Source organism: Rhodococcus jostii RHA1 (assembly GCF_000014565.1).
In the GTDB taxonomy this organism is placed as follows: Bacteria; Actinomycetota; Actinomycetes; order Mycobacteriales; family Mycobacteriaceae; genus Rhodococcus_F; species Rhodococcus_F jostii_A.
The window spans coordinates 343,517-399,683 of the sequence record NC_008269.1; the positions used below are offsets into that span (position 1 = coordinate 343,517).

The 56,167-nt window shown below is 67.7% G+C and carries 60 protein-coding genes and 6 pseudogenes (2 of these 66 cut by a window edge); 38 read left to right on the forward strand and 28 right to left on the reverse strand.

All coding sequences use genetic code 11. The features are described from left to right. The 3 genes and pseudogenes from dnaK to dnaJ form a co-directional block, all read left to right on the forward strand. A protein-coding gene (gene dnaK / locus RHA1_RS37315) for a molecular chaperone DnaK (protein ID WP_011599223.1) crosses the window boundary here: on the forward strand, positions 1-285 show its end. 1,599 nt of this gene lie to the left of the window's left edge; only the last 285 of its 1,884 coding nucleotides appear in the window; the start codon falls outside the window, past its left edge; the stop codon is at positions 283-285. Next, positions 282-1,058 (forward strand): annotated as a pseudogene (gene grpE / locus RHA1_RS37320) (nucleotide exchange factor GrpE); the annotation flags it as partial. The gene dnaK and the pseudogene grpE, both read left to right, overlap by 4 nt. 279 nt (positions 1,059-1,337) lie before the next feature. Then, complete coding sequence (gene dnaJ / locus RHA1_RS37325; RefSeq protein WP_011599224.1) at positions 1,338-2,525, forward strand: molecular chaperone DnaJ; 1,188 nt, start codon at positions 1,338-1,340, stop codon at positions 2,523-2,525. A 96-nt stretch (positions 2,526-2,621) separates the two neighbouring features. On the opposite strand, the gene RHA1_RS49820 is transcribed toward dnaJ, so the two are convergent. Then, positions 2,622-3,113, reverse strand: a complete 492-nt coding sequence (locus tag RHA1_RS49820; protein WP_050787562.1) for a hypothetical protein — start codon at positions 3,111-3,113, stop codon at positions 2,622-2,624. Positions 3,114-3,812: 699 nt separating this feature from the next. Between RHA1_RS49820 and RHA1_RS44920 the strand changes: the two are divergent. The 6 genes and pseudogenes from RHA1_RS44920 to RHA1_RS47155 all read left to right on the forward strand — a co-directional run bounded on the left by RHA1_RS44920 (position 3,813) and on the right by RHA1_RS47155 (position 6,543). After that, positions 3,813-5,257 (forward strand): annotated as a pseudogene (locus RHA1_RS44920) (WS/DGAT/MGAT family O-acyltransferase). 75 nt (positions 5,258-5,332) lie between these two features. Then, positions 5,333-5,545, forward strand: coding sequence for a hypothetical protein (locus tag RHA1_RS37345; RefSeq protein WP_007297539.1), 213 nt, complete (start codon positions 5,333-5,335; stop codon positions 5,543-5,545). Positions 5,546-5,616: 71 nt separating this feature from the next. Further along, the gene (locus RHA1_RS50850) at positions 5,617-5,772 is read left to right on the forward strand and encodes a hypothetical protein (RefSeq protein WP_157234239.1); all 156 of its coding nucleotides are present in this window, start codon (positions 5,617-5,619) and stop codon (positions 5,770-5,772) included. 66 nt (positions 5,773-5,838) lie between these two features. Then, on the forward strand, positions 5,839-5,979 hold the full coding sequence (locus tag RHA1_RS50855; RefSeq protein ID WP_039951300.1) for a hypothetical protein: 141 nt from the start codon (positions 5,839-5,841) through the stop codon (positions 5,977-5,979). A 21-nt stretch (positions 5,980-6,000) separates the two neighbouring features. Next, entirely contained in the window at positions 6,001-6,342 is a 342-nt protein-coding gene (locus RHA1_RS37355) for a hypothetical protein (RefSeq protein ID WP_007297540.1), read from the forward strand. 51 nt (positions 6,343-6,393) lie between these two features. Continuing rightward, the gene (locus tag RHA1_RS47155) at positions 6,394-6,543 is read left to right on the forward strand and encodes a histone H3 family protein (protein WP_007297541.1); all 150 of its coding nucleotides are present in this window, start codon (positions 6,394-6,396) and stop codon (positions 6,541-6,543) included. A gap of 326 nt (positions 6,544-6,869) precedes the next feature. Here RHA1_RS47155 and RHA1_RS37360 read toward each other — a convergent pair whose 3' ends face one another. From RHA1_RS37360 to RHA1_RS50865, 3 genes are all read right to left on the reverse strand, one after another. Further along, positions 6,870-7,262 (reverse strand): hypothetical protein, encoded by a 393-nt coding sequence (locus tag RHA1_RS37360; protein WP_007297542.1) that lies wholly within the window; start codon positions 7,260-7,262, stop codon positions 6,870-6,872. 58 nt (positions 7,263-7,320) lie between these two features. Next, entirely contained in the window at positions 7,321-7,494 is a 174-nt protein-coding gene (locus tag RHA1_RS50860) for a hypothetical protein (RefSeq protein ID WP_157234240.1), read from the reverse strand. Positions 7,495-7,733: 239 nt separating this feature from the next. Then, complete coding sequence (locus RHA1_RS50865) at positions 7,734-7,874, reverse strand: hypothetical protein (protein ID WP_167540984.1); 141 nt, start codon at positions 7,872-7,874, stop codon at positions 7,734-7,736. A 637-nt stretch (positions 7,875-8,511) separates the two neighbouring features. On the opposite strand from RHA1_RS50865, the gene RHA1_RS37370 reads away from it, so the two are divergent. From RHA1_RS37370 to RHA1_RS49835, 6 genes and pseudogenes are all read left to right on the forward strand, one after another. Further along, positions 8,512-8,799 carry a hypothetical protein gene (locus RHA1_RS37370; RefSeq protein WP_041813168.1) on the forward strand — a complete coding sequence of 96 codons (288 nt, stop codon included), beginning with the start codon at positions 8,512-8,514 and terminating at the stop codon, positions 8,797-8,799. 1 nt (position 8,800) lies between these two features. Next, entirely contained in the window at positions 8,801-9,028 is a 228-nt protein-coding gene (locus tag RHA1_RS49825; RefSeq protein WP_039952644.1) for a hypothetical protein, read from the forward strand. Positions 9,029-9,245: 217 nt separating this feature from the next. Continuing rightward, positions 9,246-9,515 carry a hypothetical protein gene (locus RHA1_RS49830; protein ID WP_007300002.1) on the forward strand — a complete coding sequence of 90 codons (270 nt, stop codon included), beginning with the start codon at positions 9,246-9,248 and terminating at the stop codon, positions 9,513-9,515. A 570-nt stretch (positions 9,516-10,085) separates the two neighbouring features. Further along, complete coding sequence (locus RHA1_RS37385; RefSeq protein WP_007300001.1) at positions 10,086-10,343, forward strand: DUF7218 family protein; 258 nt, start codon at positions 10,086-10,088, stop codon at positions 10,341-10,343. 274 nt (positions 10,344-10,617) lie between these two features. Next, positions 10,618-11,775 (forward strand): glutamate--cysteine ligase 2, encoded by a 1,158-nt coding sequence (locus RHA1_RS37390; protein WP_007300000.1) that lies wholly within the window; start codon positions 10,618-10,620, stop codon positions 11,773-11,775. A gap of 70 nt (positions 11,776-11,845) precedes the next feature. After that, positions 11,846-12,318, forward strand: a pseudogene (locus tag RHA1_RS49835) (thiamine pyrophosphate-requiring protein); the annotation flags it as partial. 51 nt (positions 12,319-12,369) lie between these two features. Here the strand turns inward: RHA1_RS49835 and RHA1_RS37400 are convergent. Both RHA1_RS37400 and RHA1_RS37405 read right to left on the reverse strand, forming a co-directional pair. After that, the gene (locus RHA1_RS37400; protein ID WP_011599233.1) at positions 12,370-13,611 is read right to left on the reverse strand and encodes a UPF0158 family protein; all 1,242 of its coding nucleotides are present in this window, start codon (positions 13,609-13,611) and stop codon (positions 12,370-12,372) included. A gap of 207 nt (positions 13,612-13,818) precedes the next feature. Beyond that, a complete protein-coding gene (locus tag RHA1_RS37405) occupies positions 13,819-14,463 on the reverse strand; it encodes a TetR family transcriptional regulator (RefSeq protein WP_011599234.1) in 645 nt (214 codons plus the stop codon). Between the two features lie 62 nt (positions 14,464-14,525). Between RHA1_RS37405 and RHA1_RS37410 the strand changes: the two genes are divergently transcribed. Then, a complete protein-coding gene (locus tag RHA1_RS37410; RefSeq protein ID WP_011599235.1) occupies positions 14,526-14,951 on the forward strand; it encodes a nuclear transport factor 2 family protein in 426 nt (141 codons plus the stop codon). Continuing rightward, the gene (locus tag RHA1_RS37415) at positions 14,948-15,829 is read left to right on the forward strand and encodes an SDR family oxidoreductase (RefSeq protein WP_007298579.1); all 882 of its coding nucleotides are present in this window, start codon (positions 14,948-14,950) and stop codon (positions 15,827-15,829) included. The genes RHA1_RS37410 and RHA1_RS37415 overlap by 4 nt, the downstream gene beginning before the upstream one ends. A gap of 545 nt (positions 15,830-16,374) precedes the next feature. Here the strand turns inward: RHA1_RS37415 and RHA1_RS37420 are convergent. The 6 genes and pseudogenes from RHA1_RS37420 to RHA1_RS37445 form a co-directional block, all read right to left on the reverse strand. Continuing rightward, positions 16,375-18,735: a helicase-associated domain-containing protein gene (locus RHA1_RS37420; protein WP_007298578.1), complete on the reverse strand. Its 2,361-nt coding sequence runs from the start codon at positions 18,733-18,735 to the stop codon at positions 16,375-16,377. Positions 18,736-18,991: 256 nt separating this feature from the next. Further along, positions 18,992-19,291, reverse strand: a complete 300-nt coding sequence (locus RHA1_RS37425) for a type II toxin-antitoxin system PemK/MazF family toxin (protein WP_007298577.1) — start codon at positions 19,289-19,291, stop codon at positions 18,992-18,994. Continuing rightward, the gene (locus RHA1_RS37430) at positions 19,291-19,533 is read right to left on the reverse strand and encodes a YlcI/YnfO family protein (protein ID WP_039951845.1); all 243 of its coding nucleotides are present in this window, start codon (positions 19,531-19,533) and stop codon (positions 19,291-19,293) included. The genes RHA1_RS37425 and RHA1_RS37430 overlap by 1 nt, the downstream gene beginning before the upstream one ends. A gap of 210 nt (positions 19,534-19,743) precedes the next feature. Then, positions 19,744-20,446 (reverse strand): annotated as a pseudogene (locus RHA1_RS37435) (IS6 family transposase). 73 nt (positions 20,447-20,519) lie between these two features. Then, positions 20,520-21,410 (reverse strand): class I SAM-dependent methyltransferase, encoded by an 891-nt coding sequence (locus RHA1_RS37440; RefSeq protein WP_011599239.1) that lies wholly within the window; start codon positions 21,408-21,410, stop codon positions 20,520-20,522. A gap of 725 nt (positions 21,411-22,135) precedes the next feature. After that, positions 22,136-22,342, reverse strand: coding sequence for a hypothetical protein (locus RHA1_RS37445; RefSeq protein WP_007298573.1), 207 nt, complete (start codon positions 22,340-22,342; stop codon positions 22,136-22,138). 161 nt (positions 22,343-22,503) lie between these two features. On the opposite strand from RHA1_RS37445, the gene RHA1_RS37450 reads away from it, so the two are divergent. Further along, positions 22,504-23,364, forward strand: a complete 861-nt coding sequence (locus RHA1_RS37450) for a GNAT family N-acetyltransferase (protein WP_007298572.1) — start codon at positions 22,504-22,506, stop codon at positions 23,362-23,364. On the opposite strand, the gene RHA1_RS37455 is transcribed toward RHA1_RS37450, so the two are convergent. Beyond that, the gene (locus RHA1_RS37455) at positions 23,361-24,350 is read right to left on the reverse strand and encodes an IS481-like element ISRhosp6 family transposase (protein ID WP_007298571.1); all 990 of its coding nucleotides are present in this window, start codon (positions 24,348-24,350) and stop codon (positions 23,361-23,363) included. The two genes, RHA1_RS37450 and RHA1_RS37455, sit on opposite strands and share 4 nt — an antisense overlap. Before the next feature lie 402 nt (positions 24,351-24,752). Further along, positions 24,753-25,844, reverse strand: coding sequence for an IS110 family RNA-guided transposase (locus tag RHA1_RS37460; protein WP_011599241.1), 1,092 nt, complete (start codon positions 25,842-25,844; stop codon positions 24,753-24,755). A 683-nt stretch (positions 25,845-26,527) separates the two neighbouring features. Between RHA1_RS37460 and RHA1_RS37465 the strand changes: the two genes are divergently transcribed. After that, complete coding sequence (locus RHA1_RS37465) at positions 26,528-27,265, forward strand: alpha/beta hydrolase (RefSeq protein ID WP_011599243.1); 738 nt, start codon at positions 26,528-26,530, stop codon at positions 27,263-27,265. A gap of 553 nt (positions 27,266-27,818) precedes the next feature. Here RHA1_RS37465 and RHA1_RS37470 read toward each other — a convergent pair. From RHA1_RS37470 to RHA1_RS50870, 5 genes are all read right to left on the reverse strand, one after another. Beyond that, positions 27,819-28,349, reverse strand: coding sequence for an ester cyclase (locus RHA1_RS37470; RefSeq protein WP_007298569.1), 531 nt, complete (start codon positions 28,347-28,349; stop codon positions 27,819-27,821). Positions 28,350-28,601: 252 nt separating this feature from the next. Continuing rightward, on the reverse strand, positions 28,602-28,931 hold the full coding sequence (locus tag RHA1_RS44925; protein WP_039951852.1) for an ANTAR domain-containing protein: 330 nt from the start codon (positions 28,929-28,931) through the stop codon (positions 28,602-28,604). 250 nt (positions 28,932-29,181) lie between these two features. Further along, a complete protein-coding gene (locus tag RHA1_RS37480) occupies positions 29,182-29,814 on the reverse strand; it encodes a superoxide dismutase family protein (RefSeq protein WP_011599245.1) in 633 nt (210 codons plus the stop codon). A gap of 173 nt (positions 29,815-29,987) precedes the next feature. Further along, positions 29,988-30,332, reverse strand: a complete 345-nt coding sequence (locus RHA1_RS37485) for a hypothetical protein (protein ID WP_007298566.1) — start codon at positions 30,330-30,332, stop codon at positions 29,988-29,990. A gap of 290 nt (positions 30,333-30,622) precedes the next feature. Beyond that, positions 30,623-30,796, reverse strand: a complete 174-nt coding sequence (locus tag RHA1_RS50870) for a hypothetical protein (RefSeq protein ID WP_157234270.1) — start codon at positions 30,794-30,796, stop codon at positions 30,623-30,625. Positions 30,797-30,979: 183 nt separating this feature from the next. Here RHA1_RS50870 and RHA1_RS50875 point away from each other — a divergent pair, with 183 nt between their 5' ends. Beyond that, the gene (locus tag RHA1_RS50875; protein ID WP_167332378.1) at positions 30,980-31,132 is read left to right on the forward strand and encodes a hypothetical protein; all 153 of its coding nucleotides are present in this window, start codon (positions 30,980-30,982) and stop codon (positions 31,130-31,132) included. Positions 31,133-31,499: 367 nt separating this feature from the next. After that, positions 31,500-31,748 (forward strand): hypothetical protein, encoded by a 249-nt coding sequence (locus tag RHA1_RS49840; protein ID WP_167540985.1) that lies wholly within the window; start codon positions 31,500-31,502, stop codon positions 31,746-31,748. 177 nt (positions 31,749-31,925) lie between these two features. On the opposite strand, the gene RHA1_RS50880 is transcribed toward RHA1_RS49840, so the two are convergent. Further along, complete coding sequence (locus RHA1_RS50880) at positions 31,926-32,087, reverse strand: hypothetical protein (RefSeq protein ID WP_157234269.1); 162 nt, start codon at positions 32,085-32,087, stop codon at positions 31,926-31,928. Positions 32,088-32,462: 375 nt separating this feature from the next. Between RHA1_RS50880 and RHA1_RS37500 the strand changes: the two genes are divergently transcribed. The 3 genes from RHA1_RS37500 to RHA1_RS37510 are packed head-to-tail and all read left to right on the forward strand — an operon-like array spanning position 32,463 to position 33,521. Then, positions 32,463-32,834, forward strand: coding sequence for a hypothetical protein (locus RHA1_RS37500; RefSeq protein ID WP_007298563.1), 372 nt, complete (start codon positions 32,463-32,465; stop codon positions 32,832-32,834). Positions 32,835-32,838: 4 nt separating this feature from the next. Next, positions 32,839-33,213 carry a hypothetical protein gene (locus RHA1_RS37505; protein WP_007298562.1) on the forward strand — a complete coding sequence of 125 codons (375 nt, stop codon included), beginning with the start codon at positions 32,839-32,841 and terminating at the stop codon, positions 33,211-33,213. Further along, positions 33,210-33,521: a hypothetical protein gene (locus tag RHA1_RS37510; RefSeq protein WP_007298561.1), complete on the forward strand. Its 312-nt coding sequence runs from the start codon at positions 33,210-33,212 to the stop codon at positions 33,519-33,521. Before RHA1_RS37505 ends, RHA1_RS37510 begins: the two co-directional genes overlap by 4 nt. A gap of 116 nt (positions 33,522-33,637) precedes the next feature. Here RHA1_RS37510 and RHA1_RS52495 read toward each other — a convergent pair whose 3' ends face one another. The 3 genes and pseudogenes from RHA1_RS52495 to RHA1_RS37520 form a co-directional block, all read right to left on the reverse strand. Then, complete coding sequence (locus RHA1_RS52495; RefSeq protein ID WP_237720485.1) at positions 33,638-34,081, reverse strand: N-formylglutamate amidohydrolase; 444 nt, start codon at positions 34,079-34,081, stop codon at positions 33,638-33,640. 30 nt (positions 34,082-34,111) lie between these two features. After that, positions 34,112-34,390 (reverse strand): annotated as a pseudogene (locus RHA1_RS52500) (N-formylglutamate amidohydrolase); the annotation flags it as partial. Further along, the gene (locus tag RHA1_RS37520; RefSeq protein WP_007298559.1) at positions 34,390-34,704 is read right to left on the reverse strand and encodes a transposase; all 315 of its coding nucleotides are present in this window, start codon (positions 34,702-34,704) and stop codon (positions 34,390-34,392) included. The gene RHA1_RS37520 and the pseudogene RHA1_RS52500, both read right to left, overlap by 1 nt. Positions 34,705-34,963: 259 nt before the next feature. Between RHA1_RS37520 and RHA1_RS37525 the strand changes: the two genes are divergently transcribed. The 6 genes from RHA1_RS37525 to RHA1_RS53750 all read left to right on the forward strand — a co-directional run bounded on the left by RHA1_RS37525 (position 34,964) and on the right by RHA1_RS53750 (position 45,071). Beyond that, positions 34,964-36,763, forward strand: coding sequence for a C39 family peptidase (locus tag RHA1_RS37525; RefSeq protein ID WP_011599248.1), 1,800 nt, complete (start codon positions 34,964-34,966; stop codon positions 36,761-36,763). 196 nt (positions 36,764-36,959) lie between these two features. Continuing rightward, positions 36,960-39,431, forward strand: a complete 2,472-nt coding sequence (locus tag RHA1_RS44930) for a DUF4185 domain-containing protein (RefSeq protein WP_007298557.1) — start codon at positions 36,960-36,962, stop codon at positions 39,429-39,431. Positions 39,432-39,533: 102 nt separating this feature from the next. Further along, entirely contained in the window at positions 39,534-41,339 is a 1,806-nt protein-coding gene (locus RHA1_RS37535) for a S8 family peptidase (RefSeq protein WP_007298556.1), read from the forward strand. A gap of 13 nt (positions 41,340-41,352) precedes the next feature. Next, positions 41,353-42,669 (forward strand): hypothetical protein, encoded by a 1,317-nt coding sequence (locus RHA1_RS37540; protein WP_007298555.1) that lies wholly within the window; start codon positions 41,353-41,355, stop codon positions 42,667-42,669. A gap of 761 nt (positions 42,670-43,430) precedes the next feature. Next, complete coding sequence (locus RHA1_RS37545; RefSeq protein WP_007298554.1) at positions 43,431-44,393, forward strand: hypothetical protein; 963 nt, start codon at positions 43,431-43,433, stop codon at positions 44,391-44,393. Positions 44,394-44,612: 219 nt separating this feature from the next. Continuing rightward, positions 44,613-45,071 (forward strand): hypothetical protein, encoded by a 459-nt coding sequence (locus RHA1_RS53750; protein ID WP_007298553.1) that lies wholly within the window; start codon positions 44,613-44,615, stop codon positions 45,069-45,071. Positions 45,072-45,866: 795 nt separating this feature from the next. On the opposite strand, the pseudogene RHA1_RS47200 reads toward RHA1_RS53750, so the two are convergent. Continuing rightward, positions 45,867-46,040: pseudogene (locus tag RHA1_RS47200) on the reverse strand (recombinase family protein); the annotation flags it as partial. A gap of 197 nt (positions 46,041-46,237) precedes the next feature. Between RHA1_RS47200 and RHA1_RS37560 the strand changes: the two are divergent. The 4 genes from RHA1_RS37560 (at position 46,238) to RHA1_RS37575 (ending at position 49,939) form a co-directional block, all read left to right on the forward strand. Beyond that, entirely contained in the window at positions 46,238-46,453 is a 216-nt protein-coding gene (locus RHA1_RS37560; RefSeq protein ID WP_007298551.1) for a hypothetical protein, read from the forward strand. Continuing rightward, on the forward strand, positions 46,450-46,803 hold the full coding sequence (locus tag RHA1_RS37565) for a hypothetical protein (RefSeq protein ID WP_007298550.1): 354 nt from the start codon (positions 46,450-46,452) through the stop codon (positions 46,801-46,803). Before RHA1_RS37560 ends, RHA1_RS37565 begins: the two co-directional genes overlap by 4 nt. Before the next feature lie 345 nt (positions 46,804-47,148). Continuing rightward, positions 47,149-48,666, forward strand: coding sequence for a M15 family metallopeptidase (locus tag RHA1_RS37570; protein WP_007298549.1), 1,518 nt, complete (start codon positions 47,149-47,151; stop codon positions 48,664-48,666). Between the two features lie 13 nt (positions 48,667-48,679). After that, positions 48,680-49,939: a glycoside hydrolase family 183 protein gene (locus RHA1_RS37575; RefSeq protein WP_007298548.1), complete on the forward strand. Its 1,260-nt coding sequence runs from the start codon at positions 48,680-48,682 to the stop codon at positions 49,937-49,939. 245 nt (positions 49,940-50,184) lie between these two features. Here RHA1_RS37575 and RHA1_RS37580 read toward each other — a convergent pair whose 3' ends face one another. After that, on the reverse strand, positions 50,185-50,481 hold the full coding sequence (locus RHA1_RS37580; protein ID WP_007298547.1) for a hypothetical protein: 297 nt from the start codon (positions 50,479-50,481) through the stop codon (positions 50,185-50,187). 368 nt (positions 50,482-50,849) lie between these two features. Here RHA1_RS37580 and RHA1_RS53755 point away from each other — a divergent pair, with 368 nt between their 5' ends. Beyond that, positions 50,850-51,020, forward strand: a complete 171-nt coding sequence (locus RHA1_RS53755) for a hypothetical protein (RefSeq protein WP_007298546.1) — start codon at positions 50,850-50,852, stop codon at positions 51,018-51,020. Between the two features lie 86 nt (positions 51,021-51,106). Here RHA1_RS53755 and RHA1_RS37590 read toward each other — a convergent pair whose 3' ends face one another. From RHA1_RS37590 to RHA1_RS37600, 3 genes are all read right to left on the reverse strand, one after another. Beyond that, positions 51,107-51,454, reverse strand: a complete 348-nt coding sequence (locus RHA1_RS37590; RefSeq protein ID WP_007298545.1) for a hypothetical protein — start codon at positions 51,452-51,454, stop codon at positions 51,107-51,109. 193 nt (positions 51,455-51,647) lie between these two features. Continuing rightward, a complete protein-coding gene (locus RHA1_RS37595; protein WP_007298544.1) occupies positions 51,648-52,814 on the reverse strand; it encodes a lipase family protein in 1,167 nt (388 codons plus the stop codon). Between the two features lie 248 nt (positions 52,815-53,062). Continuing rightward, on the reverse strand, positions 53,063-54,076 hold the full coding sequence (locus RHA1_RS37600; protein WP_011599251.1) for an esterase/lipase family protein: 1,014 nt from the start codon (positions 54,074-54,076) through the stop codon (positions 53,063-53,065). A gap of 367 nt (positions 54,077-54,443) precedes the next feature. Between RHA1_RS37600 and RHA1_RS37605 the strand changes: the two genes are divergently transcribed. The 3 genes from RHA1_RS37605 to RHA1_RS37615 form a co-directional block, all read left to right on the forward strand. Next, entirely contained in the window at positions 54,444-54,803 is a 360-nt protein-coding gene (locus RHA1_RS37605) for a hypothetical protein (RefSeq protein ID WP_007298542.1), read from the forward strand. A gap of 101 nt (positions 54,804-54,904) precedes the next feature. Beyond that, complete coding sequence (locus tag RHA1_RS37610) at positions 54,905-55,126, forward strand: hypothetical protein (protein WP_007298541.1); 222 nt, start codon at positions 54,905-54,907, stop codon at positions 55,124-55,126. Positions 55,127-55,666: 540 nt separating this feature from the next. Then, positions 55,667-56,167: the 5' portion of a ScbR family autoregulator-binding transcription factor gene (locus tag RHA1_RS37615; protein WP_007298540.1), read on the forward strand. 147 nt of this gene lie beyond the right edge of the window; 501 of the gene's 648 nt are visible here — the first part of the coding sequence; the start codon lies at positions 55,667-55,669; its stop codon lies beyond the right edge, outside the window.

Sequence of the window (56,167 nt, forward strand, 5' to 3'; positions counted from 1 at the left end):
GACGTCAAGGACAAGGTCCAGTCCGCGATCAAGAACGTCCAGGACGCGTTGGCCGGCACCGACATCGGCGCGGTGAAGACCGCAGTGGAGAAACTGGGCACCGAGTCCCAGGCCCTCGGCCAGGCCATCTATGCCGCCCAGGCCGCCTCGGAAGGCGGGACGGGCGGGGGCGACGGCGGCGCCGGCGCGGCCGCCGGAGCGGGTGCGTCGGGGAACGGGCAGGGCGCCGACGACGAGGTCGTCGACGCCGAGGTGGTGGACGAACCCCGGGAGGGACACCGATGAACACACCACACGACGAGCAGCAACGATCCGAACAGGCCGGTCGCGGCAGGGGCAACGGGCGGCAGCCGCCCCGCGAACCGATCGCGATCACCGACCGACGCCGTATCGACCCGGTCACCGGCCGGGTCCGCGAGGACACTCCCGGATCCCGGCCCCCGCACACGGACCGAGGAGCGAAACCGACGCTGGGCGAGAAGGCGGGCACCGCGCCCCGGGTACCGGGAGCCCCGCGGCCGGAGTCCCGGCAGACCGACGCCGACCGGGTGGCGGAACTGACCGCCGATCTGCAGCGGGTGCAGGCCGAGTACGCCAACTACCGCCACCGGGTCGAGCGGGACCGGGCCGCGGTCGCCGAGAACGCGAAAGCGACGGTCGCCACCGCGTTCCTCGGTGTTCTCGACGACCTGGACTGGGCCCGCGAGCACGGCGACACCGCCCGCGAGCCCCTGCACAGCCTGTACCGCAAGATCCGGACCATCCTGGCCCGGATGGGGGTGGCCGCGTTCGGCGAACCCGGGGACCGCTTCGATCCCACCCTGCACGAGGCCGCCAGCCACGAAGGCCACGGCACCGACCTGGTGGTCGACACCGTGCTGCGCCGCGGCTACACCTTCGGTGTGCACAAGGTGCTGCGGACCGCCTTGGTCACCGTGATCGACCGCGACCAGTACGAGAACAACGACCCCGACGATCCACCAGAACCCCAGGAGGCACCCGGCACGAGCCGGTCCGACCCCAGTTCGGCCGACCCTGAACCGCCGGCCGACCCGGATCCGCCACCGGCGGACACCGGTTCAGCTTCACCGCCGGACACCGGTTCGGCCCCGCCGGTCGTCCCGAACCCGCCGGCGGGCACCGACCCCTGGTCGGAGGCCGTGGCGGATGGGGGCCGCGACGCCGGGCCCGAGAACCGGGGTCCGGACCCGAACCCCTACCGCTGCGGGTGAGGTCCACCGAGACCGGGCGCAGCTCCACACCATCGGTCCGCCCGGCCTGGCCCGGATGGGGGTGGACGGTGATGCACCACGGATGAGGGAGGGAGGAGATTCGCTGTGACGCAGCAGGAGTGGATCGAACGCGACTTCTACGCCGACCTGGGTGTGCCGTCGACGGCGTCGGCGGAGGACATCAAACGGGCCTACCGCAAGCTGGCCCGGCAACTGCACCCGGACGCCAACCCGCACGACCAGGCGGCCGGGGAACGATTCAAGGCGGTCAGCGAGGCGCACGCGGCGCTCTCGGACCCGGCCACCCGCGCCGAGTACGACCGGACCCGGCAGCTGTACCGGTCCGGGGCGTTCCGGCGGGCCGGCACCCGCTCCGGCGCCGGCGGCGGCGGGCCGGCCGGCGGAATGGGCGGGTTCGACCTCTCCGACCTGTTCGGCGGCGGGAGTTCCTCATTCACCTCCGGCGAGGCCGGGTTCGGTGACGTGTTCGGGGATCTGTTCCGCCGCAGCGGCACCCGCACAACCGCGTCCCGCCCGCGGCGGGGCAGCGACGTCGAGGCGCAGACCCGGCTCCCGTTCCGGCAGGCCGTCACCGGGGTGGTGTTGCCGCTGCAGGTCAGCGGGCCCACGGTGTGCACCAGCTGTCACGGTAGCGGCGCCCGGCCCGGAACCCAGCCGCGGCGGTGCCCCTCGTGCGGCGGCGCCGGAACCCTCACCCGCAATCAGGGCGGCTTCGGGTTCAGCGAATCCTGCGACGACTGCCGCGGCACCGGGGTGATCGTCGACTCCCCCTGCACGGACTGCCAGGGCACCGGGGTCGGGCACCGCACCCGCACCATCAACGTCCGCATCCCACCGGGAGTGACCGACGGCCAACGCATCCGGCTGCCCGCGCACGGCGAGCCCGGGCTGCGCGGCGCCCCGTCGGGGGACCTGTACGTCACCGTCGGGGTGGACCCGGATCCGGTCTTCGGCCGCGACGGCGACGATCTCACGGTCACCGTGCCGGTCGGCTTCGCCGAACTCGCGCTCGGCACCACGATCTCGGTGCCCACCCTCGACGGTCGGGTCAGCGTGAAGATCCCCGCCGGCACCCCGTCCGGTCGGACCTTCCGGTTACAAGGTCGCGGCGTTCCCCTCCGCGGCCGGGCGCCGGGCGATCTGCGGGTGACCGTGCAGGTGGCGGTGCCCGCCGGGCTCAACCAGAGGGCTATCGATGCCCTGCGCGCCTACGAGAAGGCCGAGAAGGCCGCCGGATTCGACCCCCGCACCACCTGGCCCGGCCGCCGGTAGAGGTTGAGGGTCTTCGATTACGGTGTCGCCGTGGTCGTCCGGTGGTGCGCAGCCGTGGGAGCAGCAGTCCGAGGACGACCATCCAGCCGAGGGACCCTATTCCGGCGGTGGGTCGGGCAACGCCGGGGTGGGAGCGTCGAGCAACGAGTTGAGCCAGGTCAGCGCCTCGATGAGGGCGGTGACCCGCACCTCGGAGTCGGGTTCACGTGCGGCGGCGCCCAGGTGCACCCGGGCGGCGGCGGGGTCACCGGCCAGCAGGGCCAGCACCGACCGCGCCACCCGGGCCTGCCGCGGGGGAAGCTGCCGGGCATCGACGACCTGCCCGCCGCCGGTGCGGACCTCGAGGACGAACGCCTCCCCCTCCGCGGCGCGGCCCAGCCGGGCCACCGCCACGTCGGCGATCGCACCCGTCAGCCAGGTCAGCACACCGCCGTAAAAGCTCCCGGGCCCCGGGACGATGTCGGGCGGCGCCGCCAGCGAGGACAGCTCCCGGCCCAGCGTCGCGTACCGGTGTTCGGACGCCAGCGCGAGCAGGCGCCCGGCCACCTCCGCCTCCGGGCGGAAACGCCCCTCGAGATCGGACCCCATGCGCGTCGTGTACCCATCCCCACGCGTACACACGCCTTTCCCGGGGCATCGGCGCATCGAATCCGGGTCGCATCCGTGGGCCGGTTCCGCACCGGGTCGGCCGCCGATCGGCGCGATCCGGTGCCGCCACAACACCTGCGCCCCAACGTCATACGCGAGGAACCGTGCCCGGTCCGATGGTGCGGGGTACGTCGTAGTCGATGCTGTACCTGCTTCCTCTCGGGCGCCGCGAACAGGCCCGGGTAGAGCGTGCGGCGTAGTCGATACCGTGCCTGCCTCCTCATGATCGGGTGGTGTATGGCGGGCCCTCCGGGTCCGGCCCGCTCTGCCCCGATGCGGGGGTGCGGCAGCCCACGCGACGTGCCGCCGGAATCGGACAAACCAGCCGAATTCGGGCATGTGATGCCACGCACCACGCCGCCCGGGTTGCACGGCGAACCGAGCAGGCGAACGGTTCGCGAGCACCCGCGGCGCGGCGGAGGTTCGACATTCCTGCTGGTGACACCGGGTGTCAAAACAGTGCTGGACGAACGTTCATATAGCACAACCCGGGCGACCTGCTGTACAAATGATGCCAACGACACCTTGTTGTGATGTATTTCACACATCTTTGTGATGTGGTGTCGCGGACGTTTGTTGTGCAACCGCCGGCCCGGACCCCGCCGACGGTCGCACCGGGGAGAAAAGGGTTTCGCACCGATGCTGTTGCCGATGTCGCCGACCGATTCATTGTTTCTGCTGGGGGAATCCCGCGAACATCCGATGCACGTGGGTGGGCTGGCGGTGTTCACCCCGCCCGAGGGCGCCGACGCCGGGACGGTGCGGGAGATGTTCGAGGCCGCCGTCGACGACGAGCAGGTCGCGCCGTTGTTCCGCCAACGTGCCCGCCGGTCGCTGACCTCGCTGGGCCAGTGGGGATGGGACACCGCCGGGGACGTCGACCTCGGTCATCACGTCCGCCGGGACGCGCTGCCCCGCCCCGGGGGCACCGAGGAGCTGTTGACCCTGGCCTCCCGGCTGCACGCCACCCTGCTGGATCGGTCCCGCCCGCTGTGGGAGATGCACCTGATCGAGGGCCTGGCCGACGGCCGGTACGCGGTCTACACCAAGATCCACCACGCCCTCGCCGACGGCGCGTCGGCGATGACCCTGCTGCAACGCAGCATGAGTGAGGATCCGGACCGCCGCGGCATGCCCGCCCCCTGGCAACCCACCCGCGGCGAGGACGCCCGCGCCCGGCTGAGAACCCCTTCCACCGGGAACCCGCCCGGCGCCCTGACGTCCATCCCGAATCCGCTGGCCCTGCCCGGACAGGCGCTGCGGACCGCACGCGATATGGTCGGCGAGATCGCCGGTCTGGCACCGGCGGTGGCAGCGGCAGTGGAGCGGGCCCGCCGCACCCAGGGCGGCCCGTGGGCGCTGAACGCCCGCACACCGTGCTCAACGTCCCGATCGGCGGGGCCCGGCACTTCGCCGCCCGCTCCTGGCCGCTCGAACGGGTCCGTCTGCTCGCCAAACACGCCGACGCCACCGTCAACGACATCGTCCTCGCCCTGTGCGCCGGAGCGCTGCGCCGCTTCCTCGACGGGCTGGGCGCGCTGCCGGCCGATCCGCTGATCGCGATGGTCCCGGTCAACCTCCGCGGCCCGACGTCGGAGGCGGACCGCGACGGGGCGGATCGGGCCGGGAACCGGGTCGGGATGCTGATGTGCAACCTGGCCACCCACCTGCCCGACCCCGCCCACCGGCTCGAGACCATCCGCACCTGCATGCGCGAGGGCAAGGCGTCGCTGCGGGCCATGAGCCAAACCCAGGCACTCGCCATCAGCGCCCTCGGTGCCGCCCCGATGGGGTTGGAACTGCTCACCGGCCGCCGCGGTCCGCAGCGGCCGTCGTTCAACCTGGTGATCTCCAACGTCGCCGGACCGTCCACCCCGCTGTACTGGAACGGCGCCCGGCTCGACGCCCTGTATCCGCTGTCCATCCCGGTCACCGGGCAGGCACTGAACATCACCTGCACCAGCACCGACGACCAACTCGTCTTCGGGCTCACCGGCTGCCGGAAGGCCGTGCCGAACCTGCACCCGATGCTCGACCACCTGCACACCGAACTCGAGACCCTCGACACCGTCGTCGGCCTCTGACCCCGCCACTACAGCGGCGACGAACCACCGATCGACCGATTCACCGCACCAGATCCGGGAGAAGGGACACCGTCCATGCACCCCACCACCACCCTGACCGGCCCCCGCACCGCCGACGTGGACCGAATGCGCCCGGCCGGGCGGCTGCGGGCCGGCGCGGTAATCGGCGCCGTCGCCGCGGCCTGTGTGACCGGCCCGGCCTGGATCGTCACCGGATCGGCCGGGGCGGGCGCCGTCATCGCCGCCGCCACGCTCGCCGCGGTCACCGCCGCCGCCCTCATGATCTGAACACCCTCACGAGCTGAACACCACTGATACCGAGAACAATTCGCCGGACCCAGGAAGGTAGGACACCCGTCATGAGTGTCACCGCCCATCGAACATCCACCACCGGTGCCCGGACCGCCGCCCTCAGCACCGCCGAGATCAAGGCCCGGCTCGCCGCCATGTTCGCCGACGAACCCACCGACGATCCGGATCCGGGATCCCCGACGATGCGCGGCACACCGAATTGACCGACAAACCAAGCATTTCCGTACCGGCCACCGACCCGGCCGCAGCCCGAGGAGGAACCTGCTCTCGTGAACACCAACGTCGCCCTGCTGCTGCTCGTTCTCGCCGGCGGAATCGGCGGCACACCCGCCCTCCAGGCTGCCCTCACGCGTCCCGCCGGTCGCCGCCGCGGCCGCGGCCGCGCGGTCCCGTTCCACCCCGGCGGCTGAGGATCGGGGGGAGGACACCCGATGGGAGTGATCGGCGCCGCCCGCACCCTGTTGCGGGTGCAGTACGAGATCGTCCGGGCCCCGATGTCCGTCCTCGACCAGTCCGTGCTGCCGGTCGTCTTCGACGACGGCGCCCCGGCCCGGTTGGCATGCGAGCACCTCCTGGTCGGCTGTGACCGCGCCGCCGCCCGCTGGCTCGCCGACACCCCCGCGTCCGCCCGCGCGGACCGGCTGCGCCGGCGCAGCGCCCCGACCCGCTACGCCCTCGCCCGCGGCAGCCGCCGGACCCACCTGGCCACCGACGCGGTCCTGGCGAGGCACCGGGCCCGGTTCGAACAACGACGCCGCCACACCGCCATCTGACCGGGCACACACGCCGAGGCTTCGGCCGAAGGGCGACGTTCTCCCCGAGATGTGGACACCGAGTCCCTCTTTCCTGACCTGGTCGGCGGGCTGGCCGTCACCCCGGCCCGCACGTTCACCGTGACCGCGCCGGGCCTGCCCCGGACCGGACCCGCGCACTGGGAGGCTGTCCGCATCCTCACCACCGACCTGCATCTGTGATCCGCCCGGACCACACCCGGTGTCCGGCGCATTCGGTCGACGACGCCGGAACATTTTCGGCACTATGGGTGTGAACTCCGGTTGCGGATAGTCGACCGCCGTGAGGAGAGGGTTGCCATGGTTCTTCTACGTCCGGTATGTGGGCGCCGGTACTGGGAGCAGCAGGTCTTCACCGAGCAGCACACCCAGCGACGTACCGACACCTCTCCCCCGTCTGCAGAAAGCCCGGCCTCGCTGGTCGCCCATTACCACCGCGGCCGGACGAACGAGGACTGCAGTGTCTGCGACGGTGTCGAGCACGCAGATCGGCCGCCGTCCTCGAGGGGTCAGGGGCACACGGGTACGACCAGGGTGTAGATCTGCTGCGTCTGCTCCGGGGTGGGTGCGGTGCCCCGGTTCTCGGCCTGCTCTGCGATCGTCGCGAGGACGGTCTGCTCGTCGACGCCGTTGGCGAGGTCGATGCAGGGTTCGATGGCGATGTGTTCGATCGACGCGTCGTTGCGGTCAACCGCCAGGTCCGGGTATCGGGCACGGAACATCGCGACGAAAGCGTTGAGGTCGGCATGGTAGCGGTCCATCACCGCGGCCCGGTCCATATCCTCCACGGCACCGGTGGTCTCGGAGGTGGCCGTGGTTGCGTCGGGATCGGTATCGGAGCTGCAGGACACCAGCGCACCGACCGTGGCCGCGGCGAGACCGATTACACGGGCGGACTTCATGACCGCAGGCTAGTGCGTAGCCGCGGGCAACGGCAGGCCAAGCCGACGGAAGACGGGATCAGCCGTTGATCGGTTCGCCGATAGCGACAGGTCCGGGGCAACCCGGGGTTGCGCACTCGTACAGGTCGGTCTCGATCAGCACGCCGCCGAGGCTGGCATAGACGTAGTGCCGGAACGCGGCCTGACCGCACGTCACACAGTCCTGATCGATCTGAATCCACTCGCCTCCCACGGGTTTGAATCCTAAGCTAAGCGGACGCGACGGCCCAGCGGCCGGTCGGTGCGTGGATTGACGGGCGACGAAGCCCGCCCCCGGCAGGACGGGTCAGCCGGCCGGGGAGGACTTCCGGCCGTAAGTCGATCGTGCCGGACAGCATACCCGCGGGAAACCCACTGCGAAGGCGATTACTCGGGTCGACGGGCGGCTTCTCGTCCTTTCTCGACCCCGCGGACGAAGTATCAAGCCCGAACTCACGACCACCGCGGTCGTTGACACCGGGCTCTCACGCGCTGGCCGAACCATCGCAGCGCCCCCAGCTCCACCATCGCCTCGCCCGCGCCGAGCTCCCCGTTGTCGCCCTCGACCGCAGCACCCGCCGACGGAGTGCTCATCGGGATCCGCCGGATCGGAACCGCGGACGCCTTCGCGAACTGGTCGGCGCCGCCCGCGCCTCCGGCCAGGTGGTATCCGGCGCCGGTGGCGGCGGCGAGCTCGCCGGGAGGACCCGCTGGGGTAGGGCCCGGGTGTGGGCATCCGGTCCCAGACGACTCTGGTGACTCGTAGGACGGACCGGGCCAGGCGCAGCGACGTAATCAGGCCCCGGTTCCATTGCGGTACCACCACCATGAGGGACACATGATGCCTGAGCGTGGGCAGCACCGCGTGGACGGAGTGCTCGTAGTTCTTGTCGACTACCTACCCGTCGAACCGGTCCTGCATCTGCCGACCGAGCAGCTCGTCGACGTCCTGGCCCTAGCCGACGTCCTGAACGACCCTTCCTCCCACAGACCGAGCTCGCGACCCGCTGGCCTGCATCGACATTGCCTTCGACCGAACTCGACCACCGTCACGGTGGGGGTCTTGGTCGTTCGCCCAGGTGACGACATGCCGGTGATGCGATACAACGGAACCCGACACGGATTGTGACCCAAAGCACAGTGCTGCTGGGCCGGTGACCCGGTGACCGGCCGGTGTCCACTCGCCCGGTATTCGGGTGGGTGGTCTCCGGAAGTGCCAAGGGAGAAGGGAATGCGCATGCTCATCTCGGCGAAACTCGGAGTCTTCCCTGCTCGCGGTGACGGCGGTGGCACCGCGGCGACGACCAGAACCCTCCCGGCGGCGCCGCCGGTCTCCGTTGGTGCGGTGATCAAGGCCCGGATAGCGGCGATGGTCGTGGGCGACCGTATCCGGCCCGGGGAGGTCGTCCTCGACGTCCTGGGCAGCGTCGACTCCCCACCGCTCGGTCCGCGGTCCGCGGTCCGCGGCCGCGGACCGGGCGGGGCGGGGCGGGGCGGGGCGGGGCGGGGCGGGGCGTGAGATGACAATCGTGCCGGACGGCGGGGCCGTCGACCGCGGTGATCGGCAACGGCATCCGATCCGGGACGAACCCGACCCGCGCCTCAGCGCGGACGAGACGATCCGATGGCCCGACCCGAGTCCGCTGGACGGATGGTGGCGACGCGTCATGTCCCGCCGACCACCCCAGACGCACCCGGCACCGCACCCGAGCCGGGCGACCGGGGACACCGCCGAAACCGCACCCTGATGCCCGCACGGTGGAAGATCGCAGCTCGCTCGCCCGGTGCGAATCGGGTATCCCAAGTTGCCGACCCCGGAAGCCAGCGGCTGTGGGTGGCACCTCGGCAACGATGACCGGTGCTCACGGCTCGGCTGGTCCCCGCGGTGCACGCCAGCAGCCGATGACCTGCTCGCGCCCGCTGTACTTGCACCACATGGCATTTCAAGGAAGGTGGTACCCCCATTTGACCTGGATACTCTGGATCGGCGCCTTGTTGGTGACGGGCGGTTGCGTTGCCCGGCTCAGCGGTCGGGCCCCGGCCGCGGGGATCCTCTACTCGGCCGCCGCACTGACCTTCGTCGTCGTGATCTGGGAAACGACCCGATCACCCCTGTCGGAGACATTCATCGTCACGGCCGTCCTCGCATTTCTTGCCACCCTCGTTCTGGTGGCCCTCACCGTCATCCCGGACCGACCACGGGAATCGAACAGCCGCACCTCACCTGGCCCGTGACACCCGATCGCGTTGGTGGCCGCGGGTCGAGGCGAGATCGCTTCAAATCGTCGAGGTCAGCGGACGGATGACCCCGATCCGGCTGAAGTGCGGCGCGCCGGATCCCTGACTGGTGAATGCGGCGGGACCGGGTCCGCCAGCAGGAGACAGATTCGACACCGAGACCGCCCTCAGATGAGTGCCCGGACCCGCGTGCCGCCACACAGTTGAGTTCTGTCTCGCTGCCTCTGAGGCAGCGAGACGGACGATTGGGCTGCGTAGAGTGGATCGATCCGGGCCGGTGACTCATGCGTTCGCCCGTCCGCCCCGGGTGAATCGATTCGCCCACGCCATCACGTTTGTCCAACCCGCGCCTGCACTGAGTCCGGCCCGTACCCACGGCGCGGCACCGAAACAATCTGGACGCCGCAAACCGGCAAGGTCCGTCGACCACATCGATCAGTACCTGCAGCAGAGCACACAAGGTGACTCGCCCCTGCTGTGGTCGACCACCGAATCCTGTGCCCAATCGGTACAGGTATCGCGATTCGGGTACCCGGTGAGGGGCAAGCGATTCGAGGAGGAAACACGATGCCGCGGTCATCGATCAAGGACGAGAAGGTGTACCAGGAGGTACGGAAGGACGGCGCGTCGAAGGAGAAGGCCGCGCGGATCGCGAATGCGGCCGCCAACCGCGGCCGCTCCGACGCCGGCCGTCGGGGCGGAAAGTCGTCATCGTATGAGGACTGGACCGTTGAGGAGCTGAAGAAGAAGGCGAAAGAGGTCGGCTTGTCGGGGTATTCATCCAAACGGAAGAACGAGTTGATCGACGCACTACGCAACCACTGATTCCGCCGGACGACGACCGCAACAGTACGTCCCATCTGCGTCGGGCTCGAGGAAACGCCCAAACTGCGGCGTCCGGTGTCTACGTGGGGAAATTCTCATCGTCGTGGAACCGTCTGACCCCTTAAGGAGAGTCGGCGGGTCCGGCCATCCAGCAGATTTCATCGTTGCCCGAACACATTCGATCCTCGGTCTCACTACGAGGAACGTGGGCGGTACCACCGCTTGGCGCCAGGTCGGATGCGGATGGAGTCGGGTCTCGGACGAGAGGCTCACGATGGCAACCACCACCGTGCCGACGAAGCCACGCCGCGATGAAATACCCACCCTCGGCGTGGAGGAGGAATTCGTCCTCGTCGATCCACATACCGGCCGACCCAGCCTGAGCAACACCGACGTCATCGCTTCCGGTCGCGAGCTCGGCATCACCCTTCAACCGGAGCTGTCACGCTGTCAGATCGAAACCGCCACCTCGATCGGCACGCACATCCGGGATCTGCGTGACCAATTGTGCGAGTCCCGTGCCGTGACCGCCGACGCGGCCGCCCGCACCGGGTGTCAACTCCTCGCCGTCGGCACCCCGATGTACAGCCCGCCCCACGACTCGATCACCGACACACCCCGACATCGGCGGATCGCCGAACAATTCGGAGCGCTCGCGACCGGCGTGATGTGCGGATGCCACGTACACGTCGGGGTGCCAGGTCGTGAGCAGGCGATACAGATAATCAACCATCTACGACCGTGGTTGCCCACGCTGCTGGCGCTCACCGCGAACTCCCCCATCGCCGACGGCTGCGACACCGGCTACGCCAGCTGGCGATACATCCTGTTCGGGCATTGGCCCAGTGCAGGGCCGCCCCCGTATTTCGACTCCGCGGCACACTACGATGCTGCGCTCGCGAAGATGCTCGAGAGCGGCGCGATCCTCGACAACCGCATGGTTTTTTGGGACGTGCGGGCCGCGGATCATCCGCCGACCGTGGAGGTCCGCATCAGCGACGTCCCCGCCACCGTCGAAGAAACCATGACCCTGACCACCCTGGTGCACGCGTTGGTCATCACCGCCGCGGACGCGATCGAGCGCGGCACACCGGCACCGACGGTTGATCACGAGGCGCTGCGCGGGGCGTGCTGGCGGGCGGCCCGCGACGGGCTGAGCGGGCACGGTTTCGATCTGACCACGATGGGTCTAATACCCGCACCCCGGCTGATCTACCAACTGCTGACCCACGTCAAGCCCGTTCTCGTGGAACTGGGTGAGTGCGGGCAGGTCACCGGGTCGTTGGCGGCGGTCCTCGAGCACGGCAACGGCGCCATCCGGCAACGCCGAACCCTGGCCCGTCACGGCAGGGTCGCCGACGTGATCGCCGAATGTGCACGCCGTACCTTCGAAGGATGCCTTACCGAACCGGACGATGCGCTGCCGCTCTGACCGTCCACGCCTCGATTCAGTGGGCATCGGCATTCCCAGGTGGGAGGTCGTATACGTGAAGCGTTGAGCGCCCTGGGTCACCGGATCCATCGGCCTGCTGGGTACCCGCTCGTCCTACGAGATGATGACCGGCTGCGACACCCTGCTGACCATCGGCTCGTCCTTCCCCTGCACCCAGTTCCTGCCCGCGTACGGGCAGGCCCGCGGCGTGCAGATCGACATCGACGGCCGCATGATCGCGACGCGCTACCCCAACGCGGTCAACCTGGTCGCCGACGCGAAAACCGCGCTGCGCGCCCTGATCCCCCACCTGACCCGTGAGGACGATCGGTCCTGGCGGGAAGAGATCGAAGCGAACGTGGCCCGCTGGTGGGAAACGAGGGATTGCAAGCCCAGGTGGACGCGGACCCGGTCAACCCCCTGCGGCTGTTCGCCGAACTGTCCCCCCGGCTGCCCGACGATGCGATCGTCACCGCCGACTCCGGGTCGTCGGCGAACTGGTACGCCCGCCAGTTGCGGTTCCGCGGGAACATCCGCGGCTCACCGGTCGCTGTCGCGTGAGAGGGAGACAGGTGGCACGGCGTGGGATGCCCGTCAGCCCACGCGGATCCCGTTGTCGGCGAGGAACTCGCGGGCACGACCCAGTTGGCGATCGGTGGCGAAGGTGTACCACTGTTCGGCGAGGCTCTCCTGGTGGACGAGGTCCCGGAATCGGCCGAACGCGCCCTTGCCCTCGATCGCTTGCTCCAGCCGCTCCCGCAGCGCCGAATCGTGTTGCCGCTCGGCGAAGGCCGCCATGTCCCGCCACCCGTCCCGCGAGCCGGTGCGGTCGAACCGGAGCCACCGGTCGGGCTCGGTCTCCACGTCGACGGCGGCGTCCTCGCCGACCATCATCGGATCAGTACTGCTGGCGTCGTACACCTGTCCGGTGCGCAGGTCGACGTAGCCACCGGTGGACATGCCCAGACCCCCCTCCAATTCGGCACCGAGCATCTCGAGGTCGACCGGCACCACCCGCCCGGCCAGCGGCTCGCCGCGCAGACACGCGAGCAGGTCCTGCGCCAGCACCCCGTCACCCGCGCCGGCGCGCCAGGTCAGCCGGTTGATGACCGACACCGCCACCGGCTCGGCCTGCTCCCGTCGCTGCTTCAGTGCCATCGGTATTCCGGCCCCTACCTGTTGCAGCGCGTCGTCGACGTCATGTCCCCGCACCGCGGCGAGGAACCGGGCGGCATCTGCTGCCGCGATAGCGGCGCGCAGCTCGGACACATCGAGTGCGGGCACCCGGTCCTGTGCGGGCCACGCGTGCAGCAGCATCGGGTGCGGATGGCTCGGTCTGCGCGGTGCTCGGCTCTGCCCGTCGTCGTCGGACCACCGGCGCCCGTACTGATCCGGGATGGCGCCCCACCCCCAGTACGGCAGAGGCTTCCCTGGCGTGATCCCCAGCACTTCCAGGGGGTCGACCTTGTCGCCGCCGATCAGACAGCGGTGGGTCCAGTCATCACCCAGGTCGAAGGTGAACTGAAACTCCGCCCCGGGCTTCAGGAGCCGGGCGACTTTGGCCGACTCGATGTTCACCGCCTCGGTGATGGGCCCGCCGAGCGACTCCACCATCTCGGCCCCGGTCTCCGTGTCGGTGACCATTCGTCCATCGGCAAGGGTGAACATCGACAGGTGCGAGCGGTCCCACCGGGCGAAGGCGTCGTTGATCGCATTCGCGAGATCCAGGAAGGTATGCGACGGTCCGACCGCGAAGACGCGGCCGGGCCATGGCCACAATTCCTCGCCGCGCCCGCCGAGCAGCTCCACCGTCACCGACCACCACGTTCGTGCCATTCCTCGAGGATGCCATGCGGGCCGCGGCGCCGCCTGCTCACAGCCGCAAACCGCGCACCGCGCTTCACCGCTAGCGGATCCATGTCCGGGCGGATTCTTGGAGCCCGAACCCGAGCCCCCGGCGGACCACTGGGTCGGTGACCCCCTGTCGCCTGCAGCTGCGGAGCCCGGTTTGGGTTCGGTGTCAATGGCGGGAATGGATGTCCGTCAGTCGGACGGGGGCAGCAACTGTGTGGCCATGCCGCGATAGATGAACTCGGCGTACTGTTCCACGCTCCAATGTCGGGCGAGGACGAGCAGCTCGTAGATTTCGGGCGCGGTGTAGGTGAACAGCACGTCGCGGGCATGTTCGAGCGAGATCGTCGGTGGCAGGTGGCTGCGGAGACGTCGCGCGTTGTGCGTCATCCGGGCGAGGCGTTGGGTATTGATGTCGTCGAGCAGTGAGGCCATATCCGGATCGGTCGCTGCGGCGTCGCGGACGAGCCCGATGATCGGCGTCACCGCAGGTGCAACCTCGGTGGCCAGGGTTGCCCAATTCCGAAGCACGACCTCGGGGTCGGGCTCGGAGGCCGACATATGGTCGGAACGCTGCGGAGCCGGCACGGGGCCGGTCCCGGTCAGTGCCGCGGCCTGGATCTCGCGGATCAGGCCGGGTTTGCCACCGAACGTCTTGTAGATCGTCTCGACCGAGACGTCCGCTGTGGTGGCGATCGCCGCCACGGTCGTGGCGGCGTAGCCATCACGCAGGAACATCTCCCGCGCGACGTCGAGCACCTTCTGCTGGCGCATTCGCGCCCGGCTGCGTCGGAGGCTGGCGTCGTAGCGTCGCGGAGTCTTGACTGGGTCGGTCATCGGGGCGGATACTCCTCATATTGGATACACCACACTGTATCTAAAATTTGACGGAGTGCGAGATGCCGACACCTGAGCCCGACCCCACCCTGGCGATGCTCCGCCGACTCGAAAACGCGGTCAACGCACATGATCTCGACGCAGTAGTGGACTGCTTCGCGTCGGACTATCTCAACGAGACGCCGGCGCATCCGGCGCGCGGATTCACCGGCAGCGAGCAGGTGCGACGTAACTGGACGGAGATTTTCGGCGGCGTGCCCGATGTACGGGCCAGGGTGCTGCGCTGGGTGGTCGACGGCGACACCATCTGGGGTGAGTGGGAGATGGCCGGCACCCGCCGCGATGGGCGCCCGCATCTGATGCGCGGAGTGATCGTGTTCGGTGTCCGCGACGGTCGCGCGAAATGGAGTCGCTTCTACCTCGAACCGGTCGACGACTCGCCCGACGGAGTCGAGCCCACCGTCCACACGCAAGTCGGTGCCCGATGATCATCCTCGTCGCCGGCGGCACCGGCCGCCTCGGCTCGCTGGTCGTGCACCGGCTCGCCGCGCGCGGACACCAGGTCCGCGTCCTGACCCGCGATCCCGCAAGCGCCGCCGCGACCGGCCTCGCCGCCGAACGTGTACAGACCGTGACCGGTGACGTCCGTGATGCCACATCACTGCAACCGGCTGCGGACGGCGTGGACCTCGTCATCTCGGCGGTGCACGGACTGACCGGCCCGGGCCGGGTGACCCCGGCGTCGGTGGACCGCGACGGCATCATCAACCTTGTCGACGCCGCACGCGCCGCAGGTGCCGAGTTTGTTCTCGTCTCCGCTATCGGCACGACTGCCAACCATCCGATCGGCTTGTTCCGGATGAAGGCGGTCGCCGAGCACTACCTGCACACCAGCGGCGTCCCGTGGACGATCGTCCGGTCGACCGCCTTCGCCGAGCTATACCTCGACCTTCTCGCGCAGTCCACCGGTCGATCCGGTCGGCCGGTCATCTTCGGTCGCGGCGACAACCCGATCAACTTCGTTGCCACGGACGACGTCGCCGCGCTGATCGAACTGGCCGCACTCGACGCCAGCACCCGTGGCCAACTGTTCGAGATCGGCGGGCCCCGAAACCTCACATTCGTCGAACTTACGAAAATCCTCGGAAATCGGATCGGCGACAATGCTGTCCGCGCCCGGCATGTTCCCCGACTCGTGTTGCGCGCGCTCGCTGCGACCGGCCACCTCTGTCCGACCGCACCGGCGCGACTCGCCGAACTCGCCCTCTACATGGACACGGCCGACATGACATTCGACTCGTCGCCGCTGCACGACCGATACCCGCAACTCCCGGCCACCAACGTCGCAGACGCAATCAGCCCGTAGCCCCCCACCGCGGAGCCGGCGTATTTGCCAACCCAGAGACAAACGGCCCTCGCAATCGACAACAACGCCCTCCGTCAGGAGAACGTGTGGACTGGCGCGCGTTTATTCCGGACACCGCGATCGGTTCCACGGCCGCCACCGTCGCGGGATCGATCAACCATTTCCGGCGGGCAGCACCGATAGTGCGGAGATTCGCCAGGACCACCGAATCCGCTCCGGTCCACACTTCGTACGACCACCCCCGCGAAACACATAGCCGCTCCGTCCAGGCAAACACCCGCCGTACCTCGTCGCGGCGAACGAACCCTTCCGGCTTGACGTCCACGACGGTGAACCATCAGCATGTGCGAGGAGCAGGTCCGGGACATGCCTGTGCGTGCGCTGCCCATCTGAACCACACAGCCACATCGGCTGCGCCGCGATCCGGACAACGTCGACGTCGAAAATCGGCCAGCCACAGCCGATCCAACTCCAACCCGACTCTCATTGTGCTGTCCGTGGAGCTGAGTGGGGCAGCCCTGGCTTCTTCTGCGACAGGGGTGCGCTCAGCGGCCGGCCCCGGGTGGTCCGGAAATTGCGATGTGCGCCACCGGGAAGTCCTCGTACCGTTCCGTCGTGGCGCTCCAGGCGGTCAGCGTGTTCCCGTGCAGCCTGGCGCTGTGGACCAGGTGCGTGTACCCGTCATGGGTGAGGTGTGCGGGCCCGCCGGCCACCAGTTCCCAGATCGCCTCGGCGTCTCCGCGGCCGCGCAGCGCGGCGAAGGACGGGAACTGCCCGGCGGGTTCGGATGGTGCGGCGGCGGTGGCGGTGAGGTGGCGGGCATGCCGGTCGGGATCGGCGGCGGGGACCCCGATGGCGGCCAGGTCGAGGTCGGGGCCGTCGACGTCGGCGGGGTCCGGGTTCGGCGGCGCAGAGATCAGCACGCTGCCGTCCACCTCGCGCACCACCGGCGCATAGCCGGCCGCCCGCAGCGCGGACAGCGTCGTGTCGGCGCCTGTGCGGGAGGCCAGCACCGTCGGGGCGAGGGTGGCCAGTCCCAGCTTGCCGAGTTTCCGGTTGCCGACCAGCTCGCGCAGCAGCGTCGGGTCCTCGGCGACGATCGCGCACCCGAGTTCGATCACCCCCAGCTGCCCGTGGGTGCGGGCCACATCACCGATCAGGTACTCCAACGCCTGCGGCAGGCCCGCCGGCGCGATCGACTCCAGCTCCCCGATCAGATCCTGGGCGGCGGCGCCCCGATCGAACGCCGCCCGGATGCTGCCGGGGGTGAACCGCCACGTCGTGGCCGCCCCGCGGGACTCCCGGTCCGCGACACCGTCCAGCAGGCGCGACAGGGCGGTCGCCGGCGGGCCGAGGACCACCGCGGTGAGATCGGCACCGATCACCGCGGACGTGTGGGCGCCGGACAACAGCTCCGCCATGACAGAGGTGAGGGTGCCGGCGGGCAGGGCGCGGCCCAGCGCGGTGGCGGCGCCCAGCGCCAGCAGACCGAGCAGCTCTCCCTCGCGCACCGCCGCGGTCAGAACGTCGCCGATAATGTCGTCCCCGATCAGCGGGGCGCGCCAGCCCAGCACGGGAACCAGGTCCTTGATATCCGACACTCCCCGGCCGGGCGCCACCACCGTGGCGTACACGTCGATCAGTTCGTGACGCAGGTGCCGGTACACGGCCGTCTCGCCCAGCTCGGCGGCCGCACTCGCCTCCATCAGCACCGAACGGTCCGACTGCCACCAGGTGTCGATCAGGGCGCGTCCCCGGGTCGCGGCGTCGGCGGCTCGCCAGCCGGGTGCTGCGGGACCGGGGATCAGGCCGGGCGAGGGTGGCGGCGGCCGTTTACGCCCCCGGCTCTTCGCCGGCGGCGGTGGTGGTGCCGGGGCGAGCACCCCGGTCGACTGGGCCAGCTCCACGGCGAGCCGCACCTCGTCGACCTCGACGTCCCAGTTCTTCGCGACGGTGCGCAGCGTCCGCAGTCCCACCGCTCCGGACTTGATGAGTGGAATCGGGTCGGTCGTCGCGGTATCCACCAGCGCGGTGACCCGCTCGATCATCCGCAGCGCACGCGCGGCGGCCTCGGCGTCCACGTGCTCGGCCGGCACCGGATGATCCGCGAGCAGCGGCGGTTCCGGATGGAACGGCAGCCGCCACTCCTTCGCGCGCAGCGCCAGCGACACCTCCAACGGCAGGTAGGCGGCGCCGTCGTAGCTCGGCCACAGCACCCCGCGCGCGACCGCCCAGTCCCCGGGTTGGTCTCGCGCGCCCGCTCGGTGCGACCCGAGGTACGGCGGGAAGTATTCGATCGCGGCATCCTGCTCGGCGCAGGCGAGGAGCAGCTCCCGCTCCCGCGGCGGCGCCCCGTCGACGAGGGTGCGCACCGCAGCAGGGTCACGGAAGAAGGTGGCGAGGCGATCGACCAGCACCGTCTTGGCCCCGTCCCCGCGCAGCTGCAGTGCCGCGGCCACTCCGCGCAGCGCCGCAAGGGTGGTCTCCTCGAGCAGCACCCGCACCGGCGGGCCCAGACCGACCCCCACCGACGGGAACTGGGCGGGTGTGCTGATTTCGCCGTCGGCGGTGACCAGTGTCAGGGCGCGCTCGTGCAGGTCGTCGAGGAATGCCTGGACCGTGTCCGGGTCGCTGCCCAGCCACGTCGACGCCCCGGCCGCCGTGACCGGCAGCCCCAGCTGCTCGACCAGGGTGAGGGCGCCGAGCACCTCGGTGTGCGGCCGCGGCAGGCGGGTGTAGGCGAGCACGATCGACTCCTGGCTGCCCAGGCGGACGGCCAGCTCCGTCAGGTCCGCGGGCCACGGCAACGACAACGCCCCCGGCCGCCGGCGCAAGAGGGCGGCAAGCCGCTCCTCGTCGAGTGACCTCACATGGGTGAGCAACGCGTCGACGTCATGAACCGGCACCGGCCCGACACTAGCGGGTGCCCCATCCCGTCGGGGGCGGCGGGATCATCGACGGCGGAAGGCTGCGGTCGAGCACCCTGCGAACCGGATCTTGATACGGGGACATGTTGGCATGTATCCCACGGGTGAATCGACCTCCCGATCACCTCGACCCCCGCTGCGAACAGCGCGAACTGTTCACCCCTGAGTCACCACCACACCTCCTGGCGGTGACACCGAACCTGCCTGTGCGTCAGCTGTCCCACCAGGGGGTTGGTCATTCCAGGTCGAACGCGGCCCGGATCGCTGTGGTCAGGGCAGCCTCCTGCGACGGAAAGAAGAACCCGAGACCGCGCCCCAACGCCGACACCGGAATCGTGACGATGTTGTCGCAACTGACCACCGACTCCTTCTCCAGCCCGTTGGCCGGCCCCACCGGCACCTCGGTGGACAGTCCCCGCACGGTGCCGGTGATCGGCGCCACCGTCACCCGGCTCAGGTGCGGGCGCACCAACTCCCGGGTCAACACCAGCACCGGCCGCGTCTTGTCCAGCTTCGCGGCGTGAATCGGCCGCATCAGTCGAGATCGCTGAACAGACCCGCGGCATGCCGGGCGAGGTCATCGAGGCCGTCCGGGTCGTCCCCGCCGCGCGCCCGGGACAGAATCTCGGCATCCCGGGCGGCGACCTGTCGACGCCGCTCCCGCTCGAGCGCCCGCAACACCAGGGCGGCCCGGCTGGGCGCCCGATGGTCGCGCACCTCACCGTCGACGAAGGCCACAATCTCATCCGGCAACCGCACCGCAATCTGTGTACTCATACCCAAATGCTACCACCGTGGTACCGGATTGGTAGCATGGCTGATCGCGCACGGAATGTCGGATCACCGGATCACTGGACCGGCGCATGTGGCCCGCCCGCCTTCTTGAGAGTGCGCCCCACCGGGCAGACGGCATCGTCAACTTGGCTGGGCCCAGGGCTGGATCCGGGAGTATGAGGCCGAGTGAGGGTCCTGTCGGAGTCGCATCGTTCAGGCTGCGGCAGAGACACCGGTGACCTCGTTCCACACGGCCAATCGGTCGGTCATCTCGCGTCGCCATTCGGACGCGGTGAGCAGGTGTCGCCGAGCCTGAAAGTGTCCTGCGATGCCGCCGAACGCCGAGAGGAACCGCTGCGCCTGACCGGGCGAGGCGAACCGTTTCATCGCCCGCTCGCGTCGCCGCGGGCTGATGGGAGTTCTCCGCCCGATTATTCAGGTACCTCGACCGCCGGTGCTCGACCGACGGCATCACCTCCCGATGCGCCACCTGGTAACTACCGAGCTTGTCGGTGACCAGCACCCGCGGCACCGCGCACTGCCTCTTGAGGAGCTTGCGGAAGAACTTCTTCGCGGCCACGGCGTTTCGGCGGGACTGGACCAGCACGTCGAGGACGTTGCCGTCCTGGTCCACGGCGCGCCACAGGTAGTGTTGCGTGCCGTTCATCCGGATGACCACCTCGTCCAGATGCCACTTGTCTCCGGGCCGGGGTCGCCGCCGGCGCAGCTGGTTGGCGAAATCCTGTCCGAACTTGGCGCACCATCGGCGGATCGTCTCGTGGGAGACCACGACGCCGCGTTCGAGCATCATCTCCGAGATGTCCCGCAGGCTCAATGCGAAGCGGTGGTAGAGCCAGACACAATGGCTGATGATCTCCACCGGATACCGGTGCCCCTTGTACAACGACGCTTCCATGGCCACGGCCAGCGATTCTCCCAGCGTCCGCGTCGATCAGCCAAGTTGACGATGCCCCACTGAGGGGGAACCCTCAGCGGCTCGCCCGTAGTATGCGGACCGAGCGCAGCGCCTGGGGTGGTTCGCCCTCGAATTCCGCTGATCCATCGAGGTACCCAGCGATGAGGTCCGCAGCGGAGTAGTCTTCGATGTCGGTGAAGCCGAGCGCCCGCAATTCTGCGGCCATGTCGTCAGGAGTGAAGTAGCTGAACCAGGGTTCGCCGACAGCTGCTGCTCGACGTGCGCGCGCTTGCAGCTGTGCACGTTCCTCATCGGTGTCTGCGGACTGCAGATAGTCGAAGATCACCTCGACCGGCTCGGTTTGGCGAGCAATGTATTCGAGGGTGCTGCGGGAGGCGTCGGGGGTCAGATAGAAGACGACACCGAGCCACACGAATACGGCCGGATCGGTCCGGATGAATCCGGCGGCCTCCAATCGTGTTCCCAGTGTGTCGGTTTCGAAGTCGACCGGCACGAAGGTCAACCGTTCGGGCTGGTCGATGCCGGAGGCGGCGAGGCGTTGGTGTTTCCATGCTTGGGTAGCGGGATGGTCGACCTCGAATACACGCAGGTCCGGATGCGGGTTGCGGTAGGCGAAGGTGTCCAGGCCCGCGCCGAGGATCACGACCTGTCGCACGCAGGCAGCGACGGCTTCGGCCACGCGATCCTCGGCGAAACGGGCACGAGCAGCAAAGAACAGGCGGCGCGATCGATCACTGACACCCAGCCGCAAGATTTCCGAGTCCACACCGCTGCCGGGATGATCCTCTGCGGACCGGACCAATTCGGTCAGCTCATCGACAGTGACACCCAGCAGACGTGCCGCCAGTGGATCGGTGAGAATCCGTGGCCGGTCAACAATTTGATGATAGGCACGGGCGTAAGCAGTCACGAGCGCTGTTCGGCTGGGTCCCTCATTGTCCATACTCTAGAAACTACTCACGAACAGCACGCGAACACCGTGAACTCTGTCGCACCAGGCACCAGACACCGGACACCGGACACCGGACACCGGACACCAGGCACCGGCCCACAGCAGACTGCACTCGACCAGTAACTTCACCCGGCCGTGGCCCCATTCCGGCGTATTCGGTTTCTGCCCCATTGATGGACGTTCAACCGCTCCAGGTACGACGCTCGAAACGAGCGACCGAATCCAACGCGGGGATTGGGTATCCCGAGGATGAGGGATGCCTTCGGTGAATCGCTCCCTGGCTGAACAAGAACCGCCCAATGCGTCGTACCTGCGGCGAACACGACGACGACATCGGAGTCGCGCTCGATGAGCCGGACTGGACCGAATCGCTCTCCGGCCGTGGTGCGGTGCATCAATGGGACCGCTTCGCTCGCAAGCCTCACCGCCGGGTGGGTTCGTAGGTCTTCGTCGATTCTGTCGCGAACGGCAACAACGTGCTCCTCGGTTCGTCATCCTGTGCGCCCAAGGGATATTCAGATGCTCAGGGCCCTCCAGACCGTGCCCTGAGACCCCGGATGGATAGTCAGCAGTCCGTACATCGTAGAGGAACAGCTGGCGTGGAATCCGGCGATGTAACCGATCGGTGCGGACTGCATGCCATAAGGCGATCCGCTTGCGGCACGTTGCGCGCTCTCGATCGGGTCGATTCTTTGGAGGTCAGCTCGCTTGCTGCTTCAGGTCGCCGTAGTGAGTGTGGGCCTCTCGGGTGACTGGTCAGGCAGACCGTAGAGCACAGCGAGTGCCCGTTTGAGCTGATCGTCGTCGATTGCCATTGCCTGGCGCTGCTTCCGCAGCCACAGCGCCTTGCTGCTCTCGCCAGCGCGATGCAACTGTGCGACGCGCATCGCTAGTTCCAGCACGAATGGTTGGTTCTGATTCATGATTCCTCCCGTACCCTGCCTCGATCGTATGAGCAACTTGCGTCATTTGGACGAGGAATTGCGCCTAGACGTGGGAGGCGCTGATCCAGCAGTCACCGATTGGGCATTGGGACACCCGACGGCAGCGCAAGCGCGACAATAGAGGAGTGGCCGAGAGGGGAATGACCGAGCTGCATATCCGCGAGGCGTCGCCGGACGACGCCCAGGTGTGTGGGCGCCTCATGTTCGACGCCTTCGAAACGCTCGCCACGCGCCACCATTTTCCGATCGAGGCGGGCACCCCCGAATTCGCCGACTTCCAGATCCAGGCGATGCTGAACACCGACGGCATCTACGGCCTGGTGGCCGAGCGCGACGGCCACATCGTCGGCAGCGCCCTCCAGGACGAACGCGGCCAGATCGTCGGCATCGGACCCGTCAGTGTCGACCCGACAGCACCGGACGCCGGGGCCGGCTGTGCGATGATGACCGCGCTGCTCGAGCGATCACGAGACCGCGAGGTCGCGGGCGTCCGGCTGGTACAGACGGCGTACAACTACCGGTCCTTCTCCCTGTACGCCAAACTCGGCTTCGCCGTCCGTGAGCTGTTGTCCGTCTTCCAGGGACCACCACCCAGGTCCGGGATTCCCGGCACAGTCGTGCGCCCGGCGACACCGGACGACATCGCCGCCTGCGACGAGATCTGCCGGCACGTGCACGGCCACGACCGCCACGGCGAGCTACAGCACTGGGTCAATATCGGTACCGCCCGCGTCGTCGAGCGCGGCGGCCGGATCACCGGCTACGCGACGGGTTTCGGCTACACCTGGCATGCCGTCGGCAACGCCGACGACGACATCATCGCACTGCTGGCCGGCGCCGACGAGTACACCGGACTCGGATTCCTCGTACCCTCACGCAATACCCGACTCATGGCCTGGTGCTTCGGCGCCGGGCTGCAGCTCGTCCAGCAATCGACCCTGATGACGACCGGGCTCTACAACCAGCCGCAGGGCTCGTGGCTGCCCTCGATCGGCTACTAGGTGTACTGACCTGGGAGGTTGGGTACGCGGGTGGCGGGTGGTTGGCCGCCGAGTGCGGTGTGGCCTCGGTGGTAATTGTAGGTGTGCAGCCATCGCGGGAACTCGTCGCAGCGTTCGCGGTCGCTGGTGTAGAGGCGGGCGTAGGCCCATTCGTCGGCCAGAGTGCGGTGGAAGCGTTCGACTTTGCCGTTGGTTTGGGGTCGGTAGGGGCGGGTTCGGCGATGCTTGATCTCACCGAGTGCGTCTCGGAACGCGTGTGATCGGTAGCAGGAACCGTTGTCGGTCAACACCTTTTCGACCGTGATGCCGTGCTCGGTGAACCACGCGTTGGCGCGTAGCCAGAACGCGGCGGCGGTGGCTTTGCGTTCGTCGCCCAACAGTTCGGAGTAGGCCAACCGTGAGTGTGCGTCGATCGCGGTGTGCAGGAAGTGGTAGCCGCGGACCGGACGGTAGTACTTGTCGACCTCGCCGCTGCTTTTGTCGGCCCGGGCATTGCGGCTGCCTGCCGAGCGACCGACCTTCCGCCATCCGCCGCCGGCGGGGATCTTGCCCAGTTTCTTGACATCGACATGAACGAGATCGCCGCAGTGCGGTGAGTGCATGCGACGGATCACCCGTCCGGTCGGGCGGTCGAGCCACCGCAGTCGAGCCAACCCGTACCGGCTCAGGACCTTGTGCACTGTCGAAACATTCAGACCCAGCAGATACGCGATCCGGGCCGGACCCCAGCGGCGGATGACGCGGACCTTGATGATGCGCCGCTCGGTGCGCGTCGGGGTCTGGTTCGGGCTGCGATGTGGCCGTGAGCTGCGATCGGCCATCCCGGCCGGCCCCTCGGCGCGGTAACGAGCGCTCCAGCGTGCTGCGGTGGTGACCGCGACCTGGAACCGTTCAGCAGCCCGCCGCAGCGGCCACCCATCATCAACGACATATTGAGCAAGGCGCAGGCGACCCGTTTCGGACAACGGGGCATTACGGTGGACCACGAAGACCTCCTGAGTGAGTGATGCGTTCCTAGACAGCTCGCACTTCACTCGGAGGTCTTCTCTATGTCACCTCGCCACGCCGTCACCAACGTCCGTGGTCAGTACAACTGATATGTAGAGGAGTCTGTCAAGAGGGCAGAGTGAGGCGCCTCCGGGGAGCGACCCTGGAGGCGCCTCTGCACTTCATCGACAGGTCCCAGTGGTGAGCGTGTCGATATGCGACGCGCGGTCAGACTGATATACGCGGGTTGGTTACCGCAGGACGGTTTTTCGGCTGGATCGCATCCGCGTGTCTAGGGTCGAGCGTCGGCCTCGACGGCCTGCTCATAGTTGTGTCGCGGGTCGATCCACGCGCCGTCACCACTGGAGCTCGTCGGCGAAGCAGATCAGGGGGGGTGACCGTCAGCAGTCCATCACCGCCAGAGACCAGCACCAGCCCGCCAGTTCCCGCGCAATGGCCACATTCGCTGTCACGGGTCGTTTGCTGCGTTCGAGAAACCCCACCCACCGCTGGTGCAGGCGACGGTTGCCGTCGTCGCCTCGGGTGCGGGCCGCGGCCGGTGCCTGCTCCCACCGGGACCGCATCACTGCCCCGATGTGATAGCGCGGCCGGTGATGCCAGGCAGCTTCCACCAAGAGCCGTCGGGCGTGGGTGTTGCCGGTCTTGGTGATCGATCCCTGCACCCGGGACGAACCGGACGAGTACTCCGAGGGCACCAATCCGACGAACGAACCGATGGTGTTGCCGGTGAACCGATTCCAGTCACCGATTTCCACCGCCAACGCGAAACCGGTCAAGGTGCTGACCCCGCGCAGGCAACACATCCGGCGGACAATCGGGGTGAACTCACTCGCCGCGGCCATCTCCTCGATCGCGGCATCGAGTCGCCGACGTCGGGCCTGCATCGTGAGCACATGGTCGTAGTCGGCGTCGAACGCCATCCGTGTCGCAGGCAAGATCAACTGCGGCGCCGCTTCGGTGCGCAACCACCGGTCGTGCGCTCCGGTCCATGCTCGGCCGCCGTAGTAGACGATGCCGTGCCGAAGCAGCAGCTTCGACAGGCGGTGACGCGCCCGCATCAGATCCCCGCGGCAATCCTCCCGGGCCCGCACCAGATCCCGGGCCGCTTCCTGATCGACGCTGGGGATCGCCACCGAGATGACCTCGTCCAGGCGCAGCAACCGGGCCAGGTGCAGAGCGTCGCGGGCGTCGGTCTTGACCCGGTCCCCGGATGGTTTCTGCAGCTTGGACGGCGCGACAACCTCACACCGGACGCCGGCGGCGGCCAGATCCCGATACAGTCCGAAACCGGTCGGGCCGGCCTCGTACGCAACTGCTACCGGCCCCGGCAGGCTCGATATCCAGGATCGGATGTGCTCATAGGACGGGGTCAATCGTCCCTGGACCACCTGACCGGTGAGACTGTCGATGGCCGCTGCCGCGACCGAACGTGCGTGCACGTCCAGTCCAATGCTCGTACGCTCGGTAAACACCGGGGCCTCCCACAATTGTCGGATAGGCCGGGCAGGCAGGTTCGTCTGCTCGGTAACCCACGAATCTTGTGCGTGAGGCCTCGGCCCGCAAGAGCGCTCTACCGGCTCCTTTCGGGGGGGCGTCCCTCGGTTACTGCTGACCCGCCCGGCGCAGGCCGGCGATGTCAACGTGGAGCACGCGCAGCGCAGCGAGCATGAACGACGTTGAGATCGTCCCCCGCGCCGGGCGCACCCTTTCATCGGACCGAGGGGACGTCCCGCCGCAACGGGAGCGAGCTCACGACAAGTCGTGCGTCACTCCATATCGTCTAGGCGTCGCTGGCGCAACAATGCGCCGGCCCGCACCGACTCGGTTCCGTTTGGGCATCCGCTTACGAAACGCAGGCGGACCGGCCCGTCGGCATGCTCGGGGGACGCCACTTCGTCCCCGGTGTGGGTTCGATGAAGAACTCGGTCTATCCGGACAGGCACGGTACTGGCTCCGTGGCATCCAATCTCGCAGCCTCCCAAAAACCTGTTGGCGGATCACGGCGACCACTGCTACTTTTCCGGAGGCCGTGCAAGAGAACGAGGAGGTGGTACCCGTGAACGCAGTATCGACATGGGTGCTCCCCTCCAGGGTCACGGCCGGGCGATAGGCCGCCCGGGAGCGCCGTTTTCGAGCACTCCCGAAAGGCACAACAATGCACTTCACTTCCGAACAACGCCTCGACGACGGCGTCCTCGAACGCACATTCACCCTCGGCGACATCCCCGGCATCCTGTGGACGCCCGAATCCGCATCCGCGCCGACGCCGGTGCCGGTGATCCTGGCCGGCCACCCCGGCGGACTGCACATGATGTATCCCCGCCTGGCGGCGCGGGCCATGCACGCCGCGACGGAGGGCTTCGCCGCGGCCACCATCGAGCTTCCCGGCAGCGGTGACCGGCCCCGTTCCGCCGCCGCCGAGCAGGCCCGCGCCGACCTGCGCCGGGCACTGGCGGCCGGCGAGCCGGTCGACGACGAGGTCGTCGACCGGCTCGTCCTCCCGCTGGTCGAAAGGGCGGTCCCGGAATGGCGGGCCACCTTGGATGCCGTCCTTTCGCTGCCCGAGATCGACGGCCCGGTCGGGTACTCGGGAGGGGTGATCTCCATCGGCATCCGGCTGGCGGTAGTCGAGCCACGCATCTCGGCCGCCCTCCTGTTCGCCGGAAGTGTCGTGCCCCGCACCATGTTCGAGGAGGCCCGGCAGGTCACCATTCCACTGCAGGTCCTGTTGCAGTGGGATGACGCAGGAAACGACCGGCAATCGGCCCTGGACCTATTCGACGCCTTCGGCTCCAAGGAGAAGACGCTGCACGCCAATATGGGCGGGCATACCGGCGTCCCGCAGTTCGAGGGGGACGCCGGGAATCGGTTCTTCGCCCGGCACCTGAAGTGAGGTCGGCCGGTCAGGGCCCGGCAGCAGACAGAGAGGAGCCGTCGGCCGGTATGCCGCTGATCGAGGACGGGCCCCGGCCCTCCTCGACAGCGGTGGCCAGCAGAGCACAACCGCCCCGATCAGCTGGTCTCCGACCACCGGCACGATACGGACCTGGTTTGTGACGAGGGCTGGTGCGCCATCGACTCGCCGAGACGGCTGGTGGTTGCGGGAGACCAGCGACGACGCCGCAACCAAGATTTACCTGGACTACGCTGCTGGGGCACGGTGGCCGCTCAGACGTCCAATGTCGATCATGAGGTAACGGGCACCGGGGACATCACTTCACGGCGCGCGGGCGGGCGGGACCGCCGAACCCGTCGAGACCGTCGATGCCGTAGCGCGACGACGCGATGTCCGCCGACTCGCCCGTCACGGCGGGAACGTCGTCGTGGCGACCACTGGTCGGTGAACCCCTCTCGCCCGCAGGTACGGAGCCCGGTTTGGGTTCGGTGTAGGTCGGGCCTGCGGCATGACCTGCACCCGAGACGCCTGGGCCCCTGGTTATACAGAGCTAGCGTCGGCGGGTCATGCTCACTACACGCGTTTTGGCATTGAAGGCGGCCTTCAATGCGCGGTCCGCAATCGATCCGTCGGGCGGTAGAAGTTTGATCTGGCGGGCGAACTCCATTTGGTCGTAGCGCACCGTGTTGGTGACGACCTTCCCGTCGACGATGACGAAATGGTCGAATCCGTCGAACTCGATTCGCTGCCCCGTGGCGGCGATGCCCACGAAAGTGCCAACGTGCTGGCCGGACACGTGCCAGTGGAGCAAGACGTCATCGCCGGACTCGGCGATCGAGACGATCTCGAAGGCGAAGTCGGCGACGGCGTCGAAGACCTGGTTGAAATAGGTGGCGACCTCGGTGCTTCCACGGCATGTCCCGGTAGGAAAGTGCACGAGGGAGTCGGCGGCCCAGAAGTAGTTGCGGAGGCTGTCGACGTCGTGGGCGTTGATGCGGTCGATCGCCCACCGGACGAGGTGCGTTTTGGAGGCGTCGTTCGGCGGAGGGACAGCGGACGAGGTAGGGCCGCGCTCGGGCATCTCTACTCCTTGACGTTGAGCACCGATTCAGCAGCGTTCGGCAGCATCCAGATACCGGTCTGGGGCGGACCATAACTCACGACGCTCGGCACGCGAGGCTAAACGCGACATGGTGACTCTCGGGAGCTGGGACATCATCAGCAGCACGGCGGAAGGTGTGGGAGTGGATCTGCACGCCATAGGCGTGGTCGGTTTCGATGTGGTGCTGATGGGGATTCGACTTCGCCACCGCATTGGGAGAGTGTCGTCGCGTCAGCTCGCGTGTGCGTGCGGGCGCGGGGGAAGCTGGGCGAGGAGCTGCTCCCATTCGTCGAACCGGACGGCGTCCGGTGCACACCGAGAGGACGGGGATCCGGCAGCGAGGTCGACCAGGTTCCGGGCAGCACCGACCACGGTCAGGTGATGACGGCGGGACACGTCGAGAAGTTCGTCGAAGGCCCGGGCGTCACTGCAGCGGCGGGCAGCGATCAGGATGCCCTTCGCGGTGGCGAGAAGTTCGCGACCATCAAGGCGCCGGCGGGGTGTCAGACGGGTCGGGGCGGGAAGCGGGCTCAGTGGTGATTCTGCAGTGGCCTCGATCATGCGTTGTCCTTCGCTCTCGTGCATCGGCCGGGACGCGCCGGTGTACCGGCGGATGATCCCGGAGCCGACGTGAATGTGAGTCACGTCACTGCCGAATGCCCGACCAGTTCTAGCACACGGCTGCCGCACCTGCCATCTACACAAACGTTCAGGTACGGCGCGGCCGCTCGTCCCCGTCGGTCCTGCCGAACCCCGGCACCGGGGTCCACCATGGTGGCGGTGGGATCCCCCGCCGGATCTCGTCATTTGCTCAGAAGTCTTCGTCGATGCACGCCAGACGGTCACCCGCCATCCCCGCCTGGCCGGGACCGGTCATCGTTCGTTGTGCGTGCAGCACCACGGATTTGGCCTCATCGGGACGGAATTCCCAGTCCACGGTCGTCGACGACTGAGCGCTACCGCTCTGGTCGGTGGTGACGTCGAGCCAGATCTCGTTCTGCGGGTTCGCGTAGGCGGGATCCGACGACGGCTTGTCCGGGGTGGCCGCGGGGTCGACGTCGTTCTGGTAGTGCGGCCCCGAATCCGCCGGTTGCGGTCCGCACCGCCGGGTGTGCACGTGCACACCGAAGTCGCGGTTCGGTGCCAACCCGGTCGCGGAGAACGTGACCGTCGTGCGGCCGTCTCCCTTCTCGGCTTCGACGTCCACCGACGAGCCCACCGGAACGGCGACCTGATCGTAGGTGAACGCGTCGTCCTCGCCGACCTCACCAGGGAGCTGGAACGCCCCCTCCGCTCCGGGAACCACCACACCGGTCGTCGCCTCGGACGGTGACGGCGGGGTCTCGACGGTGGCCTGCTCATCCGTCGCGTCGCTACCGCATCCGGCGGCGACGAGAGCAACCACGAACATTCCTGACATCACGATCGCGCCTCGAGTATTCATACCTTCGGCAATTACCCCGACCCGGCAACCCCAAATCAACGGGAATCAACGGGCGAGCGCATGAGCCGACACCGCAAAAGGATTCACGCCACCCCAGTCCGGCCGGATACCCGACATAAGTTCGAGAAGATTCTCGGGGCGCACCCATTCCAGGAGGTGCTGGCCAGTGCGTTCTAGGAGGTGGCCGCGCGGGCGGACACGCCGAGGTAGATCAACACCAACACCACCCACCCGGCGCCCCTGCCAGATTGGCCAGCTGCCACCCGCCGCCAGACCCGGTACGCGACCACGAACGCCCCGAGGCCGCCGAGCAGCAAGATTGCTGTCGCCACGAACGCCAGCACCATCCGGGCCGGGCCGGAACAGAGCAGGGTGTGTCCGTCGTCGGCACACTCGCGCCGACCGGTGGCCGCCCACCCCACGGTCAGCCCCATCGCCGCCAGCGCCACCGCGATCACCACACCTGCATAGATGGCGGCACTACGGAAAGCGGACCGGTCCGACCAGCGTTTCTCCACATGCGCGTCACATCCGTCCGCCCCTTTCAGCTGTCGAGGGTCGCGGAGCGGTCACCACGCGTGACAGTGAACGCCAGGTCGCACTCATTTCCGCAGGTCTCACACCTGGTCATGGTCTCCCCCACCCCCTCCCTCACTCATGGCGCCGCCGACCGCCCCGACCGCCGCCGACCGCGCCGAAGCCGTATCCCGCACCCTGTCAGCTAGCGCGCAGACTGACCCCGGTCGCGTTCCGCCACTTTCCAGTGGTCGGGTGCCCGCGGACGCGCGCCGGCACACGCGACTCCGGGTCAATCGGGTGCTTCGTCGCCGGCGTCGTCCGGGATGGTGTCCGTCCGCTCGGCGGCGGTGTCGGGCGCTGACTCAGGTCGGTGCTTTTCGGCGACTCGCTCCTCGATATCGTCGACCACCTCCGACAAATCCTTCCGGTATTCGGCCGCCTCGTCGTCCTCCGGTGTGCTCATGTTCGTATCCTCCTTCCGGTGGTGACCCGTGGCCGCGCAAATGGCGTGATTTCTCCGGCTCGGTGTGGACAATTGCACGCTGACACCGCATCTGCGCAAGATGTGCAGCGAACCGACCGGCTCGCGCACTGCGGATCCGGCGTAGTCCGGTTTCGACCACCGTTCCGGGGTTACCCGATCATCATGAACGACCGAAACACCGAGCCCAGCGAATCGGAGAAACCCTACGATCCGGCGACCGATCCCGACGCCGACCCGGAGAACCTCACCTCGACGACCCATCAGCCCAACCAGGCCGAAGGCGCCGACGAAGAAGAAGACCAGAACCAGCGATGACATCCCGGGCGAACCCACCGGCAGCACTCCTCGCCCGGGGTGCGATCGCTGGTCACGCCCCGCACGGGAGGTGGGCGGTGACCGTCGACCGCCGGTGAACCCCGCCGAAAAGTGAAGCGTCTTCCTGCGGCACGGCAGCCCCCCGCGAGTACCGTCGTGGCTGCCGCACACCGAGGCGCGGCACCGCCCGACGAAACCAGGATGTGCCTGGACCGACGGGTGTCGGTCCGTCGGCCGGCCACAACACATTTCGGGTGTGCGGCCGGCGGCGGACCCAGACGTTCGTCACCGTCTGCCACCGAACTGACCGCCGCCGCCCAGGTCGCCGACTCCCGACCGCCATCGGCGACCGAGGACATCGACATGGGTGGTGCGACCACGAAGTATGCCGGGCATCGAGACCGCACCTGCCGATGATCCCGGCCACGGTCCACGACCCACACCTTGGCGACCGGGTATCACCAATGAGATCGGGCGCCGCCCCCGAGCACTACCCTCGGCGTCACCGAGCCCCGGTGATCAATCCGGCATTTCGTCGGCGCCGGGAATCGGCGCCGAGCGGGGATCGTCGCTGCTCGACGGCGCGTTCGTCGAGGTCGTCGAGCAGACCGGGTAGATCCGCACCCGGGCCGGTACGGCCCGGGCTCGGCGGATTCGGCCATGACGGCCGCCGGTCGCGCCGCGATTAGGTCATCATGTGTTCCCTCGCGGGTCGATGCCGCGCACAGGTTCCGCCGCGTTGACCACGAACCCAGGCGCCGTCGGAACCCCAGAGGATCGTCCGCCCCCGCGGTCACCAGGGGCGGCGGACCGCCACGGTGAGTGCGGCCGGTTCGACGTCGGCGCTCCGGTCCCGGTCCCCCGGGGCCCGGTGGTCCATACGGTCGAGGTGCGATTTGATCCATTCGGTACTGGCCGGGGTGAACGCGGCCGGATCGGCGGAGGTGTCGGTCATGAAAACCGGGCCCTTCCTGGTCGGGTCTCGTCGCCGGGTGCGGGCCCCGGTGACGCCGTCACCGACCACGGTACGGCCGTGGCCGCCGATTGCAAGAGCAGGCGGGGGACGACGAGACGGGCGATCCCGCCACACCCGCTCCCAGGGTGCAGAGTATGGCTCTGCCGTTCGGTAAGTGCTCCAACCATCGCGCTCACCGTCCACTGCTCGACGCTGTGCGCGTGATTCGGTGCACCCACGGCCAGGGCCGGTCGGCTCTCATGCCGAGCAGTGGCCCGCAGGCCTTCACGGTAGAATCCGAGCCGCCGCGTCGCCGGAACCGGGAACGCGCTCCCGGTGACACGGGATCGGAACGAGTGAGCCATCATCGGGGCCATGCCAGCGCGCCTCGATCGCATGATCTACGTCGATGACTCGGGTCATCCGCAATCCGGACTAGCGGTGTACGGATGGATCGAGTTCAGCCCGGACCGTTGGCGATCGGTTCTTCGTAACTGGTTGGACACCCGCAAGCTCCTCTGGCGCGAGTTCGGCATCCCGATCACCACCGAGCTGCACACCACCGATTACGCGAACGGGCGTGGCCGCATCTCCAAACGGATCCCCGAGCGGCACATCCACGACGGCCGCGAATACTGGAAAGACTTCGGCCGCGAGGTCGCACACCAGTGCCTGGAGACCCTTCGGTGCACCGAAGGATTGACCCTCGGCGCGGTGTACCGATGGGGCAAATTGTCAGCAGGATGAGGACGTGGCTGAGTCGAAGAAGTTCGTGGGAACCGTGACGAACGAGCAGGTCGTCGACGCGATCCAGGCGCAACACGAGGCGACGGTCCGCGCCAAGTCGACACTGGCGCAGATGGTGTCCGTCGCCCGGAACCGGGGGATCAGCTGGACCGTCATCGGCGAAGCCCTGGGCGGGATCACGAAGCAATCGGCGCAGCGAAAGTATGCGCCCTCGATCAAGGCGGACCGAGAAGCCGAAGAGCGCAAGGTCGCGGAGCTGCTCGGACTGACGGACGACGAGGCCGACACCCCGCCGGGCCGGGAAGAAAACAGCGGGCAGAGCAGCTCACCGCACAATGAGGACGTCGAAACGAGTGGCAAGGAAGAAGGGACCCTGTGACCTCGGTACACGAGTTCTACACCGCGGCCGAGCTCGAACAGCTCGGCTACGTTCGGGACCGGCTGGTGGAACTGTTCGGTGATCCCGACCCGACCGACAGCGAGGACCGTTGGTCGCGCGATACCGTCTTCGCGGTCGAACGCAATGTCCTCGCGCCCGCCGCTCAGCAGATCTTCACCGCGTTCGAACCGGACTTCGACACTCGAGCCGGGATGATCGCAGCCGGTCAGCGGCTCGGGTGGCCGCAGATGGAGCAGATGCTCGCGCGGGTCACCATGCGGGAGCAGGCCAGCGCGGACCGCGGCTAGCAGCGAGGGCGTCGCCCGGGGCGGGCGCACGGCGAAGTAAGTCCGTACCGAGGAGAACGGCCCACGGGAACGGGGCTCGGTATTCCTGTCCGGCACGGCGAGTCGCCGACCGGAGATCAGGCGGTCGTGGCGATCCGGATCTCGGGACCGTCGTCGTCGGAGTGCAGTCGGTAGTGCGGGCACGCGACCATCTGCCGGGGCGCGCGGATCGCCCGTCTGGCGGGGTCGAGGTAGAGCCGATAGGCGAGCTGCCCGTCCCGGTGCTCGCCGGTGTCCGGGTCGACCGCGCCGAGAAAGTACCCCTGCCGTGCGTCGATGGCGGAGAAGATCGCCGGCGCCCACTCGTGCGGCTCAGCGATCGGGAGATACCGCGGTCGACCGGTCGCGGTGTCGACGAAGTACACGACAACCGTGACCGCGAACCCCGATACGGCCGGCGCCCACGGCCCGGCCACGACGTCGAACGCGGTGAGACGGGTGTGGATGCGCAGCTCGATATCCGTGCCGGTCCGCGTGGTGTGATCGGTGTTCAGGTACTGGTCGCGGCGGAGTTCGATCATCACCGCGCTGACCCGGGCGTCGGTGCGGTACCGGCTCAGGGGCACATAGCAGCCGGCATACGGAGCGTTGACCGCGCTCTCGTGGAGTCCGGCGAACGCGGCTAGTGCCTGTGCGGTCAGCCATTCGGGGGTGTGAAAGTCGTCGGTCCCGATGCAGAGCGGAGGTCTGGGCCGGGTGGGGTCTTCGAATGCGGAGGGGTACCGGGGATAGGAGTACATGTCGATGATCACCGCTGCACCGGTGGCGGCGAGCCGGTCCTCGACCAGCTCCGACATGGTGGCGGCGTAGGGATGGAAGTAGGCGTCCATCAGGTGCTGGCTGTCGGGTGCGGGTTCGGGTCGCAGCAGAGTGCCGGTGCAGGACCGGCGGGATCCGGCCCCACTCGATCAGCTCTATCGCCATTTCGCACCTGGGGGCGGTGATGCACGGCGAAAAGGGGATCGCCGACGCGCCGGCGGACGGTAATCGCCGCGATAGCGTAGGGGTCGGTGGTCGATTGATCGTCCCAGCTCTCGGGTAGAAACAGCTGCCAGTCCAGTGGGGCGGCCGCCTCGTCGGGCGCGGCGTGCACGCTGATCGCGATCTGGCAGTTGCCGAGGGTGCCCGAGTACTGCCGTGCCACGCCCGGCGAGGCGGGTCGGTCCTTGATGACCTTTTCTAACCCTAATGATCCGTGACATCGGCGGTCCCGCGGGAGAACAATTTAAACAGACCGGTCTTTACGTAGGAGGCCGAAGCGGTGCCGGAGGTGCAGCGATGCGGGCGGCGGACCTTCACCAAGGCACGGGATTGCGATTTCACGGGCGCGTCGGTGCCCAGTTGACGATGGTTGCTGCGAGCGGCGGCTGATACGCCGGACCGAGTGCCACGGGAGCACAGTGATGGACCTGCAGACACTTTCCACCGCCATGGGCAACCTGTCGACGGCTGACTACGAAAGATTTGTATCTCCGTTCAACGAGGCACTGTTCGCAGCCGAATGCACAACCGTCAACCGGGTGGCGATGTGGTGCGCTCAGGTCGGTCACGAGTCCGGCGGGCTGCGATACATGGAGGAGATCGCCGACGGCAGCGCCTACGAGGGACGGCTGGATCTCGGGAACACCCAACCCGGCGACGGACGCCGGTTCAAGGGCCGTGGACCCATCCAGCTCACCGGCAGGGAAAACTACCGGCGGTTCAGCGTGTGGGCGCACAGCAAGGGCCTCGTCCCGACCGAGGATCACTTCCTGACCGCACCCACACTCGTCTCCGACCCGAAGTGGGGATTCCTGGCGGCCTCCTACTACTGGACGGTGGCCCGACCCAAGCTCAACGAGCTCTCCGACGCCAGCGACATCGAGGGCGCCACCAAGGCGGTCAACGGCGGCCTCAACGGCCTGCCCGACCGCACCAACCGCTGGAATCGTTGCCGCGCCCTCGGGGCGGCCCTGCTGCCCACCACCATCGAGAGGAAACCGGCCGTGGAGAAAGTTCTCGACTATCCGCGCATCCACATCAAGCAGGACACCTTCTTCAACTGCGGTCCCGCGTCCACCCAGACGGTGATCATCGCCCGCACCGGGGGCTTGATTCTGGAGAGCGATCTGGGACATCAGATGGGCACCGACCAGGGCGGAACGGACCATATCGGCCTGATCGCGCCGGTTCTCAACAAGTACGTATCCGGGGCGGACTACCGGGTGGTACAGATGCCGAACGACCCGCCGACGAAAAAGCAAGCCCAGAAACTGTGGGACGACGTCGTGCGCAGCATCGACAACGGCTACGGCGTGGTGGCCAACATCGTCGCCCCACCCAGCAACTACCCCCGCGGTGTTCGCGGATCCGTGAGCCCCCAGTATGCCGGCGGGACCGTCTTCCACTACATCGCGATCATGGGATACGCCGACGACAACGGTGCCCGCGCGTTCTGGGTCGCCGACTCGGGATTCGTACCGTACGGCTATTGGTGCTCGTTCGAGCAGATGGCCAGTTTGATTCCGCCGAAAGGCTACACGACCGCAACTGGGGGGCACCTGATCGTGCGGGTCGGTGAGATCTGGGCGCAGTTGGTCGGCATCAACGGCAAAGGCTGGCCACAACTGGGCGGACGCACCCTCGTCGACGCCGTCGCCACCCTAGGCCAGGACATGGGCATCGCCGGGTTCGGGCCACCCGCCGGACATACCGATATCCCACAACGCGCCACCGTCGACGACTGCGTCCTCGACATCTGGACCCAACTGATCGGCATCAACGGCAAAGGCTGGCCACAACTGGCAGGACGCACCCTCGTCGACGCCGTCGCCACCCTAGGCCAGGCGATGGGCATCGCCGCGTTCGTACCACCCGCGGAGCACACCGGGGTCCCCGAAACGAGTACCACAGCGAATCGTGTCCTCGACATCTGGATTCAGTTGTTGGGCATCAACGGCAAGGGCTGGCCGCAACTGGGCGGGCGCACCCTCGTCGACGCCGTCGCCACCCTCGGCCAGGAGATGGGTCTCGTCGCGTTCGTGCCACCCGCCGGACATACGAATGTGCCGCAACCGAGTACCACCGACAGCCGTGTCCTCGACATCTGGATTCAGTTGCTGGGCTTCGACGGAAAAGGGTGGCCACAACTGAATCGGCGCACACCTGTCGACGGGATCGCCACCATCGGCCAGGCCCGGGGTATCCCCGGTTTCACCTCGTAGGAAAGGGGGTTTCGGGCCGTACCGAGACCATTCGGCCCCGAACATCTGACCATCTGTGCCGCTCGCCCTGCTGCGACATCTGAAGTCGGTGGCGGAGCAGGTTGTGCGTGCCGTTGAGACGCGCGACACCCGTGCAGCACACCGGGCGGCGGGTCTCGGGATGGCTGAAATGAGCGCGCCGAGGGCAGGAGGCGGAATGTCGTTCGTCAAGTCCTTGAATCCGCTGGCGCAGTTCGATATCGGCGGCACCGACCTGGGCATTCCGTTTCGGATGCCGAACGGTCAGATCGGGTTCGTCCTCGGTGACACGTTCGCCGGGACACAACCCCAGGTGGGTGGGCCGAATTGGCGTTCCCCGATGCTCCTACGCAGTAACACCCACGACGTGACCACGCCGATCACCTTTGCGTCGGCGGCGCGCAACGCGAAGCAGTTGTGGGACTACGTGCACGACAACTCGGAGTACTCCACGATTCTGCCCTGCGATGCGATCTCGATCGGCGCCCGGATCTACCTGTGGGTGATGGTCACCCAGGGTCTCGGGAACGAGAAGTGGTGCGAGATCCGGTATTCCGATGACCTCGGCGAGAGCTGGACCGACACCGGCGTGAAGTGGTCCACCTCTGTCTACGGCGGCAAACGCACCATGGTCACTTGGGAGAAGGGCGGCGACGGGTTCGTCTATGTCATCTCCACCGGCGGTCTGGCCCGGAACAAGAACGCGATCCTGCACCGGGTGCCCGAAGCCCAGATCGCCGACCCGTCCGCGTGGGTGCCGTGGGGCTGGAACGGCACCTGGGGTTGGGGTAACCCGCCCGGTGACGACCCCACCCGGGGCATCCTCCCGGACCGCACCAAGTTGGGTGAGATCTGCCTGCGCCGGATCCAGGGCAACCTGGTGTTCTCCGGGTTCGATGCCGGCACCTACAACGCCTTTGTGAAGGTCGCGGCGAAGCCAACCCACAATTGGCACACCGCGAAAACCTATCGACCGGTGAAGGGCTCGTTCTTCGGTCCGGGTGGTCCCGATGTCGTCGATCGGCTCTACGGCTGCTACATCCACCCCGACAGCCGATTCGACCGTCCTGGCGGCTTCGCCATGATCGTCAGCCAATGGGCGTCGGACGGCAACCCCTACCGGGCGATGCAATACCGCATCTCCGGCATCACACCGGTGACGCCGGTGACCACCACCCTGTCCGGGGAGATGACTCCGGCGGTCACGACCCTGACCGACCACCCCACCGCTGAAGGGACACCTGCAATGGCTTTCCCGTTTGTGCCCGTCGCTGGCGGCAACAACATCATCTCCTCCGGTTTCCGCACCCCGGGGCGGCCCGATCACAACGGCATCGACTTCGCCGCACCCCAGGGCGAGCCGATCTACGCCGTCGAGGACGGGGTGGTCGTCCGCTCCGGCCCGGCCTCCGGCTTCGGGAACTGGATCGTCCTCGACCACCAGGCCACCCTCCACGTCGACACCGTCTACGGGCACATGCGCGCGGCGGACCTGCTCGTATCGCAGGGCATGTTCGTCCGCGCCGGCCAGCAGATCGCCCGGGTCGGCAACGAGGGCGACTCCACCGGCCCGCACCTGCACTTCGAGGTCTGGAACTCGCCCGGCCGCTTCGGGGGTGCCGCGATCGACCCGCAACCGCTCCTCGTCGGCTCCGCCAACCCACCCACCGGCACCATCGACCCGGCCGCGGGGACCTTCTACGGGGTCGACATCTCCAACCACCAGGGGAACTTCGACATCGCCGCCACCAAACGCGAAGGATTTTCCTTCATGGCGGCCAAGTGCACCGAGGGCGACTTCTTCAAAGACTCCTTCTGGCCCCGCAACCGCGACCTGATGCAACAGCACTTCCCCGGCATGTTCTGCGGCTACCACTTCGCCCGCAACGGTGACCCGATCACCGCACAGGTCGCCAACCTCAAAGCGCACCTCGGCGACCCGAACATCCCGGTCATGCTCGACTACGAAGATCCCAACACCCCCGGTAGCGGCGCCAACATGCGCCAGCTTGTCGATGCCATCAACGCCGCGGGCATGCGGGTGTGCGCGATCTACCTGCCCCGCTGGTACTGGCAAGGCCACATGGGCTCCCCACCCCTGAACGATCTCCCCCCGCTGTGGAATTCGCACTACGTCACCGCCTCCGGGTTCGCCTCCGTCATCTACCCCGGGAAAGGATTCGCCGGCTGGAAGGACTACACCCCCGGCGCCCCGGTCGAGATTCTGCAGTTCTCCGACAAGGCCCGGGTCGCCGGGAAACTGGTCGATGTCAACGCCTACGAGGGCACCCCGGACGAGCTGCGAACACTGTTCGGCGGCGCCCCCGGCAAACTGAGCGTCGACGACTGCGTCCTGGACTTCTGGCTGCAGCTGCTCGGCCCCACCGGGGCCGGTTGGCCACAACTGAACAACCGCTCCGTCGTCGACGCACTCGCCGAGATCGGCATGCACCACGGCGTTCCCGGGATGACACCCCCACCAGCCGGCGCCGCGGCCGCCTCGCTGCCTGCCACCACCGCGGACCGGGCCCGCGACGTGTTCGATCAAATCCGAGGACCCGACGGCACAGGCTGGAATCAGCTCGGGAATCGCTCGCTCGTCGACGCCATCGCCGCCATCGGCCACCAACTCGGGGTACCCGGGTATTGAACAGAGATCGAAGGTAATGACGGCGGCAGATGACGAAGTGCCTGACCTCGAACGCATTCGGACGGGCACTGTTGGTCGGCCACAGCCGAGGAGAGGTGAAATATGACCGGCCCAGGTTCTCGGGGCGCCGACGGCGGATCCTCTCGGGACGACTTCTCGGGCGAGCGCCTCGACCGGCAGACTGCACCCCCCGAGCTCGAGGATGACGACAACCGCCGACGGTGGGGCCTGGGCGCCGCCCCCGAAGACCGCGGTCCGTACCTCATCGAGCTGAACGTCCTGCATATCGACGGGCTTTCCGGTGCCACCAACGCCTTCCGTCAACTCTTCACCGACGTCCTCGGTGCGAGGACCGGCAGCGGGGAGGCGGCTGGGCCGTGGCAGCTGACGAAGATATCCAAAGGCTACTTCCGCTGCGAGATGACACTGGCGGAGTGGAAGCAGCTGGTGGCGGCCGACCAGGAACGCGCACTCCGGGCGGCCGCTGCCGCCGCCGCGGCGGCCCGCCGGCGACGGCTCGCACACGACACACCCAACCGTGATGCCGGCGCCGCGGCGCCCTCCGACTTCCCGTACCGCACCATTTACCGACTGTGGCCCGACTTCCCCGTCCGCGCCCACATCTGCAAGTCCGTCTCCACCATCAAGGCCGACGCCGCCCTGCGTTCGTTCGAAGCCAGTGGTGAGGGCATCTGCTGGGCGGTCCTGGATTCGGGGATCGACGCCGTACACCCGCACTTCGGCGACCCCGACGGTGAACACCTGCTGCTGGACGCCGCGGTCCGCAATCTGCACCGATGTTTCGTCGAAGTGGACGGCCACCGGCTTCCCGACCCGGACGAGGACCCGGGCGATGGCGGCCCGCTGTCCCGGGAGGACCGCGGCCAGCGGATCGACCTGCACCGCACCTCGGCACTGACCGACCCGCTGGGACACGGGACTCATGTGGCCGGGATCATCGCCGGGCGTGCCTCGAAGACGGTGACCAACGTGGTCCTCGAACGCCAGGACCGGATCGTCGCGGGCGACGAGGACGACAACGAACCCTCCCGGGTGACGGTGACCAACGCGCGAGTCATCGGCACCGACCGCGAACGTGAACGCTTCCACGGGGTGGCACCGGGCTGTCATCTGGTGAGCCTGCGTGTCCTCGATGATCAGGGTGCGGGCAGGTCCAGCGACATCGTCCGGGCTTTGGAATACATCCGCGAGAAGCTCAACGACAATCCCAAGCTGCTGCGGGTGCACGGGGTGAACCTCAGTGTGGGATACGACTTCGATGCCGAGATGTTCGCCTGCGGCCAAAGCCCGCTGTGCACGGAGGTGAATCGGTTGGTGCAGTCCGGTGTCATCGTGGTCGCGGCAGCCGGCAACACCGGCTACTCCACGCTCCCCACCAGCACCCGCGTGACGAAGGTGGGGTTGTCCAACACCATCAACGATCCCGGCAATGCCGCCGGCGCGATCACCGTCGGATCAACGCACCGCGACTCGCCGCACACCTTCGGGATCTCGTACTTCTCGTCGAAGGGGCCCACCGCCGACGGGCGCCTCAAGCCGGACCTCGTGGCGCCCGGAGAACGCATCGTCTCCTGCGCGGCCGGGACCAAGCAGGCCACGGCACTGGCGAAGCTCGCCCACCAGTCGCCGCCGGGGTTCGGGGCCGCCGCCCCGCCCGGCAGCCCGCCCGCGCACACCGCGTACTACCTCGAAGACAGCGGAACCAGCATGGCGGCACCCCACGTGTCCGGAGCGATCGCCGCGTTTCTCTCGATCCGGCAGGAATTCATCGGGCGCTCCGACGAGATCAAACGGATCTTCCTCGCCAGCGCGGTGCCCCTGGGCCGCGAACGCTACTTCGAAGGCCATGGTCTCGTCGACCTGATGAAGGCCATCCAATCCGTGTGAGAGGACATCGGCGATGATCACCGGGCACTGGGACATAGAGTTCACCAAGGACGGGCTGGTTCACGACGAACACCAGGTAACCCGGCTCCTCGACGGCCTCACCGACACCACCGACACCACCGACCTGCTCGTCCTCGCGCACGGCTGGAACAACGACAAGGCCGAAGCCACCACGCTCTACGACACACTGATCACCTCACTCGAGGCGGTCGGACTGCCCGAATCCGGGCCCGGATCCCGGGTGGCCGTGATGAGAGTGCTGTGGCCGAGCAAAAAGTTCGCACTCGAATCGCTCATCCCCGGCGGAGGAGCCGCCTCCGCGACCACGGCCAACGATGCGGCGCTTCTGACCGCACTGCAGCAACTCGAGCAGGACCCTGTGCTGCTGGGCGACGACGGCACCGATCCGACGCGAGCCGACATGGTCGAACGCGCGAAAGCCCAGATCGAGGACCTGGACACCTCCGCAGACGCGCGGCGCGCATACGTGCTGCAGATCCGCAACCTCCTGGACCCGAGCCAGGCACACCCCGACGACGCCTCCCAGGAATTCCTCGACCTCGACCCCGAAACCCTCTTCCAGAGGTTCACCGGCGAGGTGCCCGTCCTGCTGCCGACCGGGCCCGGGGGCGCGGCCGGGAACACCAGCGGCGGCGCCGCCTTTCTCGGCGATCTGTTGTCCGGCGCCAAGGCCGCCGCCCGCCGTATCGCGAACTTCGCCACCTACTACACGATGAAGACCCGCGCCGGCGCCGTCGGCCGCACCGGTGTGGCCGCGGTCCTCGGCCGAGCCCGCGAACGACACCCCCAGCTGCCCATCCACCTGACCGGGCACAGCTTCGGCGGACGGCTGGTGACCGCAACCGCCGCCGCCCTCCCACCCTCACCAGCCCCGCTCAGCCTCGCCCTGTTGCAGGCCGCCTTCTCCCACAACGGACTCGCCCAACGATTCGACGGACAACACGACGGCGCGTTCCGTGCCGTCCTCGCCGAACACCGCGTCAACGGGCCCGTCCTCGTCACACACACCAAGAACGACCTCGCCGTCGGCGTCGCCTACCCCCTCGCCTCCCGCATCGCCCACGACAACGCCGCCGCGCTCGGCGACCACAACGACCCCTACGGCGGCATGGGCCGCAACGGCGCCCAACACACACCCGAAACCGACCCCACCGAACAACTCCTGCGGAAGGTGACCCCCACCCACCAGTACACGTTCGCCGCCGGCAAGGTCTTCAACCTGAAGGCCGACGCGACGATCACCGACCACGGCGACGTCGCCAACCACGCCGTCGCACAAGCCCTACGCGACGTACTCCGATCGCGCTGACCCACTCCCGTGTCACGACATCTCCCAGAAGCTGGCGCACCGACATGGTGTGTCCTTGGCCGCGAATCCGAAGCACCCGCAGCCTCGGAATCCGACACCGGCGTACCGCGGCCGATTCCTCACTACGGGCGGCGGGCACCGCGTGCGGTTCCAGCGCTCAGGCCGAGCGGGCATCGGGGGTGCGAGGTCCGACCGAGCCCCGTGCTCGGCAAGGGCGAGCCAACAGACAGCGCGACAACCGAAGACAGGTAGTGAGCTACGCGTGATCGAGGGACTCGTCGGCGGCAGCGTCGGAATACAAGAGCGATACATGAGCGGAGAGTTCCGGGGTTGGGAGTTCCGATGCGAGCGACAAGTCACGTTCCGACAGGAACCGCAAGGCCGATTCCGTTCGCTGCGATCGCCGCGGCGCTCGCCATGGCGGTGGCAACACTCGGCGCCTGCAGATCCGGACCCCGCACACCCGCCGAGCCAACCGGCCCCACCTGCGGCGACCTCTCCAACACCCGCTGGGGCGACCTCTCCAACACCCGCTGCGTCGGCCCCGACGAGCATGTTCTTCCCTACCGTCGAACAGCACCGCACCCGGCCGGTAGGGACCCAACCGACGACACCGGAGAACAAGCTCGGTGTTCCGAGCGCACCAACACAACCGACGCTGCCCGGCCCACCACCCGGTACCAACCCGGATGCCGATACTCCCGTACCGTCGCCTCCGGTCCCGACGACCGCGCCGCCCACCGACGGCGGCACACCGCCCGATGAGTGAGAACTCGGCGCCAACGACACCGATCCACACCTGGATCGGTGTCGTCACCACGATTCTCGCCCCGACCACCCTGATCACGGCGCTGTGCTACTACTTCGGATACATCTACACCCGCAAGAAGCTCGCCTTCTTCGGCGTCGACTGTGATGCTCTCGGATTCACCTCCAGCGATTACGTGCGAGGCAGTGTCACTGTGCTGTACGCGCCGCTCCTTTTTCTCCTCGTCGGGTGGTTCGCGGCGGTCTGGGTCGGGGACTACGCGCGCCGCTCGATCAGAACCGGACAGCGGCCGCACCTTGTTCGCGCCATCGGACGAACCGCACTCGCCGCCGGGACAGCTTTCATGCTCACCGGGATCGTCGGCGTCGTGGCGGCCAGGTACACGGCCTCTCTCGCCCTCATCTCCTGGGCGTTCTCGCCGATCGCGCTCGGGGTGGGTGGTCTTCTCGCGGTGGGAGGTTACTGGGCATTGACCATCTCCACCACCACACCGAGCACGCACCACACCACTCCGACCGCACGAGTCAGCCAAGTCCTCGTGATTTCGGTGATAGTGCTGGCACTCTTCTCCGTCATGCACTCCTTCGCGTCCTGGCTCGGCGACGCGCAGACCATCGCCCACACCCTCTGGGCGAAGGAATCCGTGGTCTCCGTCGTCAGAGCAGAACGCTTGGATGTGCCAGCGAATCTGATCGCGGAGACTCTGGTCGAGACCCCGCCAGGGCAACCACCTCTCTTCCGGTACGAGTGTTTCCGAACTCTCGTTGCACGAAGCGATCTGTGGGTCCTTGTTCCAGCAAAGTGGTCAACTGACAACGGATACGCGGTGATTCTTCCCGCCGACTCCTCGGTCGTCAGCCTGTCCCGGTCGACCGATTTCAAGGACATCGCCGAAGCCCACACCGACATCGTGACCACGCCCTGGCAGTGCCCTGAACGCGCGCCGATCCCCTAACCGAATCAGCAGAACCGTACAGCGGTTGCACACCGCCTTCGCATCCAAAGGGCACCCCGATCCGGTCACGAGTCGAGGCGCCTTCCGTGTCATGCCGTTCGCCCGCGGTAGGCGCCGGTCGGTCGAATAGTCCTCCCCGAGACCGCGGCACGGTGCTGCGTCCCGCCTCCTTCGCCGGCATCGGGGGGCGAAGTCGTCATCCCCACCGACGACGAGGCGGTGTCCCGGCTCGGCCAGAGGGCCATCGACGCCTTGCGCGCCTACGAGAAGGCCGAGAAGGCCACCGGATTCGACCCGGCTCCTGGCCCGTCCCGCAGCCGCGGCAGCAGCAGGCCGAGGACAACCATCCCCAGCCCGAGGGCGAAGAAGTCGCCGGTGTGTTGCGCCTCGCGCAGGTTGGTGGCCGAGCTGGCTAGCCGAGGGCGGCTTCCCGCTGCTCCGGGGTTGCTGCAGCCAGTTGTCCGCAGTGTTGACCGGCACAAAATTCGCGCAGCTGTCCTGGTCGGTGGTCACCGCGGGGATGAACCCGAGCACCCCCACCATCAGGAACACCGCACCCACGAGCAGGACCGCTGCCTGGACCGGGGTGGCGAACAGGGAACCACGCTGGGCAGGCTGTACGGCATCGCCGAAACCCTCTGTCTCACTCAAAAGCTGTACACATCAGAGAGCCACTGAACGGAATACCCGAGAGCCCGACCCCGACCCCGAGTCCATGACGGATCGGGGACCCTATTCCGGTCGCGGATCGGGGAACCCCGGGATGGGAGCGTCGACCAACGAGTTGAGCCAGGTCAGCGCCTCGATGAGGGCGGTGACCCGACCTCGGAGTCAGGTTCACGTTCGGCGGGCACTCAGGTGCACCCGGGCGGCGCCGGGATCACCGGCCAGCAGGGAAGCACCGACCGCGCCACCCGGCTTTGCCGCGCAGGCAACTGTCGGGCATCGACGACCTGCCCGGCGCCCGTGCGGACCTCGAGGACGAACGACTCCCCCTCCCCGCGACACCCCGTCCGAGTCGGCGCCCCGCCCCGTCAAGGACCGAGCGTTCGTCATCGGGCGCCGATGACCACCTGCAGTCGGCTGGTGGCCAGGCCTGCGGCTTCGACCTCCAGACCGTCTACAACGACGTCGGCGGGCGACTCGAGGGTTTCGTGCACACCGCGGACTTGGGCCCGTACGCCGACCGGATCGGAGACGCCGCCTCGGCGAAGCTCTCCCTGCGGGCCTGCGTGCTGGCTCGGACCTCCGGAAAACGTTCCTCGAATTCGTCGACGTCAGCCAACCCGCCCACCCCGACGCCGACAGCCCGGAACTGTTCCCGTTCTGGAACCGTGCGCGTGAGGAACTGTGCCCCCGTATCGGCACGGCTGGTGACGAACCGGCGTACGGCGGTTTCGCGACGCTTCCAGGCCAGGGACCAGCCACGACCACGACGGACCATCCTTACCCTGATCTCACGCCCATTCGCCAATTCCGGCAGGCTACAAGGGGGTTCAGCAGACCGGGCCGCTGACGATCGGTACCGGTCAAGCCGTGATCAACGCAGATCCGTTCCAGTGACACCCCGAGCTCGAGCCCGAGCTGAGCGTGCTGTGCGGTCAGGCCTTGCTGATCGGTGGACACTCGTGCATACCCGATGTACATCGCTGATTACCGGTCGCGCAGCGGCTCGGCCGGTCCGGAGCGCGGGCCCATCGCAGTCGGCATCGAGGGTGCGGACGTGTTGCCGCCCGTCCTGACCGGTTCTCAGCCCAACCCGGAGACCGATGCGTATCTGAGCCGTACCTGGTACGGCTTTCGAGGTAGACTGAACGGGCCGAGATCACCCTCAGGAGGACATCATGAGTAAGGACGACGTTTCCAAGGTCACCGCGAACCTGCCCAACGACGACATCAAGACGCTCGACGAGATCGCCAAGCGGCACGCCTCGACCAAGACCAGCGCCCTGGTCCGGGCCATCCGCACCACCGCCTACATCGACGAGGCCGCCGCCAACGGTGCCAAGGTCTTCATCGAAGAGCCCGACGGCACCAAACGGGAGGTCGTCTTCAAGTGACCGAACCCGACGGGCCCACCGTGCCCGCTGAGGACGATGTCACCGCCCGGGACGACACGACCGTCGACGAGGTCAACGTCGGCAGCACCGACCCCCAGGTGACCGAACAGCCCGAGGTCACCATCCGGCGCCTCGACGAACGCCAGGAGGACACCCGTAAGGCCCTGGCGATCGGCCTGTCCGTGGCCACCTTCCTCGTCGGCCTGATCTACCTGCTGGTGCCGCTGTGGGCCGGCACCGACAAGTGGGATCGCGCCAGCAGCCCATTCCAGGTGGTCTTCACCGCGATGGTGGGCCTGACCGGCAGCGCAATCGGCTACTACTTCTCCTCGCGCAATCCCCCGTCGTAACCGATGGGGGAACACGGAGCAGCCCCGCGCCGGGGTCCCGTCCCCATCGACCTCGATCCCCCTGCTCACTGCTACGCCGACCCTCAGAGGCGTTCCACAGCACCGCGGTCATCCGGCTCGGTCCGCCGGGGCAACGCGCCGGCCGACCGGGCCCCGGGGAACGCGTACGGCACGCCTCGCGAAATTTTCCCGGCTCGGGCGTCACACTGAAGCTCAAGAGAACCGGGCGGGGCGTTGGTGTCGGTATGTGGTCCTATCGTCCGGGATGCACGAAGCGACACACAGCCGCGGCGGGAAGCGGAAGCAGTGCAGCCAGGACCGTGGTGACGACGGAGGGTGAGCGCGATGGGATTTCGCAGCTACAAGGGGAACACAATCTCCGAGAACGGCTGGCGCATCTGCGATACCGGCGAAATCGTCAAGCCGCTGGTGCCCGGCACCGACAACGTGCGGCCGGAGGTGCGCCGGGGCGCGGCGGCGACGATCCTGATTGCCTGGGCGGCGCTCTGGCACCGGCGGGTCTGGCGAATCGACAGCTACCGGCCACGCGACTACTGGGGATTCAGCTGGGACAACGATATAGCTAACAGCAACCACCTGAGCGGGACGGCCGTGGATCTCAACGCCACCCGTTTGCCCTGGAAGGTGCGGGCGTCGGTGAACATGCCGGCCGACAAGATCGCGGCGGTCCGCCAGATGCTCACCGAGTTCGAGGGCACGGTATTTTGGGGTGAGGACTGGGCCACCAAGGACCCGATGCACACCCAGATCAACCTCCCCGAGGGTGACACCCGCCTGGATGCCTTCGCGACCCGGCTCGAAAACGGCTACCTCTGGGTGTATGGGCCACCCGACCTGGACGCGTTCCCCCTCCCGGCGGGGTATTACTACGGTCCGCTCGACGGACCCGCCGAGTCGATCAGCGGCCTGTTCCCCACCGACCCGCAATCCTGGAAGGACGGCCTCAGGCGCTGGCAGAAAACCTGTGGCATACCGGAAACCGGAATCTGGGACACCGGCACCGCCCGCGCGGCAACGGCGCTGCAGATCGCGAACGGATGGCCGGTGACCGGCTATGTGTTCGAGGGCGAATGGAATGTCGTGATCCGCCACGGGCAACGCCCGGATCTCGGCGGACCGGTCACCCCGCCGACACCGCCGGTGGTGCGCGGCAAGACCTGGGCGGATGTGTCGCAGTATCAGATCACCCCGGTCACCGACGCGTACCCGTACGACATCTTCTGTTTCCGGTCCAACAGCGGGAACATGCGCGATACGAAGTTCGCGGCGAACCACGACTGGGCGGTGCGTGCGTGTCAGGACGGCCGGCTGCGGTTCTTCATCGTGTACTGGTTCTTCCGGCCCGGTCAGGCGAACATCGACTTGCTGATGCAGATGGTCACCGAGCAGGGCGGGCCGCATCCGCGGATGGTCGTCATGGCCGACGTCGAGGACGCGGCCGGGGCGATCACCGGGGACCAGTCGGCGGAGGTCAACGACGAGATCCGGCGGGCACGCGAATGGCTCGGCGAGCGGCGGGTGATCGGCTACTGGAACCCGGTGTCGAACGCGGACCTGTGGCGCACCCGCCCCCCAGGTCTCCGGTTGGTCACCCCCAGCTACGGCCGGGAGCCCGGCTCGCCGAAGATCAAGCCGGACGGCTATTTCGCGCACCAGTACACCGACAACGGCCCGTGCCCACCGTTCGGCCGCTGCGACCTCAACTACACCCACCTGAGTACCGACGAACTCGACGCGATGCTCGGCCTGGGGCAAAGCCCCCCGCCCCCGGGTCCGGAACCGTTCCCGGTCGACGACGCGGCGCTGTGGGACTACATCGCCGGGGAGGTTCTCGGCCGATGACACTGGTGCGGTCATGAAGATCAGGGATCTCACTCCGGTGCCGCAGTTCGGTGTCGGCGGGACCGACTTGGGCATCCCGGTCCGGGTGCCCACGGGCGAGATCGGATTCTTCTTCGGTGACACCTTCGCCGAGAACCGGGTCGGCGGCCCCGGCTGGCGCAGCCCGGTACTGCTCTACAGCCACACCCACGACCTCGATGACGGGGTGCGGTTTCACCGCGCCGCCGGGGGCAACCCCGCGAAACAGCTCTGGGACTACCCGCACAACAACCCGGAGTTCAGCACCGTACTGCCGACCGACGCGATCGTGATCGGCAGCCGAATCTACCTGCACGTCCTCGTGGTCCGGGGCCTGCCCGACACGCGGTGGACCGAGATCCAATACTCCGACGACAACGGCGAGACCTGGACCCACGGCGGACCCAAGGCCCGGTGGGAAGGATGGGAATTCGGCGGTCACCGCCGGATGCTGACCTGGGAACGCGGCGGGGACGGGTTCGTCTACGTGATGACCACCGGCGGCCTCGAACGTGACAAGAACGTGCTGCTGTTCCGCTGCCCCGAGGACCAGCTGCTGAACCGGGACTTCTACGAGCCCTGGGGATTCAGCCACGGCGCCTGGGCATGGGGCAATCCACCCACCCCGATCCTGCCGGTCGGCTCCAAGGTCGGGGAGCTGTGCCTGCGCCGAATGCAGAACAACTGGGTGCTCAGCTACTTCAACGAAGCCGAATACAACATCACCATCCGCGTCGTCGGACAGATCACCGACAACTGGCACACCGCTCCGACGTTCCGGCCGGTGAGGGGACCGTCGGGGAATGGCGGCCCCGACGTCGTGACCCGCCTGTACGGCGGATATGTGCACCCGGACAGCACGTTCGACAACTTTCACATCATCGTGTCCGAATGGGCCGAATCCGGATGGCCGTACCGGGCCATGCAATTTCGGGTACAGGTACAACCCGCAGTACCGATCGAGGAGGACGAACACATGAGTGCACGCGAAGTCGCCGCCGCGTTCCGGGACGACCACCCGGTCGCCCTCTACGACGGATCCGGCCGCAAGCTCGATCTGCGAGAGGCCATCGCCGAGATCTTATGGAAGGAGGTCACCAACCTCGGTCTCGAAGGCCGCCCGGTGCCGGCGGACCGCAAGGACGATCAGTTCGGCCACATCCTGTCCACTCACGCCCTGGCCGAGCAGAACAACAAACTACTCCGGGCACTGTGCGAGAAGGCGGGCATCGACGTCGACGAGGTCCTCACCTGAACGGACCCAACCGCCTCACCCCCGTGGCCTACGCGGTCAACGAGTACAAGTTCACCACGTCAGCGACAACCAGGCCGCGGCGGCGTGGTACGCCCACTCGAGACGGTGATGGTCCGTCACGACGTTCTGTTCGATGCAGCGAAACAGCTATCAGGACTTGATGTTCGGATGTACGCACGCTACCGCGGGACGGACGCGGAGGCGATCATGAACCCGCTCGACAGAGCGGTAGCCGCGGCGGCGGCTCAGCGACCCGAATACAGCTCCCCGTTGGTGGCCGCGTACTTGGCATCGATCGGCCGGCGCTTGAGTTTCATGGTGGGGGTCAGTTCGTCGCCGGACGGCTCCCAGATGTTCGGCAGCACCGAGTGCCGCTTGATCTGCTCGACCCGGGACAACTTCGCGTTCGCGGCCTGCACCGCCTCCTCGACGGCGGCGAGCACGACCGGATCCCGTGCGAGTTCCTCGTGCGTCTGCGCGGTCAGCCCGTGGCGCTCGGCGAACGCGGCGAGACCGTCGGGGTCGAGCGCGAGCAGCGCCACGTTGTACGTTCGACAACGCCGCCGCGGTTCGGAGCAAGCTCGAACACCGACACGAGCACTGACCGCATGGACGAACCGGCTCCGACCGGCGCCCCAAACAACGAAAACGACAACGCCGGAATATGGAGCCGAACCGGCGCCACACGATCCCCCTCACCGCCCCGAAAAGGTTAACCACTGCACGCCAGACCCCGACGGCGTGGCGCGGCGCCGGACCCTCTTGGGTGGCGGTCAGAACGCCCGATGCATGAGGAAAAGATCAGCCATAGCCACCGACTACGACGCCCCAAGAGTCACCGAATCCGGACTAGACGGGCACCTCCCTCGAGCAGCTCACCGCCCGCCGCAAAGACACCCAATCCTCGGTCGTGGACGTCGAAGACAGAGTCACCGCCGAGTCCTTCGAACTGTACGGCGCCGACCGTCCGGTGAGGAACTTGCCGTCCGCGTCATCCCCGAACCTCACCAGTCGCTCCCTGCTCCGCCACCGCAGCCACCTCGCCGACGCCGCGCAACAGATCTGCCGGGACTGCGCCTGAACACGTCGGACCGACCAAGGACTCGGTCCGCATCGCACACCCTCGATCGCGCCGCCACGATCCCGCTCACGCCAGGGGGATGGTCTTCACACGCGGCCGAAGAGCTGCCGCACCCCGCCGTCCTCATCGACCGCATACAGCGTAATCCCCAACAGATCGAGAATCCGTTGCGGTGCCCGCCCCGCGGCGTCCACCGATCGCGGCTCGTCCTGCACGACCAGCGCAAACGACACCGACTGATCCGCCTCGCTCGGCATCCGCCGCACCAGCTGCCCGATGGCGGTATCGACGTCCAAATCCGGCGCGGCGCTCGCACCCTTGACCTCGGCGTAGAGCCGGCGGCCGGCCTTCTCGGCAACGATGTCCACGACATCCGTGTCGGCAAGCACCGTCCAGCCCTGAGACGACAACCACCCCGCGAAGTCCCGGGCCACCCGCGCCTCCTCACCTGCCGTACCGCCACGGTAAGGCAGAAACGTCAGTTCAGGCCGGTTTCCGCGCGACACGGACCCCACGGTCGCGCGATACGACGCTCATCCCCCGAACCCGGTCCGGATCAAACCTGGAATCGCCTTGCTGCTAGTAGCATTCGTTCACAGGGGGACTCGGCCGCGCCGGGTCCGTGGGTCAGCACCGTGTCGGGGCGGGCTCACCCCGGAACCGTGCCGCGATGAACTCGTACGCATCCGGGAAGCCCACCACCGCGGTGGTCATGTGCTCGGAGATGTCATAGGGCACGAACGTCAGCGTCGCTCCCGCCGCGCAGTACCGGTGCGCCACCTCCGCCACCGAATCGAACGGGGTGAGCCCATCGAGCGTGCCGTGCCACATGTACACCGGCGCCGTGGGCACCCCCTCGAAATAGCGGAGACTGTTCTCCCGCAACACCTGACGCGCCGCCGAACTCGCCATCAGACTCCTCGACGCGGCCAACTGCCCGGCGTTGCGGAAAGCGCCGTGGAACAGCAGGAACCGCCGGCACTCGTTGCTCATCCAGTCCCGCAACCACAGACCGGTCTCATTGAGTTGCGAGGACACCGGCAACCGATCCGGGTACTCCCGCTCGAGGCCGATCGCCGCCGCGAAGGCCAGCCCGAACCCCGGGTGCGGGTTGAACCCCAGCCCCTCGGCCATCTGCTCGAGATCCGCCGGCACCCCGCCCTGCACCACCGCCGCCAGCCTCAGCTCCGGGGCATAGGTCGGCGCGAGCGCCGCCGCCCACGCACTGGCCATTCCCCCACCCGAGTAACCGGCCAGGGCGACGGGACTGTTCGCCAGGCCCAGTTCGGTCACCCGCTGCACCGCACGGACACTGTCCAGGGTGATCATGCCGCCGAGCTTGGCCGCACCGTACGCACCGGTCGGGCCGAGGTGGTCGGGCACCGAGACCGCCCACCCCCGCTGCAGACCCAGCAACATTCCCGGCGATTCCTGCATCTCCAGGTTGAACAGCGCCCGCGAGGGCGCGCACTTGGTTCCCAACGAGTTCACGATCGCCTGATACGACACCAACGGCGGATTCGCCACACCCCGGGGCAGGAGCACCGTGGTGACCGCCAGAATCGGGTTGCCGGCCGAGTTCGTCGACCGGAACGCGACCTGCAACCCGTCGGAGTTGGCGTACATCCAGGTGTCGATCCGCCGCGTCCGCACCACATCACCCGGCGCCGTGGCCCCGAGATCGGCGGGAGCGAGGTAGAACGGGTCCGGGTCCGGCCACGGATACAGCGGTTCCGCGCTCGCCGGCACCGGAACCGCCATTGCGAGGAAGAGGACACCGAGCACCGCCGCCATCAAGACCCTGAAACCTCGCCGCACCACGTCCTGCTCCCTCTGCGCCCCCTCGTCAGGACACGGTGACTGTATCCGCGCGGGCACCCACACCGTTACCGGCTCGATCCGCGGCGACCTCAGCGACAGGGCCTAGCGAACACCCGCGTGCAGGTCCGCATCCCGCTTCATGCCGGCGCTCACCAGCCGCGCCGCCGCGCCCGCCGTGGTGCCGTGGTGCCGCGACCCGTCAGACCGCGACGCCGCAGCCATCAGAACTTCTCGGTGAGGATCATCTCCAGTACCCCCGTGCCCGCCGGGACCACGGTGCACGGCGGTGCCGGCGCCTGTGCGGGATCGAGCACACTCATCACCAGTTGCAGGGTGTACTCGTCGTAGGGCATCCGGAAATGCCCGGACTGATTGGACGGGCAGAGATCCCCGATCATCAGGTTCGTCGCCGACCCGTCGCGCAACGCGATATTCGTCGCCGGCTGAATGACCTCGTCGAGCCACGAGCCGATCGTCGTGTACCGGGTCCCCGCAACGGTGTCTCCCACACCATTGAGGTCGTCGAGGAACGATGATCCCTGGGCCTGCTGCTCCAACGCGGGCGACACCAAGTCCGGGGGGATTGCCCTTCTCGCCCACTGCATGCCGCCGGGAATCTGCTCGAGGACCGGAACGAGACCGAACAGGGTGCCCCCGTAGGTCGGTGAGGCAAGGCCGATCCACTGATCGACCACCGCCGCACCACCGAGCCGGTTGACGTAATAGCGGGCCACCGTCGCCCCTTGCGAGTAGCCGACGATATTGACCTCGGCGGCGGCGGTCGCGGCGCGGACGGCAGCCACGAACTGTGCCAGCTGGCCGGCGCTGACCGTCATGTCCTCGGTTCCGTAGTTGTCGCCCCCGGGCTCGCCGCCGTAATTGAGCGCGAACACGCAGTACCCCGCGGCGGCCAGTCGCGGACCGAGAGCTGCCCAGTCCGAGTACGCGTTCGAGTCCGTGCCGTGCACCAGCACCACCGGCCTCGGATGGTCGTCGGTGGGGATACAGGTGAAGTCGTTGACGCCGGGCGGCACCGATCCCGGGTGCTGCCGCGCGTACCGGGCGGCATCGGGATGCTCGCTCTGGGCGGGACCGGCTCGGTCCGGGACCTGCCATACCGAGCTCGCCCCGGGTAGGTCCGGAACCTCCTCCGCCGCCGCGACCGGCGCCCAAAGAAGGCCCGCGGCCAACCCGACACCCGCGGCCGCCCACCTCATCTGTCGATATGCCCGCATCCTGCCGCTCCCTGCCCTGCCTCCACGGCCCGAACATTCGTGCCGACACCACTACCCGAGCACCCCGGAACCGGGTCGGCTCCGGGGACAGTGTGGAATACATTGAGCGCAAACGCTATTAGGTCAACCGTCCAGTTACGCTGGGTCGCATGCCATCCGGGAACACTCCAACAGTGCAACCATTGGCGCATCCGACGAGGCCATCCTGCGGGTTCGATCACTACCGCCCAGTAATGTGACGTATGCCACAGCTAGCGTTGCGGAGATGCCTTACCCTGCTGAGAAACACACACCCCATAAGGCTTCCCCAAGAATCGACACACAGAGTGAGTCGGAACCCGCGCCCACTCGATGAGGTGCGGTCGCCATGACCACAGAACAGCTGGTCCGCAACCCCATCGTCACGGGCCGGGTCACCGCCGATATCGCCAGCCAGTCGCCCCGAGACGTTGTCGCGGCAATGTTCTCGTTCGACCTCGACGACGGGAAGGTCGACCTCGACGCAGTCGAACGGATCCGAGAGCGCGAATTCGACGACTGGATTTCCGCCACCGCCCGGTCCGGCCTCTTCTCCCCGCAGGAGATCGAGGCCCTGGCCCGGTCATGGCACGCCGACCCCCGGTCACTGTTCGAGGCGCTCCTCACCGACGCCGACGACATGACCCGCAAGCGCTACGAGATCGCCTGGGACTCGCTCGACGAGGCCGACTCACTCGAATACGCCTGACGGTGGCGACAACCGACGATGGAACGCCTGATAGCCAACACACCCACCCACAATGAGCGACGAAAAACGTTGAGGTGAACGGCAAGGGAGGACGGAACCCGATGACGAATGCGACCGTTCCAGAGCAGTTGCTGCACGCCGTGCAGGACCGCACCACCGAGATGCGCCGATGGTTGGAAACCGACAACAACAGCGAAACGCTGATGGCGCACCTGCACGACGAGCCGGTCGACGCAGCGTGGCTGCGCACCTACCAACGCCTGGGCCGCGACCTCATGTCGGCCGTCGGAAACGCGCAGGAGCAGTTTCCGCGACGTCGATGAACGCCGAACAGGACAATGCGGTCGAATGGGTACGAGCCACGCGCGCATCCTTCGAACCTTCACGCCCACCGAGCACACAGCGGTTTTCAGTCTTGGGTCGACCTGACACCTACCCCTTGGCAACGGCGGAGGCCTGAAGTCCCGTTCGTCGATCCTTCGGGTGTGGGGCGACTATTGCACGATCTCCGCAGTGTGGTGAAGTCCCCACTCCCGGCTTTCGCTGCTCCCGGAACTCGCGGGCCGGTCGTCGGTGGGACCTCCGATCTCGGGGCGCCGACATCCTTGTGCCTGAGTTCCCACATTTCTGGGGTGCGCACTGGGGACGACGTCGTGGGACCAGTACTTGTCGACGAAATCCGAAATCGGGGCTGCGGGTCATCTTCTACGAGCCCGGAAGCCTCGCAGAATAGGGGGCCACCCGGAACATCATGCGACGAACCTCCACATCGGGTATGCATGTGCAGGGCGTCGTTCAACCCCATTCAGGACGGTTCACGACAGCCGTCCGGTCGATGATCTCATTACTAGAAGGGCAGGTGAATGGCCGCCCAGAAGCGAGCAGAAGTCACCCGCCGCGCATTGCTCCATGCCGCGGCCGAGGTGTTCACCCGCCACGGCTACGCAGACACGAAGCTGAGCGAGATCCTCACCCAGGCCCTGACAACCAAGGGGGCCCTGTACTTTCACTACGCCTCCAAGGAAGAACTCGCCCGCGCCGTCATCGAGGAGGGCACGAGGCGGTTCACTGCCGTGTGCACCCCGTATCTCGACTCCCCCACGCCGGCATTCGAGGCCATGATCGGCATCTCATTCGTCACGGTCGACGCCGCCCTCAACGACCCGGTGATGGGGGCAACATTCCGCCTCATCACCGAAATGGGCGACTACCGCAGTTCCGAGACGGACACCTTCGCCACCTGGATATCCACCTACCAACTCCTGGCCCACAGAGCAATCGACGAGGGCGACCTGCGCGAGGACACCGATCCGGACGCCGTCGGTCAACTCCTCGTGGAACTCTTCGCCGGGGCACGCCTCCTG

Bases quoted from the DNA above. Each gene is read 5' to 3' on its own strand.
- RHA1_RS37425 (WP_007298577.1), bottom strand. From the start codon at position 19,291: ATGCGGCCGATTCACGCCGCGAAGCTGGACAAGACGCGGCCGGTGCTG.
- RHA1_RS44930 (WP_007298557.1), top strand. From the start codon at position 36,960: ATGTCGTTCGTCAAGTCCTTGAATCCGCTGGCGCAGTTCGATATCGGC.
- RHA1_RS50850 (WP_157234239.1), top strand. From the start codon at position 5,617: ATGAGTGTCACCGCCCATCGAACATCCACCACCGGTGCCCGGACCGCC.
- RHA1_RS37410 (WP_011599235.1), top strand. From the start codon at position 14,526: ATGCCGACACCTGAGCCCGACCCCACCCTGGCGATGCTCCGCCGACTC.
- RHA1_RS37595 (WP_007298544.1), bottom strand. From the start codon at position 52,814: ATGGCGGCGGTGCTCGGTGTCCTCTTCCTCGCAATGGCGGTTCCGGTG.
- RHA1_RS37540 (WP_007298555.1), top strand. From the start codon at position 41,353: ATGATCACCGGGCACTGGGACATAGAGTTCACCAAGGACGGGCTGGTT.
- RHA1_RS37575 (WP_007298548.1), top strand. From the start codon at position 48,680: ATGAAGATCAGGGATCTCACTCCGGTGCCGCAGTTCGGTGTCGGCGGG.
- RHA1_RS37560 (WP_007298551.1), top strand. From the start codon at position 46,238: ATGAGTAAGGACGACGTTTCCAAGGTCACCGCGAACCTGCCCAACGAC.
- RHA1_RS50870 (WP_157234270.1), bottom strand. From the start codon at position 30,796: ATGAGCACACCGGAGGACGACGAGGCGGCCGAATACCGGAAGGATTTG.
- RHA1_RS37570 (WP_007298549.1), top strand. From the start codon at position 47,149: ATGGGATTTCGCAGCTACAAGGGGAACACAATCTCCGAGAACGGCTGG.
- RHA1_RS37360 (WP_007297542.1), bottom strand. From the start codon at position 7,262: ATGAAGTCCGCCCGTGTAATCGGTCTCGCCGCGGCCACGGTCGGTGCG.
- RHA1_RS37440 (WP_011599239.1), bottom strand. From the start codon at position 21,410: ATGGACAATGAGGGACCCAGCCGAACAGCGCTCGTGACTGCTTACGCC.
- RHA1_RS50875 (WP_167332378.1), top strand. From the start codon at position 30,980: ATGAACGACCGAAACACCGAGCCCAGCGAATCGGAGAAACCCTACGAT.
- RHA1_RS37445 (WP_007298573.1), bottom strand. From the start codon at position 22,342: ATGAATCAGAACCAACCATTCGTGCTGGAACTAGCGATGCGCGTCGCA.
- RHA1_RS52495 (WP_237720485.1), bottom strand. From the start codon at position 34,081: ATGATCGAACTCCGCCGCGACCAGTACCTGAACACCGATCACACCACG.
- RHA1_RS50865 (WP_167540984.1), bottom strand. From the start codon at position 7,874: ATGAGCACTCCGTCGGCGGGTGCTGCGGTCGAGGGCGACAACGGGGAG.
- RHA1_RS37500 (WP_007298563.1), top strand. From the start codon at position 32,463: ATGCCAGCGCGCCTCGATCGCATGATCTACGTCGATGACTCGGGTCAT.
- RHA1_RS37545 (WP_007298554.1), top strand. From the start codon at position 43,431: ATGAGTGAGAACTCGGCGCCAACGACACCGATCCACACCTGGATCGGT.
- RHA1_RS37610 (WP_007298541.1), top strand. From the start codon at position 54,905: ATGACGAATGCGACCGTTCCAGAGCAGTTGCTGCACGCCGTGCAGGAC.
- RHA1_RS49825 (WP_039952644.1), top strand. From the start codon at position 8,801: ATGACAATCGTGCCGGACGGCGGGGCCGTCGACCGCGGTGATCGGCAA.
- RHA1_RS37465 (WP_011599243.1), top strand. From the start codon at position 26,528: ATGCACTTCACTTCCGAACAACGCCTCGACGACGGCGTCCTCGAACGC.
- RHA1_RS37470 (WP_007298569.1), bottom strand. From the start codon at position 28,349: ATGCCCGAGCGCGGCCCTACCTCGTCCGCTGTCCCTCCGCCGAACGAC.
- RHA1_RS37385 (WP_007300001.1), top strand. From the start codon at position 10,086: ATGCCGCGGTCATCGATCAAGGACGAGAAGGTGTACCAGGAGGTACGG.
- RHA1_RS44925 (WP_039951852.1), bottom strand. From the start codon at position 28,931: ATGATCGAGGCCACTGCAGAATCACCACTGAGCCCGCTTCCCGCCCCG.
- RHA1_RS37605 (WP_007298542.1), top strand. From the start codon at position 54,444: ATGACCACAGAACAGCTGGTCCGCAACCCCATCGTCACGGGCCGGGTC.
- RHA1_RS50880 (WP_157234269.1), bottom strand. From the start codon at position 32,087: ATGACCGACACCTCCGCCGATCCGGCCGCGTTCACCCCGGCCAGTACC.
- RHA1_RS37430 (WP_039951845.1), bottom strand. From the start codon at position 19,533: ATGAGTACACAGATTGCGGTGCGGTTGCCGGATGAGATTGTGGCCTTC.
- RHA1_RS49820 (WP_050787562.1), bottom strand. From the start codon at position 3,113: ATGGGGTCCGATCTCGAGGGGCGTTTCCGCCCGGAGGCGGAGGTGGCC.
- RHA1_RS37415 (WP_007298579.1), top strand. From the start codon at position 14,948: ATGATCATCCTCGTCGCCGGCGGCACCGGCCGCCTCGGCTCGCTGGTC.
- RHA1_RS37355 (WP_007297540.1), top strand. From the start codon at position 6,001: ATGGGAGTGATCGGCGCCGCCCGCACCCTGTTGCGGGTGCAGTACGAG.
- RHA1_RS37345 (WP_007297539.1), top strand. From the start codon at position 5,333: ATGCACCCCACCACCACCCTGACCGGCCCCCGCACCGCCGACGTGGAC.
- RHA1_RS37535 (WP_007298556.1), top strand. From the start codon at position 39,534: ATGACCGGCCCAGGTTCTCGGGGCGCCGACGGCGGATCCTCTCGGGAC.
- RHA1_RS37480 (WP_011599245.1), bottom strand. From the start codon at position 29,814: ATGAATACTCGAGGCGCGATCGTGATGTCAGGAATGTTCGTGGTTGCT.
- RHA1_RS37600 (WP_011599251.1), bottom strand. From the start codon at position 54,076: ATGCGGGCATATCGACAGATGAGGTGGGCGGCCGCGGGTGTCGGGTTG.
- RHA1_RS37370 (WP_041813168.1), top strand. From the start codon at position 8,512: ATGCGCATGCTCATCTCGGCGAAACTCGGAGTCTTCCCTGCTCGCGGT.
- RHA1_RS37400 (WP_011599233.1), bottom strand. From the start codon at position 13,611: ATGGCACGAACGTGGTGGTCGGTGACGGTGGAGCTGCTCGGCGGGCGC.
- RHA1_RS37390 (WP_007300000.1), top strand. From the start codon at position 10,618: ATGGCAACCACCACCGTGCCGACGAAGCCACGCCGCGATGAAATACCC.
- RHA1_RS37405 (WP_011599234.1), bottom strand. From the start codon at position 14,463: ATGACCGACCCAGTCAAGACTCCGCGACGCTACGACGCCAGCCTCCGA.
- RHA1_RS37525 (WP_011599248.1), top strand. From the start codon at position 34,964: ATGGACCTGCAGACACTTTCCACCGCCATGGGCAACCTGTCGACGGCT.
- RHA1_RS37450 (WP_007298572.1), top strand. From the start codon at position 22,504: ATGACCGAGCTGCATATCCGCGAGGCGTCGCCGGACGACGCCCAGGTG.